Origin of the sequence: Micromonospora palythoicola, from assembly GCF_036689795.1 — a bacterium.
In the GTDB taxonomy this organism is placed as follows: domain Bacteria; phylum Actinomycetota; class Actinomycetes; order Mycobacteriales; family Micromonosporaceae; genus Micromonospora; species Micromonospora palythoicola.
In genome coordinates, this window is record NZ_JBAGKI010000037.1 from 1 (window position 1) to 52,951 (window position 52,951).

Annotated in this window: 52 protein-coding genes; 25 read left to right on the top strand and 27 right to left on the bottom strand. The window is 70.6% G+C overall.

All coding sequences use genetic code 11. The features are described from left to right. Positions 1–131 precede the first annotated feature (131 nt). The 7 genes from V5O40_RS17295 to V5O40_RS17325 form a co-directional block, all read right to left on the bottom strand. Positions 132–1,070, bottom strand: coding sequence for an oxidoreductase (locus V5O40_RS17295; RefSeq protein WP_332906409.1), 939 nt, complete (start codon positions 1,068–1,070; stop codon positions 132–134). 42 nt (positions 1,071–1,112) lie between these two features. After that, positions 1,113–2,126: a glycosyltransferase family 2 protein gene (locus V5O40_RS17300; protein ID WP_332906410.1), complete on the bottom strand. Its 1,014-nt coding sequence runs from the start codon at positions 2,124–2,126 to the stop codon at positions 1,113–1,115. A 32-nt stretch (positions 2,127–2,158) separates the two neighbouring features. Next, complete coding sequence (locus tag V5O40_RS17305; protein ID WP_332906411.1) at positions 2,159–3,292, bottom strand: glycosyltransferase family 4 protein; 1,134 nt, start codon at positions 3,290–3,292, stop codon at positions 2,159–2,161. 55 nt (positions 3,293–3,347) lie between these two features. Then, positions 3,348–4,463 carry a lysylphosphatidylglycerol synthase transmembrane domain-containing protein gene (locus tag V5O40_RS17310; RefSeq protein WP_332906412.1) on the bottom strand — a complete coding sequence of 372 codons (1,116 nt, stop codon included), beginning with the start codon at positions 4,461–4,463 and terminating at the stop codon, positions 3,348–3,350. A 41-nt stretch (positions 4,464–4,504) separates the two neighbouring features. After that, a complete protein-coding gene (locus V5O40_RS17315) occupies positions 4,505–6,379 on the bottom strand; it encodes an AfsR/SARP family transcriptional regulator (RefSeq protein WP_332906413.1) in 1,875 nt (624 codons plus the stop codon). 39 nt (positions 6,380–6,418) lie between these two features. Beyond that, positions 6,419–7,444: a glycosyltransferase family 2 protein gene (locus V5O40_RS17320; RefSeq protein WP_332906414.1), complete on the bottom strand. Its 1,026-nt coding sequence runs from the start codon at positions 7,442–7,444 to the stop codon at positions 6,419–6,421. A gap of 201 nt (positions 7,445–7,645) precedes the next feature. Continuing rightward, complete coding sequence (locus tag V5O40_RS17325; protein WP_332906415.1) at positions 7,646–8,815, bottom strand: endonuclease/exonuclease/phosphatase family protein; 1,170 nt, start codon at positions 8,813–8,815, stop codon at positions 7,646–7,648. A gap of 443 nt (positions 8,816–9,258) precedes the next feature. On the opposite strand from V5O40_RS17325, the gene V5O40_RS17330 reads away from it, so the two are divergent. The 4 genes from V5O40_RS17330 to V5O40_RS17345 are packed head-to-tail and all read left to right on the top strand — an operon-like array spanning position 9,259 to position 13,497. Beyond that, positions 9,259–10,290 (top strand): NAD-dependent epimerase/dehydratase family protein, encoded by a 1,032-nt coding sequence (locus V5O40_RS17330; RefSeq protein ID WP_332906416.1) that lies wholly within the window; start codon positions 9,259–9,261, stop codon positions 10,288–10,290. A gap of 28 nt (positions 10,291–10,318) precedes the next feature. Then, entirely contained in the window at positions 10,319–11,308 is a 990-nt protein-coding gene (locus tag V5O40_RS17335; RefSeq protein WP_332906417.1) for a UbiA prenyltransferase family protein, read from the top strand. A 26-nt stretch (positions 11,309–11,334) separates the two neighbouring features. Then, a complete protein-coding gene (locus V5O40_RS17340; protein WP_332906418.1) occupies positions 11,335–12,483 on the top strand; it encodes a glycosyltransferase family 4 protein in 1,149 nt (382 codons plus the stop codon). Positions 12,484–12,534: 51 nt separating this feature from the next. Next, a complete protein-coding gene (locus V5O40_RS17345; RefSeq protein WP_332906419.1) occupies positions 12,535–13,497 on the top strand; it encodes an aldo/keto reductase in 963 nt (320 codons plus the stop codon). A 121-nt stretch (positions 13,498–13,618) separates the two neighbouring features. On the opposite strand, the gene V5O40_RS17350 is transcribed toward V5O40_RS17345, so the two are convergent. After that, positions 13,619–14,857 carry a PQQ-dependent sugar dehydrogenase gene (locus V5O40_RS17350; RefSeq protein WP_332906420.1) on the bottom strand — a complete coding sequence of 413 codons (1,239 nt, stop codon included), beginning with the start codon at positions 14,855–14,857 and terminating at the stop codon, positions 13,619–13,621. 135 nt (positions 14,858–14,992) lie between these two features. On the opposite strand from V5O40_RS17350, the gene V5O40_RS17355 reads away from it, so the two are divergent. The 6 genes from V5O40_RS17355 to V5O40_RS17380 all read left to right on the top strand — a co-directional run bounded on the left by V5O40_RS17355 (position 14,993) and on the right by V5O40_RS17380 (position 23,589). Further along, positions 14,993–15,625, top strand: coding sequence for a DUF4760 domain-containing protein (locus tag V5O40_RS17355; protein ID WP_332906421.1), 633 nt, complete (start codon positions 14,993–14,995; stop codon positions 15,623–15,625). 408 nt (positions 15,626–16,033) lie between these two features. Continuing rightward, on the top strand, positions 16,034–17,398 hold the full coding sequence (locus V5O40_RS17360; protein ID WP_332906422.1) for an endo-1,4-beta-xylanase: 1,365 nt from the start codon (positions 16,034–16,036) through the stop codon (positions 17,396–17,398). Between the two features lie 43 nt (positions 17,399–17,441). Beyond that, positions 17,442–18,884, top strand: coding sequence for an RICIN domain-containing protein (locus V5O40_RS17365; protein WP_332906423.1), 1,443 nt, complete (start codon positions 17,442–17,444; stop codon positions 18,882–18,884). Between the two features lie 147 nt (positions 18,885–19,031). Continuing rightward, positions 19,032–21,722, top strand: a complete 2,691-nt coding sequence (locus V5O40_RS17370) for an RICIN domain-containing protein (RefSeq protein ID WP_332906424.1) — start codon at positions 19,032–19,034, stop codon at positions 21,720–21,722. Positions 21,723–21,845: 123 nt separating this feature from the next. Next, complete coding sequence (locus V5O40_RS17375; protein WP_332906425.1) at positions 21,846–22,730, top strand: hypothetical protein; 885 nt, start codon at positions 21,846–21,848, stop codon at positions 22,728–22,730. Between the two features lie 49 nt (positions 22,731–22,779). Beyond that, positions 22,780–23,589 (top strand): metallophosphoesterase family protein, encoded by an 810-nt coding sequence (locus V5O40_RS17380; protein WP_332906426.1) that lies wholly within the window; start codon positions 22,780–22,782, stop codon positions 23,587–23,589. 46 nt (positions 23,590–23,635) lie between these two features. Here V5O40_RS17380 and V5O40_RS17385 read toward each other — a convergent pair whose 3' ends face one another. Then, positions 23,636–24,229 (bottom strand): TetR/AcrR family transcriptional regulator, encoded by a 594-nt coding sequence (locus V5O40_RS17385; protein ID WP_332906427.1) that lies wholly within the window; start codon positions 24,227–24,229, stop codon positions 23,636–23,638. Positions 24,230–24,283: 54 nt separating this feature from the next. Here V5O40_RS17385 and V5O40_RS17390 point away from each other — a divergent pair, with 54 nt between their 5' ends. The 3 genes from V5O40_RS17390 (at position 24,284) to V5O40_RS17400 (ending at position 28,280) form a co-directional block, all read left to right on the top strand. Then, a complete protein-coding gene (locus V5O40_RS17390; protein ID WP_332906428.1) occupies positions 24,284–25,300 on the top strand; it encodes an alpha/beta fold hydrolase in 1,017 nt (338 codons plus the stop codon). Positions 25,301–25,735: 435 nt separating this feature from the next. Further along, positions 25,736–27,856, top strand: coding sequence for a M48 family metalloprotease (locus tag V5O40_RS17395; RefSeq protein WP_332906429.1), 2,121 nt, complete (start codon positions 25,736–25,738; stop codon positions 27,854–27,856). A 13-nt stretch (positions 27,857–27,869) separates the two neighbouring features. Next, positions 27,870–28,280, top strand: a complete 411-nt coding sequence (locus V5O40_RS17400) for an effector-associated constant component EACC1 (RefSeq protein ID WP_332906430.1) — start codon at positions 27,870–27,872, stop codon at positions 28,278–28,280. 27 nt (positions 28,281–28,307) lie between these two features. Here V5O40_RS17400 and V5O40_RS17405 read toward each other — a convergent pair whose 3' ends face one another. The 3 genes from V5O40_RS17405 to V5O40_RS17415 all read right to left on the bottom strand — a co-directional run bounded on the left by V5O40_RS17405 (position 28,308) and on the right by V5O40_RS17415 (position 31,346). Beyond that, a complete protein-coding gene (locus V5O40_RS17405) occupies positions 28,308–29,135 on the bottom strand; it encodes a DUF72 domain-containing protein (RefSeq protein WP_332906455.1) in 828 nt (275 codons plus the stop codon). A gap of 34 nt (positions 29,136–29,169) precedes the next feature. Beyond that, positions 29,170–29,910 (bottom strand): hypothetical protein, encoded by a 741-nt coding sequence (locus tag V5O40_RS17410; protein WP_332906431.1) that lies wholly within the window; start codon positions 29,908–29,910, stop codon positions 29,170–29,172. A 188-nt stretch (positions 29,911–30,098) separates the two neighbouring features. Continuing rightward, positions 30,099–31,346, bottom strand: coding sequence for a ricin-type beta-trefoil lectin domain protein (locus V5O40_RS17415; protein WP_332906432.1), 1,248 nt, complete (start codon positions 31,344–31,346; stop codon positions 30,099–30,101). Positions 31,347–31,524: 178 nt separating this feature from the next. Between V5O40_RS17415 and V5O40_RS17420 the strand changes: the two genes are divergently transcribed. Beyond that, positions 31,525–32,238, top strand: a complete 714-nt coding sequence (locus tag V5O40_RS17420) for a Clp protease N-terminal domain-containing protein (RefSeq protein WP_332906433.1) — start codon at positions 31,525–31,527, stop codon at positions 32,236–32,238. Between the two features lie 4 nt (positions 32,239–32,242). Here V5O40_RS17420 and V5O40_RS17425 read toward each other — a convergent pair whose 3' ends face one another. Continuing rightward, complete coding sequence (locus V5O40_RS17425; RefSeq protein ID WP_332906434.1) at positions 32,243–32,761, bottom strand: hypothetical protein; 519 nt, start codon at positions 32,759–32,761, stop codon at positions 32,243–32,245. 100 nt (positions 32,762–32,861) lie between these two features. Beyond that, positions 32,862–33,050: a DNA repair protein gene (locus tag V5O40_RS17430; protein WP_332906435.1), complete on the bottom strand. Its 189-nt coding sequence runs from the start codon at positions 33,048–33,050 to the stop codon at positions 32,862–32,864. Between the two features lie 156 nt (positions 33,051–33,206). On the opposite strand from V5O40_RS17430, the gene V5O40_RS17435 reads away from it, so the two are divergent. Further along, the gene (locus V5O40_RS17435; protein ID WP_332906456.1) at positions 33,207–33,866 is read left to right on the top strand and encodes a GNAT family N-acetyltransferase; all 660 of its coding nucleotides are present in this window, start codon (positions 33,207–33,209) and stop codon (positions 33,864–33,866) included. Positions 33,867–34,061: 195 nt separating this feature from the next. On the opposite strand, the gene V5O40_RS17440 is transcribed toward V5O40_RS17435, so the two are convergent. From V5O40_RS17440 to V5O40_RS17455, 4 genes are all read right to left on the bottom strand, one after another. Further along, positions 34,062–34,760, bottom strand: coding sequence for a TetR/AcrR family transcriptional regulator (locus V5O40_RS17440; RefSeq protein ID WP_332906436.1), 699 nt, complete (start codon positions 34,758–34,760; stop codon positions 34,062–34,064). Beyond that, positions 34,723–35,217 carry a thiol-disulfide oxidoreductase DCC family protein gene (locus V5O40_RS17445; RefSeq protein ID WP_332906437.1) on the bottom strand — a complete coding sequence of 165 codons (495 nt, stop codon included), beginning with the start codon at positions 35,215–35,217 and terminating at the stop codon, positions 34,723–34,725. Before V5O40_RS17445 ends, V5O40_RS17440 begins: the two co-directional genes overlap by 38 nt. Continuing rightward, positions 35,214–35,699 carry a hypothetical protein gene (locus tag V5O40_RS17450; RefSeq protein ID WP_332906438.1) on the bottom strand — a complete coding sequence of 162 codons (486 nt, stop codon included), beginning with the start codon at positions 35,697–35,699 and terminating at the stop codon, positions 35,214–35,216. The genes V5O40_RS17445 and V5O40_RS17450 overlap by 4 nt, the downstream gene beginning before the upstream one ends. An 84-nt stretch (positions 35,700–35,783) precedes the next feature. After that, positions 35,784–37,235: a glycoside hydrolase family 3 N-terminal domain-containing protein gene (locus V5O40_RS17455; RefSeq protein WP_332906439.1), complete on the bottom strand. Its 1,452-nt coding sequence runs from the start codon at positions 37,233–37,235 to the stop codon at positions 35,784–35,786. Positions 37,236–37,402: 167 nt separating this feature from the next. Here V5O40_RS17455 and V5O40_RS17460 point away from each other — a divergent pair, with 167 nt between their 5' ends. Beyond that, positions 37,403–38,578, top strand: coding sequence for an ROK family transcriptional regulator (locus V5O40_RS17460; protein WP_332906440.1), 1,176 nt, complete (start codon positions 37,403–37,405; stop codon positions 38,576–38,578). Between the two features lie 11 nt (positions 38,579–38,589). Here the strand turns inward: V5O40_RS17460 and V5O40_RS17465 are convergent, their stop codons facing one another. Together V5O40_RS17465 and V5O40_RS17470 are read right to left on the bottom strand one after the other, a co-directional pair. Beyond that, on the bottom strand, positions 38,590–39,603 hold the full coding sequence (locus V5O40_RS17465) for an ABC transporter permease (protein WP_332906441.1): 1,014 nt from the start codon (positions 39,601–39,603) through the stop codon (positions 38,590–38,592). Continuing rightward, entirely contained in the window at positions 39,600–40,613 is a 1,014-nt protein-coding gene (locus tag V5O40_RS17470; RefSeq protein WP_332906442.1) for an ABC transporter ATP-binding protein, read from the bottom strand. The genes V5O40_RS17465 and V5O40_RS17470 overlap by 4 nt, the downstream gene beginning before the upstream one ends. 102 nt (positions 40,614–40,715) lie before the next feature. On the opposite strand from V5O40_RS17470, the gene V5O40_RS17475 reads away from it, so the two are divergent. Continuing rightward, on the top strand, positions 40,716–41,558 hold the full coding sequence (locus V5O40_RS17475) for an ABC transporter ATP-binding protein (RefSeq protein ID WP_332906443.1): 843 nt from the start codon (positions 40,716–40,718) through the stop codon (positions 41,556–41,558). Positions 41,559–41,589: 31 nt separating this feature from the next. Further along, positions 41,590–42,489, top strand: coding sequence for a ribokinase (locus V5O40_RS17480; protein WP_332906444.1), 900 nt, complete (start codon positions 41,590–41,592; stop codon positions 42,487–42,489). A gap of 5 nt (positions 42,490–42,494) precedes the next feature. Here the strand turns inward: V5O40_RS17480 and V5O40_RS17485 are convergent, their stop codons facing one another. Continuing rightward, the gene (locus tag V5O40_RS17485) at positions 42,495–43,511 is read right to left on the bottom strand and encodes a helix-turn-helix domain-containing protein (RefSeq protein WP_332906445.1); all 1,017 of its coding nucleotides are present in this window, start codon (positions 43,509–43,511) and stop codon (positions 42,495–42,497) included. Positions 43,512–43,582: 71 nt separating this feature from the next. On the opposite strand from V5O40_RS17485, the gene V5O40_RS17490 reads away from it, so the two are divergent. After that, positions 43,583–44,041, top strand: coding sequence for a rhodanese-like domain-containing protein (locus tag V5O40_RS17490; protein ID WP_332906446.1), 459 nt, complete (start codon positions 43,583–43,585; stop codon positions 44,039–44,041). Positions 44,042–44,152: 111 nt separating this feature from the next. Here the strand turns inward: V5O40_RS17490 and V5O40_RS17495 are convergent, their stop codons facing one another. From V5O40_RS17495 to V5O40_RS17505, 3 genes are read right to left on the bottom strand one after another with little or no spacing between them, the layout of a single operon-like run. Next, complete coding sequence (locus V5O40_RS17495; RefSeq protein WP_269739494.1) at positions 44,153–44,824, bottom strand: hypothetical protein; 672 nt, start codon at positions 44,822–44,824, stop codon at positions 44,153–44,155. 46 nt (positions 44,825–44,870) lie between these two features. Continuing rightward, the gene (locus tag V5O40_RS17500) at positions 44,871–45,350 is read right to left on the bottom strand and encodes a DUF6232 family protein (protein ID WP_332906447.1); all 480 of its coding nucleotides are present in this window, start codon (positions 45,348–45,350) and stop codon (positions 44,871–44,873) included. A 48-nt stretch (positions 45,351–45,398) separates the two neighbouring features. After that, entirely contained in the window at positions 45,399–45,875 is a 477-nt protein-coding gene (locus tag V5O40_RS17505; protein ID WP_332906457.1) for a DUF6232 family protein, read from the bottom strand. 193 nt (positions 45,876–46,068) lie between these two features. Between V5O40_RS17505 and V5O40_RS17510 the strand changes: the two genes are divergently transcribed. Together V5O40_RS17510 and V5O40_RS17515 are read left to right on the top strand one after the other, a co-directional pair. Further along, a complete protein-coding gene (locus V5O40_RS17510; RefSeq protein ID WP_332906448.1) occupies positions 46,069–46,842 on the top strand; it encodes an enoyl-CoA hydratase-related protein in 774 nt (257 codons plus the stop codon). A gap of 77 nt (positions 46,843–46,919) precedes the next feature. Further along, a complete protein-coding gene (locus tag V5O40_RS17515; protein ID WP_332906449.1) occupies positions 46,920–48,542 on the top strand; it encodes an acetolactate synthase in 1,623 nt (540 codons plus the stop codon). 24 nt (positions 48,543–48,566) lie between these two features. Here the strand turns inward: V5O40_RS17515 and V5O40_RS17520 are convergent, their stop codons facing one another. From V5O40_RS17520 to V5O40_RS17530, 3 genes are read right to left on the bottom strand one after another with little or no spacing between them, the layout of a single operon-like run. After that, on the bottom strand, positions 48,567–48,980 hold the full coding sequence (locus V5O40_RS17520; protein WP_332906450.1) for a PLD nuclease N-terminal domain-containing protein: 414 nt from the start codon (positions 48,978–48,980) through the stop codon (positions 48,567–48,569). 30 nt (positions 48,981–49,010) lie between these two features. Further along, complete coding sequence (locus V5O40_RS17525; protein ID WP_332906451.1) at positions 49,011–49,313, bottom strand: DUF202 domain-containing protein; 303 nt, start codon at positions 49,311–49,313, stop codon at positions 49,011–49,013. After that, positions 49,310–49,699: a YidH family protein gene (locus V5O40_RS17530; RefSeq protein ID WP_164445801.1), complete on the bottom strand. Its 390-nt coding sequence runs from the start codon at positions 49,697–49,699 to the stop codon at positions 49,310–49,312. The genes V5O40_RS17525 and V5O40_RS17530 overlap by 4 nt, the downstream gene beginning before the upstream one ends. 41 nt (positions 49,700–49,740) lie before the next feature. On the opposite strand from V5O40_RS17530, the gene V5O40_RS17535 reads away from it, so the two are divergent. The 4 genes from V5O40_RS17535 (at position 49,741) to V5O40_RS17550 (ending at position 52,833) form a co-directional block, all read left to right on the top strand. Continuing rightward, positions 49,741–50,538 carry a GNAT family N-acetyltransferase gene (locus V5O40_RS17535; RefSeq protein ID WP_332906452.1) on the top strand — a complete coding sequence of 266 codons (798 nt, stop codon included), beginning with the start codon at positions 49,741–49,743 and terminating at the stop codon, positions 50,536–50,538. A gap of 2 nt (positions 50,539–50,540) precedes the next feature. Then, positions 50,541–50,957 carry a hypothetical protein gene (locus tag V5O40_RS17540; RefSeq protein ID WP_269739487.1) on the top strand — a complete coding sequence of 139 codons (417 nt, stop codon included), beginning with the start codon at positions 50,541–50,543 and terminating at the stop codon, positions 50,955–50,957. 124 nt (positions 50,958–51,081) lie between these two features. Continuing rightward, entirely contained in the window at positions 51,082–51,861 is a 780-nt protein-coding gene (locus V5O40_RS17545; protein ID WP_332906453.1) for an electron transfer flavoprotein subunit beta/FixA family protein, read from the top strand. A 12-nt stretch (positions 51,862–51,873) separates the two neighbouring features. Continuing rightward, positions 51,874–52,833, top strand: coding sequence for an electron transfer flavoprotein subunit alpha/FixB family protein (locus V5O40_RS17550; protein ID WP_332906454.1), 960 nt, complete (start codon positions 51,874–51,876; stop codon positions 52,831–52,833). Positions 52,834–52,951 lie beyond the last annotated feature (118 nt).

Sequence of the window (52,951 nt, forward strand, 5' to 3'; positions counted from 1 at the left end):
TCGTTATCCGTGTTTGGGGGTTGGTTTCCGTGGCACAGGGGTCCCGTTAAATGTCGGGCCTTTGGGGGGGGGCCCGGCCGGGCCCACCCCATGTCACGTCCGGCGGGCTGGCAACCGGCCCGCCGCTCCGACTACTCGGACTTGCCGAACGCGTCGACGCCGGTCAACTCGGCCGAGAGCGCCCAGAGCCGCTCGGCCGCCTCGCGGTCGGCGGGGCCGTCGAAGGTCTTGGCCACCGTACACGCCTGACAGTAGCCGCCGCCCGCCTCCGTCAGTCGCGGTGACGTCGCGGCCCAGACCTGGGTCGCGGCGCCCTGCTCGGGTGCCCGGAACTCGGGCAGCAGGGCGGTGCCGTTCTCGTCGATCCAGCCGGCGCCGACCATCTCCTCCTTGGAGAGGTGCCGCTGCAACGGGGTGAGGATGTAGCCGGGGTTCACCGAGAAGGCGCGTACCCCGGCTGCCCGGCCCAGCCGGTCGAGTTCGGCGGCGAAGAGGATGTTGGCCGACTTCGACTGGCTGTACGCGGCCCACTTGTCGTAGCCGTTCTCGAAGTGCACGTCGTCCCAGTTGATCCGCGGCGTCTCCCCGGCGCCCGAGGCGGTGACGACGACGCGCGCGCCGCCGTCCGCGGTGAGCGCCGGCCAGAGCCGGTTGACCAGGGCGAAGTGCCCGAGGTGGTTGGTCGCGAACTGGGCCTCCCAGCCCTCACCCACCCGGGTCAGCGGGGTGGCCATGATGCCCGCGTTGTTGATCAGGATGTCGATGGAACGACCCGATTCGAGGACGCGGTCGGCGAAGTTCCGGACGCTGTCGAGGTCGGCGAGGTCGAGTTCGTCGACCTCCACGCCGGCGATCCCCGCGACCGCCTCCCGCGCGACGTCCGTACGGCGGGCCGGAACGAGCACCCGGGCGCCGGCGGCCGCGAGGGCCCGGGTGGTCGCCAGGCCCAGGCCGGAGTATCCGCCGGTGACGATGGCGAACCTACCGGAGAGGTCGATGCCGGCGAGCACCTCCGTCGCCGTGCTGTCGATCCCGAAACCCTGGTCGTCAGGCTGATCAGAAAGAGTCATGTTCAACTTTCCGGTCGGGCACCGCTACTGCTGGCGCGCGGGTCAGGCGGGGTTCTCGACGCGGTAGAGCCGCCGCGTCATTCGTGGGAACAGCAGTCCCTGCAGAATGCCGATGCTGGCCGCCACCGCCGAGGTGAGCGTCACCAATAGGTGAAGCACCGTGAATTGTAGTCCAAAAAGGATTCCGTGGTGACGATAGGCGTAGCCGTAGGTGCGCTTGTCGAGCCCGATGCTGATCCCGGTCAGCACCGCGGCGGCGAGGAGCGCCCAGGGACCGAGGACCGCCGACGAGGCCAGCGCGATCACCGCCGCGAGCAGGAAGGCGCTGCCCAGAGCCCGGTATCCGGTGCCGGCGCCACCCGGAAGCTTGTTCAGCCGCAGCCAGTTCGGCGCGCCGAGCCGGGTACGGTTGAACACCTTGGTCAGCATCACCCGCAGCGTGCCGTCGTGGTCGTGCCGCCCCCGGATGGTGGGTACGGCTTTGACCTCGTACCGGGCGTTGAGCCGGAAGCCGTAGTCCTGCTCCTCGGTCCAGCGGAGCCGGTCGTTGAACTCGCCGATCTCCAGGAACGTCTCCTTCTTCATCGCGAAGAGCGCCGAGTGCAGACCCGGGATGGCGCCCTCGACCTCGCAGAACCAGACGTACTGCTGGATGGCGCGGTAGCGCTTGACCAGGCTGTCGGGGAACATCGGCTCGGCCCGGTACATGCCGCAGATCGCTCCGAGTTGCGGCTCTTCCCGCAGATGGTCGACGGCCCGCTCGACCGCGTCGGGGTCGAGCGCGACGTCGGAGTCCACAAAGAACAACACCTCACCCTTGGCGTGCCGGGCGCCCAGGTTCCGCGCGGTGGAGACGCCGCTGTTGACCGGCACCTGCAGCACCGTGACGTCGAGCGCCCTGGCGATCGCCACCGAGTCGTCCGTGCTCGCGTCGTCGGCCACGATCACCTCGACGGCCGGGTACGTCTGGTTCTTCGCCGCTCTGATGCACTCGCCGATGGTGCTGGCGTAGTTGTAGTTCGGGATGATCACGGAGACGAGTGGCTGCTCATTCATCGGGCTCCAACCTTTCTTTTGTCTCATCGGTGTTACCGTGCCGCGGTGCGTCCGCGAAGGGTGGTGAAGAGAACCTCGTACGCGTCCAGCGACGCCGCCACGGAGAAACGCGCCCGTGCCGCCCGGGCCTTCTGCTCCTTCCAATGCCGCGGCACTGTCGCCAGTTCGGAGATGGCCCGCTCCAGCGCCTGTGGATCCCGGGGCGGAACCACCCGACCGAAGCCGGTCGCGGCCACGGGGTACCGGTTGCCGGGGAGATCGGTTGTCACCGATGGGATGCCGCTCATCATCGCCTCGGCCAGTACGGTGCCGAACGAACTGGCGACCGCCGGCAGTGCGAACACGTCGACCGAGGCGTAGAAGTCGTTGACCTCCCGGCCGCGCAGCTCGCCGAGGATCCGTACCCGACTGTCCCGGTCGATCTCGGACTGCACCGCCATGAGATCGCCACCGGCCACCTCGTGGTAGTTGCCCGCGATCAACAGCCGGGCGGCGGGGTCGACGATCCGCTGGAACGCCCGGACCAGGTAGCCGACGCCCTTGTCCGCCACGATCCGGCCCAGGAAGCCGACGTGCAGGCCGCCGGTCTCCCGGTATCGGGGCTCACCGCCCCGCCGGTCCAGGCACGGCGGGGTGATGGGGGTGAAGTTGCGGTTGCGGATGACCGGCCAGAACCGCGAGGCGTGCGCCTGGTCGTGGCTGCTCGCCACCACTGCGGCGGAGCGGCGGATGGCCGCTCGGGAGGCGACGTCCGAGGCCCGCGCGAAGGCCCGGCCCGACCACCCTGCCGGCAGGTACGGGTCGCAGTGCAGCATGCTCACCACCGGTACGCGCCGGGCCAGCGGCATCAGCAGGGCCGCCTCCGGCATCGGCAGGTTGACGTGCAGCAGCGACGAGCTGCGCGCCAGCTGGCCGGCCAGGATCGGGTAGCGAGGGGCGACGATCGCCCGGTTCACCTTCATCAACACCGGCGAACGGTAGATGTCCACCCCGCCGACGGTGTCCCGCAGCGGCAGGTCGGGATCGTGCTGGGCGGTGACGACGGCAACCCGCCAACCCCGATTGGCCATTCCTTCGGCGATGCTGCGTGCGGTCTGCGTGAAGCCACTGACGTACGGCTCGTAGTGAGTGGCCGCTAGCGTCAGATCGTATTTCCTGTCCGGCATGGGTACCGCATTCTCTGAGGTATCGCTACGGCCGATTACCTAACCTCTGAACACGTTAGTGGTTTGCCTGTGGCCGTATTCTTGGCGATTTCTTGGGAACCGGTGGCCCGGCATTCGTGTGCTCCGGACCGGTCGCCACCGCCACCGTGGGCACGGTGGGCACCGCCGCCGCCGGGCGCCGCCGGATGACGGCCGCAGCCACCAGCAGGCCGACCCCCGCGGTGGCGAGTTCACTCAGCGTCACCACCACCCGGCTGACCAGCGCCACCACACCGGCCACCGGAATCGGCAGGATGACACTGAGCGCGGCCGTCACGACCACCTCCCGAACACCGATGCCGTCGGGGGCGAACACGGCGATCACCCCGGCCACCGCGCCGAGGCCGAACGCGCCGAGGCAGAGCGGCAGCGCGCGCAGCGGCGGTGCCCCCATCGCCACGGCGAGGATCCACAGGTGGGCGCCCCCGATCACCCACGCCAGCAGTTGGGCGACGACCGCCTGCCGAATGCCGGTGCCGCAGATCGCCGTCGACGGCTCGGGCCGGCGGCGCAGCCGGCCGAGCAGGGTCGCGGCTCCACCCACCAAACCGGGGCGGACCAGGACCGCGGCCACCGGCAGGACGGCCAGCAGCAGCCAGCCGGACGACGCGCCGAACACCTCCGGCCCGGCGGCAAGCCCCACGGTGGCACCGGTCAGCAGGCTGACCACCAGGGCCAGCAGCCAGGCCGCGCTCATCCGGGCCGCCGGCACGCCGATGGCCCTGCCCATCTCGACGCTGACCAGGAAACCCATCACCTTGCCGGGCACGTACTTGACCAGCTGTCCGAAGTAGAAGATCCGGGCCGCGTCCACGGCGGGAACCCGCTCGCCGACGCCGGCGAGCATGGCGCGCCAGGAGACCATCGTGGCGACCAGACCGGCGGCGTTGGCCAGGACGGCCAGCGCCGTCATCGTCAGGACGAAGCCGGGTCGCTGACCGCGGAGCGTGCCGGCCACCGTGGACCAGTCCTGACCGCGCAGCGCGAGCACGATGAAGACCACGGTCACCGTCAGCAACAAACTCATGAGTACCCGGCGGGCCATCGAGCGCCAACGCTTCCGGGGCACGGCGGTCACCGGGACGGTGATTTCCGGGAAGGCCTGCGGTGCGTCCAGTTCTTTTGTTGACACGCGCACCTTCTCCGATCGTGGAAAGGAATCGAGCTGGTGGCTCACGCTAACCGCGAACCGCTTGTTTCTTCCTTGTCCGCCGGTTCGCCGGTCATTTCCGTCTCGGGCCCGGCGAAGCGTTCCCGGGCGTACAGCCGCAGCAGTTCCCCCATTCGGTAACTGCCCGGGGTCGAGGTCTCCAACAGCTGCGCGTCGACCAGCCGCTCCAGGATCCGCTCGGTGTGCGCCTCCGAGCGGGCGAGCACCCGAGCGGCGGTCGACCGGCTGAGTTCGGTCATCGGCGACGTGCCCAGCAACTTGAACGCCTCGGCGATGGCCCGCTCGGAGCGGTCCGGGCTGCCGGAGAGACGATCGTAGGAGCCGGCCATGCTGGCCCGCAGGCCGACACCGTCGAACTCGAGGTTGTCCAGCCGGCGGCGCTCGTCGGCGAGCCGGTCGCGCAGCTCGGCGAGCGGCCAACCGGGACGGGCCACGAGGCGGGCACCGACGATGCGCAGCGCCAGCGGCAGGCACTCGCACCACTCGGCGATGGCGGTCGCGGCCTCCGGCTCCGCCGCGACCCGTTCCGCACCGACCCAGTGGCTCAGCAGCGCGATGGCGTCCGGGACGGTGAGCGGTCCGACGCGTAGCTGGCGCACGTCGCTGAGCCCCGCCAGCGGCTGGCGGCTGGTCACCAGCGTCGCGCATCCGGCGCCGCTGGGCAGCAGCGGGCGCACCTGGGCAGCGTCGACGGCGTTGTCGAGGACCAGTAACAGCCGCCGCCCGGCGACGACCGAGCGGAACAGGGCCGCCGCCTCGTCGACCTGCTCCTGGTCGCAGCTCATGCTGACCCCGAGGGTGCGCAGCAGCCGGGCGAGTGCGTCGACCGGCGTCAGCGGCTCGGCGTCCACGCTGGTGCCGCGTAGGGCGATGTACAACTGGCCATCCGGGTAGCGGCTGGTGAGCTTGTGCGCGGCGTGGATGGCCAGGGTGGACTTTCCCACCCCGGCGGTCCCGTAGATCGACACGACCGGGGCTGAGTCCGTTGTGCTGGCCGGCCTCAGCCAGTTCATGAGCGGCGCGAGATCGTCGTGCCGGCCGGAGAATCGGGCGATGTCGGCGGGTAGCTGCCGCGGCACGTGCCGGATCGGGGTGGTGACCGGGCCGACGTTGCCCGGGTACGGCTCGTCGAGTTCGCCGCGGAGTATGGCGACGTGCAGGTTGCGCAGTTCGGGGCCGGGCTCGGCGCCGAACTGCTCGACGACCTGCGCGCGGGTGTCGACGTAGTACTGCAACGCCTCCGGGGTACGCCCCATCGCGCAGAGCGCCCGCATCTGCAGCGACACGAGCGGCTCGGCGAGCGGGTACGAGCCGAGGATCCGGGCCAGCCGCTCGGCCACCGCCTCGGGGCTGCCGAGACGTAGCTCCTCGGCGCCCCAGGCGCCGGCCAGGCTGATCAACTGCGATGCCGCGCTGCGTCTCACCCGGTTGGCCCAGTCACTGGAGAGGGTGGCGAGTGGGTCCCCCCGCCACAGGTCCATCGCCTCACGCAGGGCGGCGATCCGCTTCTCGTCACTGATCCGCGTCGCCGCGCGGCCGGTGTCGATGAGACGGTTCAACCGGTGCAGGTCCACCTGCTGGCGCTCGACGTCGAGCACGTAGCCGTCCCCGTGGCGACCCAGGCCGATGGTGCTGCCGGAGCCGTCGTCGGCCTGTGCCAGGGCCCGACGCAGCCGGGCGACATGGGCGTAGAGGGCGCTGCGGGGCGCCTCCGGGGCCGCCGGCCCCCACACCCGTTCCGTCAGGGTGTCGATCGACACCGGCGTGCCGGCGTCCACGGCCAGGGCCGCCAGGACTGCGCGACGCTGACGCGGCCCCACATCCAGCGGGCCATCCGCCGATTCCACCTCGATGGGCCCCAGTAGTCGGATCCTCACATGCTCTCCCCGTCATCACGGCTGACGCCGGCCGGTGTGCTAGTGGACGCCGGCTGGCGTCCGGTACCTCTGTCGGAAGCGCGCGTCGAGCACGTAGCGCAGGCCACCACTCAACGCGCCCGCGGAAATCGCGAGACTGTACAGAAAACTGAGTAGCGCGCTCGGCGGGACCATCCGCCAGCCCGCGGTCCGTCGGACGTAGTTCAACAGGGGGAGGTCGACGCCGATGAACCACGTCAGGAAGGCGACCGGAACGGCCGCCAGGTAGGGGGAGACCAGCACCAGGGGGAGGCTGGTGGTGGCCAGGAAGGCGGCCGCGACCTCGGCGGGCCGGTGCGTGGCCTCTCGCTCGGGCTTCAGCTCGCGTTGCTTGAGGACCAGGGGGACCAGTGAGCCGGCCCGCCGGTAGAGCTTCCGCAGGATCGAGGACAACTGGTCGTCGTCGTCGTGGTAACCGACCACGGACAGGGTGCGGGTGACCGGGTAGTGCTCCGCGATCCGGAGGCTGAACTCGTGGTCCTCGTTGGCGTACTGGCCGAGCAGTCGCTCGTCGAACGCCCCGATGTCGTCGATGACCCGTCGGGGTACGGCGCCGCTGGCGAAGTGGCCGGTCCGGGCGGGGCCGAGCTTGCGGGTGGCGCGGTAGTGGCCGTAGAGCACCTGCACCCACTCCACCACGCCGTCGTCGACCAGGGGACGGTCGCCGTAGACGCCCCAGACGGCTCCGTAGGAGGGGTTCTCCTCGAAGATCTTGACAGCGTTGGCGACCGCGTCGGGGGCGAGGGCCACATCGGAGTCGAGGAAGAAGAGAATGTCTCCGCTGCTTGCGGCTATGCCGCGGTTGCGGGCAGGGCCGGCACCGACATTGTCGGTCAGTTCGATGAGCCGGCAACCGAGTTTTCTGACGATCTCCGGTGTGTCGTCGGTGCTGGCATCGTCGACGACGATGACCTCGATCGACGGGTGGGTCTGATGCATTGCCGAGAGCACGCTCAGGGCGATGGTCTTCCGGCTGTTGTGACAGGGGATTACCACTGACACCAGTGGCGTGTGGGCGGGCTTCATTGATGCTCCTCGGGCAGGAATTCGGCTGCGCTGGGAGGTGGACGACGCACCTACTCGTCGGTTTCTCGTCGTCGAGAAGACCCGTCGACCACCTTAGTGCCTGATCGACATCGGTAGACAACTGTCGATCGGTTTCATGCTGGTTAAATGCTCTGGATGCCCTGCCACCGCGTGTTTCGCGCCAATGTGACGCTCATCTCGTCACGGTGCGGAGATGACGAACTGCTGGGCCTTGTGGTCGGACAGGCCATTGGGGAGGGTCAGGTCGTAACTGTGTACCTTGATGTCCGGAGTGGTGAAGAGCCAATCGATACGCCACATTCGCGGCTTGTCGCCCACCGGCCAGGTGACCGGATAGAGCGAGGAGAGCGCCTTGCTCTGGTCGACCAGCCGGTCGGAGACCATGTCGAGGAGATTCATCGACGGTGACGTGTTCAGGTCACCGGCCATCACCGCCCGGTTCGGATTCTTTTCCAGGTCGGCGGCGATGGCCTGGTAGCTGGCCTGCCGGATCTCGAAGTTGAACCGGTCGATCTCGAACATGTTGCGGTCATCGTCGCTGCGCAGCAGCAGGATCCGGACCGGCGGCTGGAAGATGTGCGAGTTGTAGAACGACACGACCTGGCCGTTGACCCGGATGTCGGTACGCAGCGCCTGTGACGTGTAGAAGAGCGGTCGGTCGACGAGGGCCGGCGGCACCGGCTTCAGGTCGTCCGGCAGGTACGGCTGCGAGTCGAGCCACGCGTGCCCGACCACCGGCAGCCGGGTGAGCGTGACGTTGCGCCCCTCGCGGACGATCGTGTAGCCGGGGAACGCGGCCTTCAACTGCGCCGTCTGGTCGATCTCGTACGCCTGGGCGAAGATGTCGACCAGCGAGTCGTCGACGTTGGCGTACTCGTGCAGCATGTAGATGTCGGCGTCCATCTCCCGCAGGAAGTCGTAGAACTGCGCCGTGGTGGTGCGCTGCTCCCCGCCGTTGCGCCGGTCCTGGTCCCAGTACTCGGTGTTCCAGGTCACCACCTTGACGGCGTCGGCGGGCGCCGGTGGCGGGGTGTGGAACACCGTCGCGAAGTTGATCCCGCTGTAGCCGACGCCGAGCACGAGGGCGAGCAGCGCCGCCCCGACCAGCCGCCTGCGCATCGGTCGCGCCAGCCAGGCGACGGGTAGCAGCACCACCGGGACCGCCGCCCAGACGATCGGCGGGAGCAGGTCCACCGGCCCCCACACGTACGTCCGGGCGCTGAGCAGGTGGTGCAGCACGACGACGACCAGCCAGCCCACGCAGGCCACGGCCGCGAGGCGTACCCCCCAGCGGGCCCGCCGGGACCGGCCGGAGGGCTCCGGTGACAGCTCCGGATCCTTTTCGTCCATTATTGCGGTCGTTCTTGCCGCCGCTTCCGTCATCGCAACTCCTTTACGTGGCTCCGGTTCCCGCCGAGGTCGGTACCGGCCGGGAAAAAGGTATCGATCGGCACCTTGCTCGAAGCTTGTTCCGGACACCAAGGAGGGGGCAATCGTCACTCACTAGCGTCACGAGTGCTAATACCGGATTCACCACCGAGGACGGAGCCGCCGGATGGAGCACGCGCAGCCTATCGACGCTCGCACGGAGCCTGCGTCGGCGCGGCGCGGCTGGTCAGTCGGGTATGCGACTTGCCGGGCATTTGGCAGACCGGCCCGATTGGTCGGTAACGGTGACCGATGGATGGTCGGTCGGTAAATATCCAATGACGGTGAATGCCGGAAACGTCGCCGCCGTGCAGTCGTGACACTGCCGTCGAGAGCGCGGCATTTCTTCGAAACGGGAGGTGGAAGTGCACGTTGTGGTGACCGGAGCCGCCGGCATGTTGGGCACCGCGCTGTTGGCGCGCCCCTGGCCGGGAGTGACCTGGACCGGAGTGGACATCCGTCCACTCGCGCCCCGGGTACGAGAGCGGGCGAGCTTCGTCCGGGCCGACGTCCGGGACGTCGAGGCGATGACCCGCGCCTTCCGTCGCGCGGACGTGGTCATCCACTCCGCCGCCGCGTTGCCCAGCCACCGGGCGGCGGAGATCCGATCGGTGGACGTGGAGGGCACCGGGGCGGCGTTGGCTGCGGCGCGGCGGGCCGGTGTGGACCGGTTCGTGCACATCTCGTCCACCGCCGTCTACGGGCTGCCCCGGGACTGCCCCACCCCGGAGGACTACCCGTGCGAACCGGTGGACCCCTACTCGGCGGCGAAGCTCGGCGCCGAGACCGCCGTGCTCCGGCAGCGCGATCAGGGCCTCTGCGCCCCGATCGTGCGGCCCAAGACCTTCCTCGGCGAGGAGCGTCTTGGTCTCTTCGCCATGCTCTTCGAGTGGGCCGACGAGGGCCGGCACTTCCCGCTGATCGGCGGCGGCGACGTGGCCACCCAGATGCTCGACGTCGAGGACCTCTGCGCGGCGATCCAGCTGATCTGCGAGGCGCCCGACGACAAGGCCAACGACACGTTCAACATCGGCGCGCGCGAGTTCCGCACCCTACGGGAGGACTTCCAGGCCGTCCTGGACGCCGCCGGCCACGGCCGACGGGTCCTGGCCATGCCGGTGGGGCCCGCCGTCACCGCGCTGCGCGTGCTCGCCGCGACGCGCCTCTCCCCGGTCTACAAGCGACTCGTGCACAAGCTCACCCGGGACTCGTACGTCTCGATCGACCGAGCGACGCAGCGGCTCGGGTTCAACCCGCGGTTCAGCAACGAACAGGCGCTGTTGAAGACGTACCAGTGGTGGCGGGCGAACGCCGCCGGGGCGCGGCGCAGCGCCGGACGTACGCACCGCGACCCCTGGAAGCAGGGCGCCCTGAGCCTGGCGAAGGCGCTGTTCTGACACTCCACGGAGCAAGGAGAGGTCCGCCATGAATCACGCCCTGGAAGTCCCGACCCCCACCTCGTCGGACCTGCCCGTGGTCTCCGTCGACCCGGCCGTCGCCGTGCAGGCGTTGAAACCGCTGGCCCGCGTCACCGGACTGTTCGTCCTACTGCGACCCCGCCAGTGGGTCAAGGGCAGCCTGGTGCTGGCGGCGCCACTCGTCGCGGCCCCCGGCGCCACGGTGACCCATATCGTGCCGCTGCTCGGCACGCTGCTGAGCTTCCTGGCCGCCGCCTCGGCCGTGTACGTCTTCAACGACCTGAGGGACCGGGAGCGCGACCGCCTGCACCCGGTCAAACGAAACCGTCCACTGGCCAGCGGACGGGTGAGTACGACCGCCGCGGTCGTACTCCTCGTCGGCCTGCTCACCGGCACCGCCGCCCTGGCCACCCTGCTACCTGCCCTGACCGGCGTGGTCGTCGCCGGCTATCTCGCCCTCAACCTCTGGTACTGCCTGGCACTCAAGCACCAGCCCCTGGTCGACGTGTCGGTCGTCTCCATCGGATTCGTCCTGCGGGTGCTCGCCGGCACCATCGCCGTCGGCGCGGCCGTCCACCCGGCGCTGCTGATCGGGGTCTACTGCGCGTGCCTCGCGCTCTCCCTCGGCAAGCGACGCCACGAACTCGCCGCCCTGTCGGCCGCGGGTGGTGAGGCCGGCGAGCACCGGCCGGCGCTGCGCGCGTACTCGGTGCACTTCCTGGACCAGATGGTGGTGGTGAACATGGTGGCGGCGCTGATCGGCTACGTCGCCTTCGTCTGGACCCAGACGCCGCCGTACGGGCCGGTCACCGCCGGGCTGACCTTCCCGTTCGCCGCGTTCGCGGTACACCGCTACCTGCAGATGATCGCCATGGGCGGCTCCCGGGGCGATCCGGTCGAGGACCTCGTCCGGGACCGTGCGCTGCTGGTCAATCTCGGCCTCTGGGCCGCGGTGCTGGCGCAGGCGATGCTGGCCGGCACCTGGCACGTCTGGTAACCGATCGACACCCCTTGGAGAAGAGCGTGAGCAGCAAAGACCCCCACGAGTACGACCTCTGCGTCGCGGTCAACTACTACTCGCCCTACGTCAGCGGGCTGACCGAGGTGGCCCGGGTGCTCGCCGAGGGCCTTGCCGGGCGGGGCTGGCGGGTGGCGGTGGTCGCCGTCCGGCACGACCCGACGCTTCCGCTGCGGGAGAGCCGCAACGGCGTCGACGTCTACCGCAGCCCGGTGGTCGCCTCGATCGGCCGTGGCCCGGTCAGTCCCGGTTTCCCGGCCCTGGTGCGCCGGGTCGCCCGACGTTCGCGGGTGGTCAACCTGCATCTGCCGATGCTGGAGGGAGCGTTGATCACTGCCCTGCCGCTGCGGGTGCCGGTGGTGACCACCTACCACATCGACCTCTGGCTGCCGCCCACCCTGGTGACCCGGGCGGCGATGGCCGCGGTGCGGATGTCGTCGCGGGTCACGCTGCGCCGCTCGGACGCCGTCGTCGTCAACAGCGACGACCAGGCGCGGTACTCGGAGCTCTGGTCGATCCTGCGGTCCAGCCAGCGGTCCGCGATTCCGGCACCCTGCCTCGACCGGCGCGGTGGGGAGGCGGCATACCGGGAGACCGACGGCCCGCACATCGGCTTCCTCGGCCGGATCGTGCCGGACAAGGGTCTGGACTACCTGGTGGCCGCATTCGCCGAGATCCCGGATCCCGAGGCGCGGCTGCTGCTCGGCGGCGACTATCTGACCGTCGCGGGCGGAAGCGTGATCGACCGGATCCGGGCGGCCGCCGAACGGGATCCCCGGATCCGGATTCTCGGGCTGCTCCGTGGCCGGCAGATCAACGATTTCTACGCCTCCATCGACGCCTTCGCGCTGCCCTCCGTCGCCGAGTCCTTCGGCATCGCGCAGGCCGAGGCGATGATGTGCGGTATCCCGTCGGTCACCACCGATCTGCCCGGCGGCCGGTATCCGGTCCTGGCGACCGGGATGGGAAGGGTCGTCCAACCACGGGACCCCGCCGGACTACGGGTGGCGCTGCTGGACGTGCTCAGCTGGGACGCCGACACCCGGCGCGAGGGGGCCAAGCGGGCCCTTGAGGAGTTCGGTGTGGAGGGATGTCTGGACCGGTACGCGGCGCTGTTCCGGATCCACGGGGCGCGGTCCGGCGCATTGATGTGAGCGACGTTCCGATCAGTAGAATGGCAGCCACGTTCCGTCACGGAGGTGCAGATGCACAGCAGGGATTTCGGTCGTCTCGGCACGGTCAGCGCGCTCACCCTGGGCGGGGGTGGAATCGGCGGTGTGTGGGGGGCGACCGACCACGCCGAGGCGGTGGCGACCGTGCGGGCGGCCGTCGACGGTGGCGTCACGATGCTCGACCTGGCCCCGACCTACGGTGACGGCTACGCGGCCGAGAACGTCGCCGGTGCCGCGCTGCGCGGCATTCCAGCCGCGGACGTCCTGGTCACCAGCAAGATCGAACTTCCCGAGCAGGACGGCGGGGATCTCCCGGCGAAGATGATCCGCAGCCTGCACGCCACTCTGGAGCGTCTCGGCCGCGAGCAACTGGATCTCTTCCTGCTCCACTCCCAACTGCACCCGCAGGGCTGGACCGGTCCCACTCCCCGGACACTCGGCTGGGACCTGTACCGAGACCAGGTGGTGCCCACCTTCGAACGGCTGCGCGACGAGGGCAAGATCCGGGCCTGGGGGTTGACCGGTGTCGGCCACCCGCAGACCGTGATCGACGCCATGCACCAGCAGCCGCGCCCGGATGCGGTCCAGGCGGTGGTGAACGCCCTTGACCTGAGTGGCGACATGTGGCTGCTCGGCGCGTCGGCCGAGCCTCGGAACGACGAGATCCGTCGAGCCGCGGTCGCCGACGGCGTCTCGGTGATCGCCATCCGTGCCGTGGCGGCGGGAGCGCTCACCGGCGAGATCGACCGGTCCGTGGACGACGACGCCCCGGTCGCGGTCGACTTCGCCCGGGCGGAGCGGTTCCGCGCGCTCGCCGCCGAGTTCGGTGAGTCGCCCGCCTCGTTGGCCCACCGGTACGCCCTGAGCGTCCCTGGTGTGGCGACCGTGGTGCTCGGCGTCAAGAACCGCACCGAGTTGGCGGAGTGCCTCGCCGCCGAGGCCCGTGGCCCGCTGACCGAGGTCGAACGGAAGGCCCTGCTCGACCTGCGCAGCTGAGCGAACGGGTGAGCCGGGCAGCGTGCCGGACAGGCGCCCGCGCGGGTGCGATGACCAGTGCGGCGACGGGGCCGGCGGCACAGACGACGATCTGCGGGTGTCCGCCGGCCCTCGCCCAGGTTCAGCGGTTCGCCGGCTCGTTGCTCGGGGCCGGTTGGACGCGCTCGAACCGTATCCGGCTCAGCCAGCCCGGCAGGTCGCTGAGCGCGTACAGCTCGCCGTGCACGTCGGCGTCGATCGCGGTCGGCTGGATGGGGAAGTTGCCGATGATGGCGCTCTCGTAGCCACCCCACGGTCTGGGGCGTACGGCGAAGGCGAGGGTCGAGCAGTAGTCGCTGGCGATGTAGGTACCCCAGGCTTCCGGGGTGGCGGAACCTCGGTACACCACACCGCCGGTCACCGAGCAGCTCTCGGTCATGTAGTGCTCGTACTCGAAGACCGGGTCGGTGTACTTCACGCCCGGCCGGCACTGCTCCGGATCGAACACCGGGGTGCCCTCGCGGCAGGACCAGCCGAGGTTCGCGCCGGCCTGCCACGGGCGGATGTGGTTGATCTCCTCGACCAGGCCCTGGCCGACGTCACCGATCCACAGTGAGTTGTCGAGCTTGTCGACCGAGAACCGCCACGGGTTGCGCAGCCCGTACAGCCAGATCTCCGGCCGGGCGTCGCGGTTGCGGACGAACGGGTTGTCCCGGGGTACGCAGTAGGGCTTCGCGCCGCAGCTGCGGTTGACGTCGATCCGAACGATCTTGCCGAGCAGGGTGCCGAGGTCCTGACCGGCCTTGTACGGGTCGTTCGCGTGGCCGCCGTCGCCGAGGGACCAGTAGAGGTAGCCATCGCGGCCGAACGCGACCTGTCCGCCGTTGTGGTTGTTGTACTCGGCGTGTTCCTGGGTGAGCAGCACCTGTAGCCGGTCGGGAGCGTCGACGGGTAGTCGCGCCAGGGTCAGCGCACCGTCCGGGAGGCTGGTGTAGGCCACGTAGAGCATCCCGGTCCGCGCGAAGTCCGGCGCGGGGGTGATGCCGAGCAGGCCACGTTCGTTGCCCGACGTGTCGACCCGGGCGGTCAGGTCGAGCACCGGCTCGGCCGCCAGACCGGTGTCGGGGTGGTAGGCGCGGACGGTGCCGTTCTTCTCCGCGATCAGCATCCGGCCGTCCGGCAGCCCGGTGAGCGCGATCGGACGCCGCAGACCGAAGGCCACCTGTTCGGAGACCACGGTCAGCTCGGTGAGCGGCACCTTGCCGGGGCGGGGTGCGCCCGCCGTGGCGGTGCCGGCGACCGACGCCGACAGCAGCGCGGACAGGACCAGGACGAGCAGGCCGGCCAGTACGGGTACCGGACGCCAACGTGGTCGCGACATGTTCTCAGCTCCTTGAGCAGGTGGTGGGAGTACGCAGGCTGGGAGCGCGCCCAACACTACATCAACTCTCATCAATGCGTTGGCTGGCGGCGCGGAATCGACGGCCGGTGGAGCGGTCTTCGTACGATGACCGCCATGGATGTTGCGATCGTGACGAACGCGGTCGTGGCCGCCGTCTCGGTGATCACTGTCGGTGTCTCGGTGTTCTTCGCGCTCCGGCAACTGCGGCTGTCGCAGAGTGCGAACCACACCCTGGTCGCGATCGAGCTGCTCACCCGGGACCGGATGAGCGACGCCTTCCTGGACAGCCAGCAGTTCGTGCTCACCGAGCTGAGAGCGAGCTGTCCGCCCGGTCTGCGGGTCAGCGACCTGCCGCCCGAGGCTCGTAAGCACGTGAACCGGATCGCGTTGTACTACAACGGTTTGGGCCAGATGCTGGCCTTCGACGTCGTCGACCCGGCGTTGCTGATCGGCACGGGTGGGTTCCGCGCCCGGGAGGCGTGGAGCGTGCTGGAGCCGTACATCCTCGCCGAGCGGGCGGCGCGCGGCGAGTCGTACCTGGCCAACTTCGAGCATCTCGTGGTGCTCGCCACCGAGAGGCCGTGGGCGGTCGCGGTGCGCAAGCTGCGCCTACGCCGGTTCGGCAGCTACCCGGCCAGCCTGGGTCTGGTGACCGGGGCGGGAGACGCGGTTGGGCCGGTGTCGGCGGCCGATCCGGCCGGTGAGTGCGGCGTCGGTTCTACGGAGTCCGCGATGCCGGCGAGCTGAGGCCGCGGGTCGGGGCGTGCGGGGCGGATGTTCACGCGCACATTGCGCGGGACCGTGGTGGAGCAACCGACGTGGCTCACCGCCGTGGGTCTCTGAACCGCTACCCCCATCGATCGACAGCGTTGTGGTCGGGTTGTCCGGCTCGTGTGCTGGACTCGTCGTACCTGGTCTTTTTCTGGTCGTTAGGCGGAACTTCTTGAGCGCCCCGTAACTTTGTGGCAATCTCACTGCCATCGATGTGTAGCGTTCTCTCGTCTCCTGTGGTCTGCACCGATGGGCACCTGAGTCGCCGGGCGATGTTAGCGCTAACTCGTCGAAGTGACGCGACTCTGGAAGGTGCTGAGACACATGAGGAATCTCGTACATCCGAGCGGTTCTCCGCGACGACGGTGGTCGACCACGGCAACGATGCGCGCGCTGGCGGTGGGGCTGCTGGTGGCCGGCACGGTCCTGGTGCCCAGCGGTGCCGCCAACGCGGGCACCACCTTGGGCACCTCGGCGGCGGAGAAGGGGCGCTACTTCGGCGCCGCCGTCGGCACGTACAAGTTCAACGACAACACGTACATGACGGTGCTGAACCGCGAGTTCAACAGCCTGGTCGCCGAGAACGAGATGAAGTGGGACGCGACCGAGCCGCAGCGCGGCGTGTTCAACTACAGCGCCGGTGACCGCATCGTCAACCACGCCCGCTCCCGGGGGATGAAGGTGCGCGGGCACACCCTGCTGTGGCACGCCCAGCAGCCCGGCTGGGCACAGGGCCTCTCCGGCGGTGACCTGCGCAACGCCGCCATCAACCACGTCACCCAGGTGGCCACCCACTTCCGGGGACAGATCTACTCCTGGGACGTGGTGAACGAGGCGTTCGCCGACGGCGGCAGTGGCGGCCGGCGGGACTCGAACCTGCAGCGTACGGGGAACGACTGGATCGAGGCGGCGTTCCGCGCTGCCCGCGCGGCCGACCCGAACGCCAAACTCTGCTACAACGACTACAACACCGACGGGATCAACGCGAAGTCGACAGGCGTCTACAACATGGTCCGGGACTTCAAGTCCCGGGGCGTCCCGATCGACTGCGTCGGTTTCCAGTCCCACCTGGGCACCACGCTTCCCGGTGACTACCAGGCCAACCTCCAGCGTTTCGCCGACCTGGGCGTGGACGTGGAGATCACCGAACTGGACATCACCCAGGGCGGCAACCAGGCCAACATGTACGGCGCCGTCACCCGCGCCTGCCTGGCGATCTCGCGCTGCACCGGCATCACCGTGTGGGGCGTACGGGACTGTGACTCCTGGCGCGGCGGCGACAACGCGCTGCTGTTCGACTGCGCCGGCAACAAGAAGCCCGCGTACACGGCGGTCCTCGACGCCCTCAACGGCGGCAGCACCCCGACCCCGACCGGCAACCGGTTCCGCAACGAGGGGTCCGGCCGGTGCCTGGACGTCAACGGTGCGAGTTCGGCGAACGGCGCACAGATGATCATCTGGGACTGCCACAGCAACGCCAACCAACAGTTCACCCAGAACGGGCGGGCGTTGCAGGTGATGGGCAAGTGCCTGGACGTGCCGAACAACGCCGCCGCCGGCACCCGGGTGCAGATCTACGACTGCCACGGTGGGACGAACCAGCAGTGGGTGATCAACAGCAACGGCACGATCAGCAACGCACAGACGGGGCTGTGCCTGGACGTCAACGGTGCCGCCACCGCCAACGGCTCCGCGGTGATCGTGTGGAGCTGCCACGGCGCGGCCAACCAGCGCTGGGCTCGGGCCTGAGCTGATGGGCGCGACAGTCGGCACCACACGGAAGGGAACGACAATGGTCCTGTCCCGCTCACGTCGCTACCTGAGCCGGATACTCACCTGCGCCTTTGCCGCTCTCGTGGCGGTGCCGACTGTCGTGCTCGCGGCTGCCGCACCGGCAGCCGCCGACACCAGCCAGTTCCGTGGGGTCAACTGGGCCAGGCTGGGTGACAACTTCCACGGCGGCCCGCTGGTCCTGCACGGGCTGAACAGCTCCGACAGTTACGCGACCGTGGTGGCCAAGGCCAACGCGATCTACACCGGCTTCCAGACCAACCTGGGCGCCAACACGGTCCGGCTGCCGATCAACACCTACACCGTCGGTACGAGCTGGTGGAACGCGTACACCGGCGCGATCGACGCGGCCACCGCGAAGGGTCTCCGGGTCGTCCTCTCCTACTGGGACGACGGCGTGGCCGCCAGCGGCGGACGGATCGTCAACACCACCGCCTTCGACACCATGTGGAACACCGTGGTCGCCAGGTACGGCGGCAACGACCTGGTGTACTTCGAGCCGATGAACGAGCCGGGCGGGCACAGCGCCGCGGACTGGGCCAACGTGGTGAACAACTGGCTCACCGCCCGCCCGGCGATCCCCCGCCACCGGGTCTTCGTCAGCGGCGCCGGCCTGAACACCGACATCAGGTCGATGTGCGCCGACCGCCGGCTCGACGGGACCATCGTGTCGCTGCACCACTACACCTTCTTCAGCGGCGCGAAGACCTACGACCAGTGGGTGACGTTCCTGCGGGACGCGATGGGTTCCTGCGCCGCCCGTACCGTCATGGACGAGTTCGGTGCGCCGATGGACACCGGGCTCAACTACCACGACACCACCAGCACCGACAACTTCGTGCGCTACTTCCGCGCCACCACCGACGTGCTGCGGGAACTGCGGATCGGCTCGATCTACTGGCCGGGTCTGGGTGGCAAGGTCACCGCCGGTCAGGGCGACGACTGGTACGCCATGCAGAAACTGCACGGCACCGGCACCAACCTGACCCTGAGCACCCCCAACGCCAGCGGACTCGATCGCCTGCGGTACGCCTGGGGCCTGACCGGCGGCGGCGTGCCGGACCGGGTGAGCCGGCTGCGCAACGTCGGCACCGGGCAGTGCCTGGACATCCCCGGCGCGACCACCGCGAACATCCAGGTCCAGGTGTACGCCTGCAACGACACCGCCGCCCAGCGGTGGACCGTGACGGCCGGTGGGCAGTTCACCGCCCTCGCCGGCCAGCGGTGTCTCGACGCGTACAACCGGGGGACCACGAACGGCACGGTCGTCGGCACGTATTCGTGCAACGGCGGCGACAACCAGCGGTGGACGGTCGGCGGCGACGGCACGATCCGCGGCGCGCAGTCCGGCCTCTGCCTGGACGTGAACACCACCACGTCCAAGGTCCAGCTATGGGCCTGCTGGGGCGGCGACAACCAGAGGTGGCAGGTGCAGAACGCCTGACCTGGCATTCATCAGCAACGGTCCGTGCCGTCCGTACCGACTCGGCGGCGCGGTGGGTCAATGGCTTCCGGGACGGTCCGACTGCCACGCGGAGGGACGCATCGCCTCGGCGGGGCTCGGGCCGTCGAGGAAGTGGAGGGAGAAGAGATGAGATCCGTTGTCCATGCCGGGAAAGGTTGCCTACTCGCGCTGGGGGTGTTCGTCTCCGCCGCGTTGCCGGCCGTTATCGCAGATCAGGCGCCGGCCCTGGCCGCGGTCCAGGAGACGCTTCACGTCGCACCGAACGGGAACGACGCCAACCCCGGTACGCTCGCCGCGCCGTTCCGGACGCTCCAGCGCGCGCGGAACGTGGTCCGCACGAAGACCGCGAGCATGACCGGCGACATTCAGGTCTACCTGCGCGGTGGCAGCTATCCGGTGAGCAGCACGATCGAGTTCGGGGCCGGTGACTCCGGCACCAACGGCCATCGGGTGATCTACTCCGCGTACCCGGACGAGACGCCGGTGCTCGAAGCCGGGGTGCAGGTGACCGGCTGGACCCAGCACAGCGGCAACATCTGGAAGGCCCCGCTCGACCGGGCCAACAAGCTGCGGGCGCTCTACGTCAACGGCCAGCGGGCCCACATGGCGGCCAAGACGATCACCTCGGCTGGTTGCCACGGCACGTACACCATCACCGCGGGGCAGGCCGACTGGGCGTGGGAGTCAGGCTCGCAGTGCGCAGGCGCGAGATACAGTACGGCCGATTTCCCGGCGATCTCCCAGAACCAGGAGGACATCGAGATCGAGACGGCCACCACCTGGACCACGGCCATCGTGGGAGTCCGGCAGGTGACCACCGAGGGCGGGAGCCGCGTCGTGCTGTTCCAGCAGCCGGGTGCCGCCATCGCCCAGGGGGCGTTCAACGGCAACGCCCAGATCAACGGTTCACACAAGGTCATGAACGCCTACGAGTTCCTGGACACGCCCGGGGAGTTCTACTTCGACAAGACCAGCCGGACGCTGTACTACTACAAGGCCGGCGCCGACAACATGTCCACCGCGTCGGTTTTCGCGCCCAACAACGTGACCACCGTGCTGCGGGTCGCCGGCACCTCGACCAGCAACCAGGCGCGCAACATCACGTTCTCCGGGCTCACCGTGCGGCACTCCGACTGGAACCTGTTCAACGTCGCCGGCTCCGTGTACAAGCAGGCCCAGCAGGGCAACCTCGGCGCCCAGGCGTACGCGCGCGGCAACTTCCACGTGTACTACTACCGCAACGTCGACGTCACCCCCGGCATCATCCACCTGCAGAACGCCAGCGGAATCCGGTTGGAGCGCAACCGGATCGCGCACACCGGGGCCGACGGGATCAACCTGGTCAACGACGTGACGAACACGCAGTTGATCGGCAACTACACGAACGACATCGCCGGAACGGCGATCAGCGTCGGCCACCCGCAGCACGTCTTCATCGGTGACCACACGTCGAGCAACCGGGAGAAGTACCCGCCGCAGGTCGAGGGACTGCCGAAGAACATCGAGATCAGGAACAACTACATCCACGACAGCGCGGTGCTGTTCAACGGGCACGGCGCGGTCGCGGCGTACTTCGCCGACACCCTGACGGTGCAGCACAACCGCATCGAGAAGGCGCCGTGGGCGGGCATCACGATGGGCTGGGGGTGGTGGAACTTCGACGGCTCCTCCGGGTCGATCGCGCCGAACCGGCCCACCACCACGGCGAAGAACAACACCATCAGCCACAACCACATCATCGACACGGTGCAGCGACTCAGCGACACGGCACCCATCTACACGCTGGGCAGCCAGCCGGGGACCACGATCCACGACAACTATTTCCAGGGCGTTCCGGCCGGCCACAAGTACGGGCTGCACCCGGACGAGGGCTCGGCGTTCATCACCTTCCGGGACAACGTCCTGAGCGTGGACAAGAACATCACCTGGATGATCAACTCAGACGACTTCGGGCGTAAGCACGACCTGAGCATCACCCAGACGTACGGGCCGATCAACAAGGTCTCCAACAAGAACCTGCCCAACAGCACCATCCACGACATCCTCGTCTCGGCCGACTACGTCTGGCCGGCGGCGGCCTACGGGATCGCGGTCAACTCCGGGCTCCAGGACTCGTTCCGGGACATCACCCAGCCGCGCAACCTGCCGATGCAGGACTACGTCCTGCCGGCGAGCACCTTCGTCGGCAGCGGCACGTCCTCGATCCCGATCCGCAGCGGCGGTGACCCGACCAGGTCGCTGTGGCTGGCCCCGTCCGGTACCACCACCTTCGCCGCCGGTCCGACGATGACCAGGGCGGACGGCAACGCCAGCGCCATCGCGGTGCCGACGGCGTCGGGTGACTACCGGCTCTACGTGGTCGACGCGCAGGGGAGTCGGTCGGCCGAGTCGAAGTCGCTCGTCCGGCGGCAGGGCACCGGCGGTACGCCTGACACCCAGCTCGTCGGTGGCCAGTCCGGTCGTTGCCTCGAAGTCCCCGGCGCCAGCACCACGAACGGCACCCAGACGCAACTGTGGGACTGCGCCGGCGGCTCGCACCAGCGCTGGACCTACACCGCGAGCAAGCAGTTCACCGTGTACGGCAACAAGTGTCTGGACGCCAACGGTGCCGGCACCACCAACGGCACCACGGTCATCATCTGGGACTGCCACGGCGGTCTCAACCAGCAGTGGAACGTCAACGCCAACGGCACCATCACGAACGCCCAGTCCGGCCTGTGTCTCGACGCCAACGGCGCCGCCACCGCCAACGGAACGAAGATCATTCTTTGGTCCTGCAACGGCGGCGCGAACCAGCAGTGGAGTCGACGCAGCTGAGAGCCGCAACCGGAGGGGTCAGGCACCGGCGGTGCCTGACCCCTTCGACGTCGGAGAAGCGCAGCGCGCGGAGAGACCGAGGCCCTGGACGAGGCGCGGGTGAGCTGGCACCATGTGCCGATCATGAAGCGGGATCGGACGGAGAACCTGTTGAACAGCTCGGGGTCGGGCGGGCTGTCGGGGCGATCGGGTGTTCGCGCGGTGGGCCGGCTGACCGTGGCGGCAGGTGTGGCTGTCGTGCTCGCCCTGGCGGCCGGCTGCGCCGACGCGGGTTCGCAGGCGTCGGCTCCGAGCCCGTCGGCGAGCGCGGTGGAGAAGGACCTCCACACGTGGCTGCACGAGGGGGCGAAGAAGGTCGGTCAGGACACCTACTCGTCTCGTTTGACCATGAAACGCAGGGACGTCGAGGGAGCTTGGGTCGGTACGAGAGTCGAGATGACGGTGGATCCGGCCAGGCGCCGGAGCGACATGAGCATCCACTTCCCCATTCGGCAACCCGGTCACTTCCAGTGGGTCGAGATCAAGACCGTCGACGAGGAGAGTTGGGTGCGGTTCTTCGGCTTCGGGAAGCCTCCCGAGAGGTGGCTGGCGGTCGACCTGCCGCGGCTGCTGGGTGAGGAATCCTCGATCTTCGTGGGTACGCAGGCGACGGACGATCTCCAGGAACTGGTGAAGACGTCGGTCGAGCTGCGGCTCGTCACCGAGCGAGCCGTTCGTGGTGTCCTCGACCTACGCCGGCATCCGCGGCTGACCGCCGAGCTGCGTGAAGAATTGCCGGGATCGAAGACGATGGTGCCCTTCGACGCCACCCTCGACGCGCAGGGCCGGCTGACGAACCTGACGCTGCAATTCGATCAGGTCGAAGCGGGCGCCGGTGAGTGGCAGTTGCTCTACCACTCGTTCGGTCGGCGACTGTCGATCGAACCGCCACCCGCCGGGGACGTGCTCGAAGCGGACGACCTCGATCCGCGACTGCTTACCGAACTGCGCGACGTCGGCTGGTCGTAGGCGGGCCGCCGTACCCCACCGACGGAATCGCCGCGGCTACGATCGGCCGGTGGCCCGACCCCTCGACCGCATCGCCCTGATCTCCGACGTCCACGGCAACCTGACCGCGCTGGAGGCCGTGCTGGCCGACATCGACGCCCGCGGCATCGAGCGGATCTTCAACCTCGGTGACTACGTCGGCAAGGGTCCGCGCGGTCGCGAGGTGATCGAGGTCTGCCGGGAGCGGTGCGAGGTCAACATCCTCGGCAACTGGGACGACTTCCTCCCCGACCCGGATCGGACCTACGACAGCGAGGCGATGGCCTGGTGGCTGGCGCAGCTCGCGGACGGCCAGGGCGACTGGTTGCGCGGCCTGCCGTTCAGCCACGACCTCCTGCTCAGCGGGCGGCGGGTGCGACTCTTCCACGCCTCGGCGACGACCGTGCACCGTCGGGTGCGGTTCGACCACGACGAGGCCGAGTTCCTCGGCATGTTCGCCAACACCCCGGCGACCGGCGACGGGCCGGAGCCGTCGGTGGTGGGTTACGGCGACACGCACGATCCGTTCTACGAGGTGGACCGCGAGCGCCGCACCCTGTTCAACACCGGCAGCGTCGGCAACGCGATGGACGACCCGACCCCGGTCTACGTGATCCTCGAAGGTGTCGTCGACGCGGAGTTCGACGCGCCGTTCTCGATCCAGTTCGTTCGCGTGCCGTACGACGTCGAGGCGGAGCTGGCCGTGGCGGCCCGGCTGGGCATGCCGGAGCTGGCGGGGTACGTCTCCGAGCTGCGGCACGGCATCTATCGCGGCGAGATGCACGATCCGGACGGACCGAAGTACCACCGGCGGCCGAGGCCGCGGCAACCGGCCGCGTGACCGGTCCGGCACCAGGGGGCGTACGTACGGCGACAGCGAGCCCGGGTCACCGCGAGATCGTCGTGTCGAGCATGTCGACGAGGTGCTCGGCGGCCGTCGCCGTGTCGTAGTCGGGGTCGTGGAGCTGCTCGGCGACGATGGCGTCGATGCCGCCCCCGACGATGATCGCCGTCGTACGCGTGTCGATGTCACCGCTGGCGCCGCAGGCGAGCCGGGCCGCGTCGATGAGCTGGGCCAGGGGACGCCAACGGGCGGCCGGGTCGTGGTCATCGTTCTCGTGCACCATCGCTTCGATGATCATGCGGGTGTGTCGCGGATGTTCCCGTAGATGTCCCACCATCGACCTGACGTACGCGGCGGGCCGGTTCGCGGGGACGGCGGCCTCGACCGCGGCGGCGACGTCTGCGACAAGGGCGGCGAGGGCGTGCTCGTGCGCGGCGCGTACGACGGCGGCCTTGGTGGGGAAGTGGTAGAGCACGGCGGCCTTGGTGATGCCGGCGCGCTCGGCGATGGCGGCCAGTGAGGCACCGGCGTAACCCCGGTCGGCGACCAGCTCGATGGTGACCTCGATCAGTTGGGTGCGGCGGGCGCGCTCGATCAGGGTCAGTTCGCCCGTCGCGCCCTCTCGTCTCCTTGTCACCCGTCAGATTCTACCGTACGGTCGAAAAATCTACCGATCGGTTAGGAGCGTGTCGTGCGGAACAGGCTGATGAAGGTTCTCAACCGGCTGCGGCCCAGGTCACGATGGCTGCGCCTGGTCCTGGCCGGGCTCGCACTGATCGCGCTGGTGGTCACCTTCGCCATCCGCCAGCCCGCTCCGATCGGTCACTGGGACAGCGCCGACGGGCAGGACCGGTTCCTCCGGGCCTACACGGAGGCCTTCGCCGACCTGCCCGACCCGGCGGAGACCATCGACGTACGCACCGACTTCGGCATCGTCCGCGTCTACCGCTTCGCCGGCACGGCGGCCGGTGCGGACGGCGGCGGTACGAGCACCCCGTTGCTGCTGCTGCCCGGGCGTGCCTCGGCCACCCCGGTCTGGGCGGACAACCTGCCGCTGCTGCTGCCGATCGGCGACGTCTACACCGTCGACCTGCTCGGCGAGCCGGGCATGAGCGTGCAGAACCGACCGATCAACACCGACGCGGCACAGGCCGAGTGGCTGCACCAGACCCTCCAGGCACTCCCACCGGACAGGTTCCACCTGGTCGGTCTCTCGATCGGTGGCTGGACCGCGGTCAACCTCGCGCTGCACCGACCGGAGCACATCGCGTCGATGACCCTCATCGACCCGGTCCACGTCTTCGGCGACCTGCCGTTCGGCACCATCGTGCGCTCCATCCCGGCCGCGCTGCCCTGGCTGCCCAGGTCGTGGCGGGACAGCTTCAACTCCTACACCGCCGGCGGCGCGCCGGTCGAGGACGAGCCGGTCGCCGACATGATCGAAGCCGGCATGCAGCACTACAAGCTCCGGCTGCCGCAGCCCACCCGGATCAGCGAGGAACGACTCCGTCGACTCGACCTGCCGGTCCTGGCGATCATCGCTGGTGAATCGGTGATGCACGACCCGCAGTCGGCCGTCGAGACCGCACGCCGGAGCCTGCCGCGGGGCACGGTGCGGCTCTACCCGGACGCCTCCCATGCCGTCAACGGCGAGCAGCCCGAACGGATCGCCGAGGACGTCGCCGGCTTCGTCACCGCGCACCCGTGACTCGATGACCGAGCCTTTGACGGCGCATTTATCCGTGGAACTTTCACCTTTGTTGCTCGGCGCGGAAAGCGCCAACCTCGGCCATTCGTTCGGCGTCGATTGTCCACTCTGTACCATCCTGCCGGAGTGGTCCCGCCGGGTGCTCGGAAATTCTGTTCGGAACCGGGTGGCGAAGCGGGTAACGGTCGGAGTAAGGTCTGCGTCTGCCGCAGAGCGGTCGACGGCTGGAAGGTAGCTGCTGTCCGCCCTCGAGATTCGTTTTCGCGTGAACCGTTCCGTGATTCACCCCTTTCGGCTTGTGCAGGAGTTTCCGTGCAGCAGGACGCGGTGCAGCCTTCCAGTGATGAGCAGAATCAGATAGTCGACAATCCCTCGCCACCGCCGGTCCGATCGTCAGTACCAGAGGACGCGCGACCAGATTCGAACTCCGGACGATTGGCCAACCGTCCGCCCGGCTATCCGAACGCGGTGGTCTGGCTGCGGGTCGGGATTCTGCGCGACTGGCGCGGCGTGCTGGGTTCCTTCGTCGCCGCCTGGTTCTACGTGCCGGTGGCACTGTTCACGGCGGTGGTGCTCGCGGCGGTCGCGGGACTCGTCCTGGCGTTCACCGGCGGGTCGGTGTTCGTGGACCAGATTCCCGACGAGATTCGGGACGCCCCGGTCATCGGGCGACTGGTCAGTTCCTTCCTTGAGCAGTCCGGCGGGGCGATCGGCGCGTTCGTCGGCGCCGCGCTCGCTTTCCTGGCGGGCCTGCTGATGGTGCCCGTCCTCCGGTTCAGCGGCGCGGACAGCACCGTTTCCGTGCTTGTCCAATTGGTGGGCATAGCGGCGGCGGCCATCGTGGTGGGTGTGCTCTACACCCTCTATCGGGTGCTGCTGGAGGATCGACTGCTCCGGGTGTCAGGTGCGCGCGATCTCAGTCGCCGGGAAAAGGAACTGGTCATCCCGATCCTGCACGAGTGCGCGGAGCGGCTCGGTCTGCCCGCGGTACCGAAACTGCTGGTCGAGGACGACCTGGTCAGCACGAATGCGCGCACGTACGCCCGGCACATCGTCGTCACCACCGGTCTGCTCACCGATCCGCGCGAGGAGATCGCCGCGCTGTTGAGTCACGAGCTGGTGCACTGGCGTACCGGCGACGAGATCACGTCGGCCTTCGTCCGGGGTGTCGGCCTGCCCCTCGTGCTCGTACACGCCGTACCGACCTGGTTGATGCGCAGGTTCCCGCACCCGGCGACGAACCTGTTCGTGTTCCTGTTCTTCTGGCCGGTCCTGCTCACCATGAAGTACCTGGTCCAGCCGCTGCATCGGGCGGATGTCCGGGCAGCGGAGTACCGGGCGGACCTGGGCGCGGTGGTGACCGGGCACACCGAGGGCCTGCGGGCCGTCCTCGAGCGCCGCAGGTCGTTCGAGAGCGGGCGCAGTGGCTGGGACGAAGCCGTCTGCGCCGAACACCCGCCGAACGAGCTGCGCCTGGAACGGCTGGAGTCGGTCCGGGCCGGTGACGACACCGTCGCACCGGAGATCCCACCGCAGCGGGTCGTCAGCACCGAGGAACTGTTCGGCGGTGACAGCCCGGTCGACCTGCGGCGCCCGGCCGTCATCGGTGGTGTCGCACTGCTCTCCTGCTGCCTGCTCTCCAGCCTGCTCGGCGTCGTGCAGTGGGGATTCTTCCGGCCGGAGACCACCGTCGACGGGTACTTCGCCGCGCTGGCCGACCGCAACGTGAACGACCTCGCCGGCTGGTTGAACCCCGAGGCAGGCGCCGCGGTACGCGGCGACGACCTGCTCGCCGAGTCGATCAGGTCGGCCGATTACCAGCCGCCCACCGACATCGACATCCGCACCGTCGAACGGGACGGCGACGACGCGACCGCCACGGTCTCGTTCGTGGTGGGCGGGAGCCGGACGGAGGCGCAGGTGATGCTCCGCCGCGACGAGGAGTCCACGCTGGGCGTCTTCAAGGGATGGCACGTCGTCGGCGGTGTCTCGGCTCTCTCGGTCGTCGCCGGCCAGCAGGGGATCATGATCAACGGGGTGCGGGTGCCGGAGAGCCCGCAGGAACAGACGGTGCTCTCGGTGCCCGGCCGCCACGTCGTGACCACTGTCGCCAACCCGCTCAGCGAGGCGGCGCCGCAGCACATCACGGTGCTGCCCGGTGCCGTGTTCGACACGCCGATCCAGGCGCTTCCGGAGTTGCGGGCCACCGCCCGGGGCAGCATCGACGGGCAGGTCAAGACATATCTGGACGAGTGCGCGCGGCAGACCGTGGCCGCACCCCAGGGCTGCCCCTTCCGGCTGTCCGGTTACCAGGACGCCAAAGACCTCAAGTGGACCATCGACAGGTACCCCACCACGCAGATCGACGTGGTCGCTCCCGCGGTCGCTCAGGTCTCGACGCCGTACGACGGGCAGGGCGAGGTGCGGGTGACCGGTACCTACGAGTCCTCCTTCTACGGCACGCAGGACTTCGTGAAGAGCTACGTTCTCGGCGTCGCCGGCGTCGTCACCGTCACCGGCGACGAAATCTCCTTCCAACCCGACGTCGACGAGTGACCAGGAGCATCGGGTGACCGAGACGTACCCGGCGGCGAGGCAGCCCGTGCGGCTACAGATGATCACGGACCGGCGGAGGCCCGTCACGGTCTCGCTCATCGACTGGATCCACCGACGTCCGGAGTTCCGCACCGGCGTGCGGGACCTGGGCGGACGGACCGGCGGCCGGGCCGGCTTCAGCGAAGCCGTGATCATCGCGGTGGTCGCGCAGAGCCTGCTGCCCGGTCTCTTCGCCCTGCTGCAGACCTGGCTCAGCCAGCAACCGAGCGGTGCCACCGTCCGGATGCGCGTCGGCGAGTCGGAGGTGGAGATTCAGGTGACCGGGCGGACCGATCCCCGGCAACTGCTGGATCAGGTCACCCGGACCATCCAGGAGAACCGCGACCCAGGACCTCCCGACCCGGGTCGGGACGCCGCCGGGTAGCTTCCGGCCGGACGGGCGGTGGAGCTGTCAGAAGAGGGTGGTGGGCTCGACCGGGATCGGCTCCGGCAGCGGGTCCAGCTCCGGTACCTGGGCGCGTACCTCGTCGTGGAAGCGGCGGGCCAGCATCGGCGCGTCGGCGTTGTCCGGGGTGTGGATGAAGACGGTCGGCGACCGGCCCTCGCGCAGCCAGGTCGCGGTGGCGTCGACCCAGCGCCGCCAGCCCTGGACGGTGCGCGCCGGGTCGTCGCGGCCGAGGTAGCGGACGATCGGCCGGTCCGTGAGCGCGACCGTACGCAGCGGCATCCTGGGCTTCTTCGTCCAGGCGTCCCGCTCGGCGTCGCTGGTCGGCGGGTCGGTGAAGAACGCCGTGGTGTCGAACGGAATCCACTCGGCGTCCGTCTCGGCCAGCGTCGTCTCCAGCAGCCGGATCGCGCCGGGGTCGGTGAAGAAGACCGGGTCGCGTACCTCCACGGCCGGTCGGTGGGCGGCGGGCAGGCGGCGCAGGAACCGGGCGAGCGCGGGTACGTCGTCCGGGCCGAAGGAGCCGGGCAACTGCGCCCACAGGGCGTACGCCCGGGAGCCGAGGGGCTCGATCGCGTCGAGGAAGGCGCGCATCGGCCGGTCGACGTCGGTGAGGCGGCGTTCGTGGGTGACCACCTTCGGCAGCTTGACCACGAAGCGGAAGTCGGGTCCGGTCTGCTCCGCCCAGGAGGCGACCGTCTCGCGGGCCGGTGTGGCGTAGAAGGTGGTGTTGCCCTCGACCGCATCGCACCAGCCGGCGTAGTGCCGTAGCCGCTCCTGCGCCGGCAGGGGATGCGGCAGGAGCCTGCCCGGCCAGGAACGGTGGGTCCACATCGCGCACCCGACGTGCAGTCGCACGGCCACCTGATCAGCCGGCGTCGACGCGTTCGACGGTGATGGCGGAAACGCCGGCCGTCGCGTCGATGTCGTAGCGGTCCGTGGCGGAGTTCCACTCGGGCGGGGTGAAGGTCGTGCCGCCGGCCACCCCCGAGTGGGTGGTGCCGTCGATGGTGACCGAACCGGCGCCGCCACCGGCGCGTACCTGCACGGGCGCGTCGCCGGCCAGCCGGACGATGATCTGGCTCGCGCCGCCGAGCAGGGTGCGCTGCGTCCCCTCGGGTGCGGGCAGCGTCAGTTCGACCCGGTTCGCGCCGGCGGTGAACTCGACGTCACCGACCCGCGCGCCGCGCAGGTCCAGGTGCTGCTCCTTGGCGCCACCGTCGAGCCGGACGTGCCAGCGGACCGACTCGGCCAGCACCGCCTCCACGACCGCCGGGCCGTTCCGGTCGGTGCCGCGCAGGCTGGTCAGCAGGCTGCCGTCGGTGAGGGAGACCGCGGGACGGACGTTGGCGTCGCGGGGGGTCGACACCCGGTACGCGTCGTCGCCGAGATCGGCGGTGCGCACCTTGATCACGTCGGCACCGTCGAGCAGGACGAAGGTGGCCTCCCGCAGGTCGCCGACGGCGCCGCTGACGACGTGACCGTCACGGCCGTCGCCCCGGACCGACACCCACGTCCAGGTGGCGACCACCACCACCACGATGACCAGTACGGCCGCACCGATCCACCACCACATCCGTCGTCCGCCGGCTGCCTGAGCGTTCTCCACGTCGCCTCCCGTACATCGATGACCGCATGGGTTACTACCCGCCTGTCACCGACTCTTACGCGTGTCACGTCCGGTGGGCTCACCGGAGACCGGATGCTTGCCGACATGTCTGAGCGGCATGATCATGTCGCTCAGACATGTCGTCGCGGAAGCTTACTGGCTCGGGTTGGCCATTACGGACGGTGACGTCAGGCTCGGGACCACTTCTGGTTGGGGGTGCCGGCGCAGTCCCACAGTTGCAGCCGGCCGCCGTTGTTCGGGTTGTTGTCGCGTACGTCGACGCAGCGGTTCGCGCTGAGGTTCACCAGGTCGCCGGCGGCGTTGAGAGTGAAGCGTTGCGCCGGGTTGCCGTTGCAGGTGACGAGGTTGACCTCGGTGCCGTTGGCCGTGCCGGCCCAGGCCGGATCCATGCACTTGCCCATCGCGCGGATGGTGCCGTCGGCGGCGAAGGTCCATGCCTGCGCGGCGGTGGTGTTGCAGTCCCAGACCTGTAGCGGCGCCCCGTCGACCGGGTTGGCGCCGGGGATGTCGATGCACCGGCCGCTCTGCTGTCCCCGGATCCGGGTGGTGCCGGTGCTGCCGTCCGGGACGTAGCCGTGGACCCGGACGTAGTCGACGAGCATCTGCTGCGGGAACTGGGTGCTGCCGTCGGGGTAGCCGGGCCAGTTACCACCGACCGCCACGTTGAGGATCATGAAAAAGGGGTGGTCGAAGACCCAGCGGTTACCGCCGAGCCGGCTCGGGTCGACCCGGAAGAACTCCGACCCGTCGAGGTACCAGCGGATGGAGTTCGGCTCCCAGTCCACCCGGTAGGTGTGGAAGGTGTCGGCCAGCGGCTGTCCGATGGTGCGGCTGCCGGTGATCCCGCCGCCGCCGGAGTAGCCCGGTCCGTGGATGGTGCCGTGCACGGTGTTCGGCTCCCGCCCGACGTTCTCCATGATGTCGATCTCGCCGGAGGCCGGCCAGCCGACGTTGCCGAAGTCGTTGCCGAGCATCCAGAACGCCGGCCAGATTCCCTGACCTCGGGGAATCTTGATGCGTGCCTCGAACCGCCCGTACGCCTGGCTGAACGTGGCCGCGGTCAGCAGTCGGGCCGAGGTGTACTCGCACCGGCCGTAGTGGCACTGGTAGTTGGCCGGGTTCTCCCGGCGGGCGGTGATGACCAGGTTGCCCTGGCCGTCGTGCACCGCGTTGCTCGTGCTGTTCGTGTAGTACTGCCGTTCGTTGTTACCCCAGCCGTGGCCGCCGATGTCGAAGCGCCACTTGGACTGGTCGACCGGGGTGCCGGCCGGTGAGTTGAACTCGTCCTGCCAGGTGAGGCCGCCGATCGCGGCGGCGGCCGGTGCGGACTGCACGGGTAGCAGGAGCGCACTGGTGACGAGGGCCGCACCCAGGGCGGCGGCTGCCCGGCGGAGGCTGCGGGAGATGGCGTCCACGATGGATCTCCTCGGGGGTGGAGGGACGGATACGCTGGCGAGGCGGCTGGAGAGCGCTCTCCAAATCTGAGTCTGTCGATTTCGACAAAATTAGTCAAGGTTGTTAACAGCGATCATGATTGAGAAGTGTCGTCAACCGATGGTTGACGAAACCGGACCGTCAACCTAAGGTTGACGCATGACTGAACCCGTGCAGATGAAGAATCCGGTCCGCCTCGACGACCTGATCCAGGTGATCAAGCAGACCCGTACCGACGCCCTCGACCAGCTCAGTGACGCGGTCATGATGGCCGATCACATCGGTGACGTGGCCGACCACCTGATCGGCCACTTCGTCGACCAGGCTCGCCGCTCCGGGGCGTCCTGGACCGAGATCGGTCGCAGCATGGGGGTGAGCAAGCAGGCCGCCCAGAAGCGCTTCGTGGCCTCGTCGTTGGATCCGCAGGAAGGCTTCCAGCGGTTCACTCCCCGCGCCCGCAACGTGGTGCTGGCCTCGCAGAACGAGGCGAAGGCCGCAGGTAACGCCGAGATCACCCCGGCGCACCTGGTGCTCGGCCTGCTGGCCGAACCGGAGGCGCTGGCCGCCAGGGCGCTGGCCGCCGGGGGTGTGTCGGTCGAAGCCGTGCGCGAGGCCGCCACGGCGGCGCTGCCGCCATCCTCGGGCGAGGCCCCGGACCTGATCCCGTACGACACCGCAGGCAAGAAGGCCCTGGAGTTGACCTTCCGCGAGGCGCTGCGACTCGGGCACAACTACATCGGCACCGAGCACATCCTGCTGGCCCTGCTGGAGCAGGAGAACGGCGAGGGCGTGCTCACCGGCCTCGGTGTGGACAAGGCCGCCGTCGAGGCCAACATCGCGGCGGCCCTGGCCAAACTGCGGACGTTCGAGTAGCCGTTCAGGGCTCGACGGGGAAGCCGTACCGGGCGGCGTGCTCCGGGTCGACCGGATCGATCTGGCGCAGCCCGGCGTCGGCGAGGCGCTTGTTCACCTCGTCGAGCCGCTCCCGCACCAACCGGGCCTCCTCCTCGGTGACCCGTCCCCGGTGCGGCCGGCCGGCGTGCTCGATGGTGCCGTAGTCGACCTTCTCGGCGCTGCGGCGCGCCTTCGGGGGGCGTACCCGCTCGGCGGTCCTCAGCAGCTGCGCCATCGGCACGTCGGTGGCCATCGCGTCGAACTCGCTCGCGGTCAGCACCACCCGACGCGGCTCGCCCTGGCCGTGCCGGTCGTGGATCTCGACCACCGCCACGTCCAACGCCGCGTCGTCGATGCTTTCCACCTCCACCGGGGTGGCGTCCAACTGCACGGGCCCGGCCACCAGGTCAGGATGCTCGAGAACGACGACGCGGACGGCCTCGTCGTCGGCACCCAGCAGCGTGCCGCTGAAGTCGGAGACGTGGATCGTCTTCTTGCCCATGGATGTGCCAACTCCTGTCGTGACCCGCGAAGGACCAGCAGACGTTACCCGACAGGTGTGCGAAAGCGCGCGGTGGCTCGCCGCCCGCCAGATTGGTGCGTCAGTGCGGGTTGAGGTGGTGTCGTACGGGGCCGGCCGGCAGGCTGTTCAGGTCATGCCAGGAGAGGGTGGCGGGGCGGGTGCGGTGTCCCCGGTAGGGGGTCTGGGTCGGAGGCTGGCCGGTCGCCCCGTGGTGTCGCCAGGCGCGCTCGGGGTCCTGCTGATCACGGTCGTGCGGGTGTTTCGGCATGCCTACACCGTTCCAAAGAAAGTTGTCCATGTATGGAAATGGGTATGACGGTCGATCGATCGTTCAGGTTCCCCGGATCGCGCCCACCTACGCTCCGAACTCGCCGGGTCCGTCGTACCGTGAGCGGCGTCGACGGTGACGGACCGGGAGGTGTTGATGCTCGACCGGCGGCTCCACCTGCACCTGACGACCTGGCTGGGACAGTGGCCAGCGGGCCCGGGCCTGCACGTGGTCGGGTCCGGGCGACGGATCCGACCCGCCTGGGACGGCCGCCCGCGCCCCGCCATCGCCGTCCACGCCGGGACCAGCGGCGTGCTCTCCGTGGCGCCCGACCGGGTCGCGGCCGTACGTGAGCTGGCGCGGCGCCCGGGCGGGCTGCTGAACGCACTGCCGACCGCGGTCGGGTACCCACGCTGGGCCGTGCACGACGACGTCTTCCGGTGGAGCGTCGCGCCGGCGGACCTGTCGGATGTCGGTGAGTGGGTTCCACCGACCACCCCCGGCCTGCCCTCCTGGCTGCGGCTGTTCGACCGGTCGGTGCTCATCGTGCGCGACCACCGGGGCCGCTACCTGGCCGGCGTCGGGATCAAGCGGCATGACCGGCACGGACACGAACTGGCGGTGGGTACCGTCCCGGCGGCGCGTGGCCGCGGCCTGGCCCGCAGGCTGGTGGCCCAGGCGGCTCGCCGGGTGCTCGACGACGGTGCCGTGCCGACCTATCTGCACGACCGGCGCAACGGCGCCTCGGCGCGGGTGGCGGAGGCCGCCGGGTTCCCCGACCTCGGCTGGCGGTCCTACGGCGTCTACCCGAGCTGAACACCGCCCGGCAGGGCGCGGACCGTGGATCCCGGGCCGGATCCACGGTCCGCAGCCTCCCCCCAGGTCCGGTGCGGCTCCAGTGCCGATCACGCTACGTATCCAGAACCCGCTGGGCAAGCCTCAGCCACCGTCTTAATGCTGTCCAATTATGGACTTGACCTGCGAAGAAGCGTTACCTCTCGCCCGACGCGGTCAGTGACGCAGGGTGTGAATCAGACTGACGAACTGCTGGGTCACCGGCCGCAGTACGCGCAGTCGCGACAGCTTCACCAGCCGGTCGACGAGCGGCACCGCGCCGTCGATCAGCTGCCGGGTCCGGGTCTGTCCCGGCGAGTGGTCGTAGACCCAGAAGAGCACCACGCCCATGTAGGCGAGCCAGAGCAGCTCGGGCAGTTGGCGGCGCAGCTCCGCGTCGACCTTGGCGGTGGAGCCGGTCAGCACCTCGGCGTAGAGGCCGATGGACGCCTCGCGGGGCCCGGAGGACTCCGCGGAGAAGGGGCTCAGTGGGGAGGTGGGTTCCGCGGCGGTCTTGAAGAAGCTCGCCGCGAACTCGTGCGACGGGGTCAGCACGTCGATGCCCGCGTGCAGCACCCCGGCCAGCCGGGCGGCGAAGTCGGATTCGCGCTGCAGCACCGGCTCGGCCGCCGCCCGGTGCTCCGTCTGTGTCCGGGCGTAGAACTCCTGGATCAGGTGTTCCTTGGACTGGAAGTAGTAGTAGGCGTTGCCGACCGCGACACCGGCCTCCGTCGCGATGGCGCGCATGGTGGTGCGGGCGTAGCCGCGTTCGCGGAACAACCGCATCGCGGTCTCCAGGATCAGCTGCCGGGTCTGCTCGCCCCGGGCGGTCGCCGCCTCACCCGCAGCGGTCGTCGGCACAGTCTGGTCGGTCATCGCGGTCACCGTATCCCGCCGCGTCGCCGGTCGGCTCCGGCGACGGTTCGCGGACCCGCTCGCGTACCGCCGACGCGGCGGCCACCACCCGCCGGGCCAGCGGCAGCAGGTGGGGCCGGGCGAGACGCTGCGCCGTGTCCCGGTGGTCGGCCAGCGCCCACAGGCAGGCGAACCAGGCCCCGTCGCCCGCGTACACCTCGCCGGTGTCGGCGATCACTGTGAGGTCACGCAGCGTGGCGTCGTGGTCCAGGCCCGGGAAGCGCCGCCGGGCGGCCGCCGAACCGGCCGGCACGAACTCCAGCGGTACGAGTTGCGGACGCGACGAGAGCCAGCCGCGCGCGGCCCGGCACAGTGGGCAGTGTGCGTCGTAGAGGACGGTGAGGGCGCGGATGCCACCGCCCCCGTGTGCGGTGGCATCCGGCAGTCCCTCCGTCGCGCCCTGGCCCGGCCTGGTCATCGGGCGGGCGGGTTGGCCTGGCCCGGTGCGGGCGGTGCGGCACCCGGGCCAGGCATGCCCGGACCGGCCGGCACGGGCGGGTGGGCGGGCTGGACCGGCAGTCGGCCGACGGGGGCCAGCGGGGGGTGGGTGGCGAGCTGACGCAGCCGGTTACGCCGGTACCGGCCCAGGGCGAAGACGTTGAAGAAGTGCAGCGCGCCGAGCACCAGCAGCACCAGCCCGATCTTCCACGAGAGTTCCTCCATCGCGACGCTTGTGGAGCCGACCTGCTCGGAGTGCCGCATCGCCACCGTGACGTAGCCGAGGTTGAGCAGGTAGAAGCCGACCACGAGCAGGTTGTTCACCGCCCGGGCCAGGCGTTCGTCGGCGAACACCTCCTCGAGGAAGACCAGCCCGTTGCGGCTGAGTGCCCGCGCCACCCAGACGGTCAGCCCGATGCTGACCGTCAGATAGACCAGGTACATCCAGACCTTGATGTTCATGTGCCGACCCCATCTTGAACGCGTTCAACTTGATGGACGTCAGCGTACGGCAGTAGTTGAACGCGTTCAAGATGAGGCTCGGGCTCAGTGGGTCAGGCCGAGCGCCTCGGCGGCGGCTCGGCCGTTGGCGTGGCTCGCGCCGTACGTGGTGACGAAGGCCCGTACGCGGTCGGGCCGCCAGGTCGCCGGCCAGCCCATCTCCACCACGGCCACCGGATGCGTGGCGGACAGCGCGTCGACCAGCTCCGGGCCGCCGGGCAGCCGGTGCAGGTGGCGGGCGACCAGGACGATCGGCCGGCCGGCGGCACGTCGGCGCAGGTCGGCCGGGTCCGTGTCGGCGGCCACCACCCGGATCTGCTCGGTGCCGCCCAGGTGTGGCCCAAGTCCCCACGGCACCCGCCCCTCGGCGATCGTGGAGTTCGCGTGCAGCTGGACCACGAGCGACCGGTCCAGTCCGCTCGGCGCGCCCTCCACCCGTACCGCGCGGCGGGCCGCCGCGTACCCGAGGTCGCCGGGCGTGGTGGTGGTGCGGTCGGCGGTCCGGGTCCAGGCGGCGAGGTCCGCGACGCGGCCGGCCGCCTGCTCGACGCGGGACCGGTCCAGCCGGCCGTCGCCGAGCGCGGCCACGATCCCGGCGGCGACCCGCTCGACCAGGTCGGCATCGACCTTGGCGCCGATGCAGAGCAGATCGGCACCGGCGGCCAGGGCGCGCACCGCGCCGGGGGCGATGCCGCCGGCGGCCAGGGCGGCACCCTTCATCTCCAGCGCGTCGGTGACGACGACGCCGTCGAAGCCGTACTCGTGGCGCAGCAGGTCCACCAGCACGGTCCGGCTGAACGTGGCGGGCCCGTCCCCGGTCAGCGCGGGTACCCGGATGTGTGCGGTCATCACCGCCTTCGTCCCGGCGGCGACCACCGCGGCGAACGGCGGCAGGTCCCGCCGGCGCAGCAGCTCGGGCGCGGCGTCCACGGTGGGCAGTTCGTGGTGGGAGTCCGCCACCGTGGCCCCGTGGCCGGGGAAGTGCTTGGCGCAGGCCGCCACTCCGGCGGCCTGGAGCCCGGCGATCGCGGCGGCGGCGTGCGCGGCGACCTTCTCCGGGTCGGCGCCGAAGGACCGGGTGCCGATGATCGGGTTGTCGTCGGCGGTGTTGACGTCGACCGTGGGTGCCAGGTCGAGGGTGATGCCCACGCCGGCCAGCTCGGTGCCGATGGCCTGGTAGACCTGGCGGGTGAGCGCCACGTCGTCGACCGCGCCGAGCGCGGCGTTGCCCGGGTACGGACTGCCGGTGGCGTGGGCCAGTCGGGTGACGTCGCCGCCCTCCTCGTCGATGGCGACCAGCACGTCGGACCGGCCGCCGCGCAGTATCGCCGTGCTGGCCGACACCTGCGTCGGTTCGATGACGTTGCCGCCGAACAGGGTGTGTCCGGCGAGCCCGTCGGCGACCAGGTCGACGGCCCACTCGGGCGGGACCGACCCCGGGTACGCGGCCAGTAGGGTGCCCAGCGCCAGCCGGCGCAGTCCTGGATCCAGCCCCACGTGCTCTCTCCTCTCGATGCCGGCCGGCGCGGATCTCGTACCGGGTCGGCGGAGGGTCGCGCTCCCACGTGGCCGATACGCTACGGCTTACCCGTTCGCCTGTCGGTTCTACGGCTTCAAAGGTTCATACAGTTAGCAAAGTTTACTAATACTTGAGGACACATGGCATGAGCGCGACCCGGCTGCCCGGCACCCCACGTCTGTTGCGGGCCCTCAACGACCGCGCGGCGCTGGAACTGCTGCTGGAGCAGGGGCCACTGACCCGGGCCCGGATCGGCGAGCTGACCGGCCTGTCCAAGGTCACCGCCTCGCAACTGGTGGAGCGGCTGGAGGAGCGCGGACTGGTCACCCGCGTCGGCGAGCAGGCCGGGGGCCGCGGACCGAACGCCCAGCTCTACGCCGTACGGCCCGGCAGCGCACACGTGGTGGGCGTCGACGTGGGCCCGGAGCGGGTGGTGGCCGCCTGCGCCGACATCACCGGTGCGGTCATCGGGCGCGTCGAGCAGTCCACCCAGGACACCGACGACCCGGTCGGTGTGGTGCACAACGCGGTTGTGCGGGTGGCCGGCAGCGCCGGAGCGCAGCTGTCGAGCGTACGCCGGATCGTGCTCGGCACCCCGGGCCTGGTCGACCCGGGCACCGGCGACATCACCTTCGCGTACAACCTGCCTCGCTGGCATCGAGGTCTGCTCGCCGCGCTTCGCGACGACCTGGACACCCCGGTGGTCTTCGAGAACGACGTCAACCTGGCCGCGGTGGCCGAGGCGCAGTCCGGCGCGGCCCAGGGCCTGGCGGACTTCGTCCTGGTCTGGGTCGGTGCCGGTGTCGGTCTGGCGATCATGTTGGGTGGGCGGCTGCACCACGGCAGCAGCGGTGCCGCCGGTGAGATCGGCTACCTGCCGGTGCCCGGTGCTCCCATCCCGCGCGACGTGTCCCGCCGGGCGAAGCCGGCCTTCCAGCAGTTGGCCGGCGCCGACGCGATCCGCGGCCTGGCCCGGAAACACGGCTACCCGGACACTGCCGCCGCCGACGCGGTCCGGGCCGCGATCGCCGACGGCACCTCGGGTGGGCCGATGCTCGACGAGGTGGCCCGTCGGCTCGCCCTCGGCGTGGCCAGCACCTGTGTGGTGCTGGACCCGCCGCTCGTGGTGCTCGCCGGAGAGGTGGGGCAGGCCGGCGGGGCGGCCCTGGCCGAACGGGTGCAGCACGAGGTCGCCGCGATCACCCTGGTACGGCCCCGGGTGGTGCCGACCGGGCTGATCGAGGAGCCGATCGTGCACGGTGCCCTGCGCACGGCCCTGGACGCCGTCCGCGACGAGGTCTTCGGCTCCACCATCGCCTGACCGGGCGGGGGTCAGATCAGGTCGCGGCGGCGGAAGATGGCGAAGGCCGAGGCGCTGAGGCCGGCGGTGAGCAGCAGCAGCACCGCCAGCGCCGGCTGCCAGGTCAGGGTGTAGCTGCCGTCGCAGAAGCTGTCAACGACGGTCCGGCAGGCGTTGCTGTCCCAGAATCTGACCTCGCCGGCCAGCCACGCGCCGACGTAGCTGGCGAGCATGAGCTGGTCGGGTCGGGCCACCTCGAGGATCTGCAGCACGATCCGCCCACCCAGCTCCCACACCACCAGGTAGGCGGCCACCGCGCCGAGCGCCGCCGCCGTGTGCCGTCCCATCGTCGCGATGGCGAAGCCGGTCGCCGCCGCGAGCAGCACAAGCGTCAACCCGCGCCCCCAGATCGCCCCCAGATCGGCCCAGAACGTTGCGTTGGTCGGCCCGGGATAGCCGGCCACCTGCGCGATGACCCAGAAGGTGACGAGATAGGCGAGTGAGGCGAGCACCGACACCGTCAGCACCGCCCCGAGCAGCGTGCCGAGCTTGGCGCCGAGCACGGTGAGCCGGCGCGGTCGCCACAGCAGCAGGTTGACCACTCCGCCGGAGTTCAGGTCGGCGCCGATGTACGAGGCACCGACCAGGAACCCGAAGAGCACCAGGTACGCCACCAGGAAGTAGAGCAGCGGCTCGGCCTGCCGGGTGAAGGTGAACACCCCGGCCAGGTAGTCGGCGGCCACCGGCAACCGGTCCCGCAGCGCCGGGTCCAGTTCGGAGCAGTCCTCCGGCAGGTAGAAACCCTCGTCGCCGCGGAACGGCTCGCCCCGATCCCGGGCCAGGCACCGCTCGTGCTCCAGCTCCAGGCCGCGCAGGTTGGCGGCGGCCTGCCGCTGCGCCTCGGCCAGCTCGACAGCGGAGGGCTGGTGCGACCCGGCCAGCGTGGTCGCCGCGGTCACCCCGAACGCCAGCATCAGCAGCACGATCATCAGCTGTACGAAGCGGCGGGCGCCGAGCCGCTCCACCTCGGCACGGATCAGGTTCACGCGTCCACTCCCCGCATCCCGAGGTCGATCTCCTGGTCGGCGGCCGGACCGCCCGTCGGTGTCGAACCGTCCACCTGCCGGGGCACACCCGGATGTGCCGGTGCGCCGGTCAGCTCCAGGAAGACGCTCTCCAGATCCGGCCGCAGCGGCGTCAGCTCGCGTACCCAGACCCCCTGCTCGCCCAGCGTCCGGCTCACCTCGGTCGGGTCCGGCACCCCGCTGACCACCAGGTGGTCGGCGTGGCCGGTGACGGTCAGCCCGGCGGCGAGCAGCAGCTCCTCGGCCCGGGCCAGGTCGTCGACGCGGACCAGGTGCTCGTTGTGGTCGAAGCCGGCGAGCACCTCGGTGACCGGGCCGGCCGTCACCCGCCGACCCCCCGAGATGATCGTCACGTGGTCGCAGATCAGCTGGATCTCGGCCAGGATGTGGCTGGACACCAGCACCGTGACGCCGTTGGCCGCCAGGGCCCGGACGAGGTCGCGCATCTCCCGGATGCCCGCCGGGTCGAGCCCGTTCGCGGGCTCGTCGAGTATCAGCAGCTCGGGTCGCTTGAGCAGCGCCGACGCCACCGCCAGCCGCTGCTTCATGCCCAGCGAGTAGCCCTTCACCCGCTCGTCACCCCGGTCGGCCAGGCCGACCTGCTCCAGCACCTCGTCCACCCGGCTGACCGGTACGCCGCCGGCGAGGGCGAGCAGCCGCAGCGTCCGGTACCCGGTGAAGTTGCCGTAGAACTGCGGGCTCTCCACGATCGCACCGACCCGGCCGGCGACCTGGGGCAACTGCTCGGGCGCGGTGGCACCGAGCACCCGCATCCGCCCGTCGTCGGCGCGTACCAGCCCGAGCAGCGCGCGCAGGGTGGTCGTCTTTCCCGATCCGTTGGGCCCGAGGAAGCCGTGCACCTGGCCGGCCTCGACCAGCAGGTCGAACCCGTCGACCGCGACCCGTCGCCCCCGACGCAGGCTGTGGAAGGTCTTGCGGAGACCTTCGATCTCGATGACCCCACTGGTCATTGGCGGCCCTCCGGGTGGGGTGAGCAACGACACGGCGCCTCACCCTATGGCGACGACGCCGGCCCGTGGGGGCACCACGGGCGTGCGTGGTTGGATGGGCTGGTGACTGGTGACCTGATCCCTGGCGCCGCCGGCGCCGCACCCGCCCCCTCGCCCGTGGACGCGGATCTGGTGGTCAGCCTCGACGGCGTCGCCGTACGCCGGTCCGGCACCGCCCTGCTGCACGACGTCGACTGGCGGGTGGAGCTGGACGAACGCTGGGTGGTGCTCGGGCCGAACGGCGCCGGCAAGACCACCCTGCTCAACATCGCCGCCGGACGACTGCATCCGACCACCGGTACCGCGCACGTGCTGGGCGAGCGGATCGGTCGCACCGACCTCACGGAGCTGCGTACCCGGATCGGGCTGTCCACCGCCGCGCTGGCCGAGCGGGTGCCGGCCGACGAGCGGGTCGTCGACGTGGTGCTGACCGCCGCCTGGTCGGTGGTCGGCCGGTGGCGGGAGGACTACGACCCGGCCGACGAGGCCCGGGCCCGGGCGTTGCTTGACCAACTGGGCGTCAGCGCGCTGGCCGACCGGGCGTACGGCACCCTGTCGGAGGGGGAGCGCAAGCGGACGCAGATCGCCCGGGCGCTGATGACCGACCCGGAGCTGCTGCTGCTCGACGAACCGGCGGCCGGGCTGGACCTGGGTGGCCGGGAGGATCTGGTCGCTCGCCTCGCCGACCTGGCGCAGGATCCGGACGCTCCGGCACTGGTGCTGGTCACCCACCACGTCGAGGAGATTCCCCCCGGCTTCACCCACGCGCTGCTGCTGCGCGACGGGGCCGTGATGGCGCAGGGCATGCTGGCCGACACCCTCACCGCCGACAACCTCACCAAGACCTTCGGGCTGCCGCTGCTCGTCGAGCGCCACGGCGACCGTTACACCGCCCGCGCCGCCTGAGGCGACGCCCCGCGACATCCGGGAGGTGTCCGTGCCGCAGACCCGTGTCGTGGTGGTGGGCAGCGCCAACATGGACCTGGTCGCCACCGCCGAGGCGTTGCCCCGCCCGGGGGAGACCAGGCTCGGCACCGACTTCGTCACCGTGCCCGGCGGCAAAGGGGCCAACCAGGCCATCGCCGCCGCGAGAGCCGGTGCGGCCAGCGTCTTTCTCGGCGCGATCGGCTCGGACGCCTTCGGCGTGACCCTGCGGGCGCGGATCACCGCCGCCGGGGTCGACACCGGCCAGCTGCGCACCACCTACGGCGCGTCCGGGGTGGCCCTGGTCATGGTCAATGCCCAGGGTGAGAACGCGATCCTGGTGACCCCGGGGGCGAACTCGTCGCTCATCGAGCTGACCGAGACCGAACTCGCCGCCGTACGCGACGCCGACGTCCTGGTCGCGCAGCTGGAGATCCCGGTGGAGACGGTGACCGAGGCGGCGGTGGCGGCCCGCGCCGCCGGAACCCGGGTGGTGCTCAACGCGGCGCCGGCCGTGCCACTGCCGCCGGAGCTGCTCGCCGCCGTGGACCTGCTGGTCGTCAACGAGAACGAGGCGCAGGCGTACACCGGGCGGGGACGGGAGGAACCGCGGGCGCTGCTCGACCTGGTGCCCCGGGCGGTGCTGACCCTCGGCGCCCAGGGTGCCTGGTACGGCGACCGGGACGGCGCTGCGGTACACGTGCCGGCGGTGCCGGTGGACACGATCGACTCGACGGCCGCCGGTGACGCCTTCACCGGTGCGCTCGCCGTGGCCTGGGGCGAGGGACGCGACCTGGTGGACGCGGTGCGCTGGGCCTCGGCCGCCGGTGCCGCCTGCGTACGGCGGCTCGGCGCCAGCGTCTCACTGCCGCACCGGGTCGAGATCGACCAGCTGTACGTGCCCACGCCCTGACCGGGTCAGCGCCGCTCGGTCAGGCTCGGCCGCCCGGGCCGGCGCGACTGCGCCGGGTCGACGCTGGTACGGAACGCGCGACGGTACGCCGACGGTGAGGTCCGCATCGCCCGGGTGAAGTGGTGACGGTAGGTCACCGGGGCGTCGAAGCCGACGGCCGTCGCGATGTGCCCGACCGGCGCGTCGGTGGTTTCCAGCAGCGCCAGGCTGGCCCGGATCCGTTGCTCGACCAGCCACCGGATGGGGCTGGTGCCGGTGGCTCTCGCGAAATGCCGCAGGTAGGTGCGGGTCGACATGTGGGCCTGCCGGGCCAGCCGGGCCACCGTGAGCGGCTCCGCCAGGTGGGCCAGGGCCCAGTCGATGCTGCCGGCGATCCGGTCGTCGTCCGGTTCCACGGCGACCGGTGCCTCGACGAACTGCGCCTGTCCGCCGTCGCGGTGCGGCGGGATCACCAGCCGTCGGGCCACCGCGTTGGCCACGACCGAGCCGTGGTCGCGTCGTACCACGTGCACGCACAGGTCGAGGCCGGCGGCGCTGCCGGCACTGGTGAGGATGTCCCCGTCGTCGAGGTAGAGCACGTCGGGGTCGACCGTGACCCTCGGGTACCGGCGGGCCAGCAGGTCCGCGTACCGCCAGTGGGTGGCGGCCCGTCGACCGTCGAGCAGGCCGGCACCGGCCAGCGCGAAGGCGCCCGAACAGATGGACAGCAGCCGCGCGCCGGCCCGGTGCGCCCGGCGCAGGGCCGCGACGAGCTCCGGCGACGGTGTCCCGTGCACGTCGGGTACGCCGGCGACGACGACGGTCGCGGCGGCGGCCAGCACGTCGAGGCCGTACGGGCTGTGCAGGTTGGCACCGCCGAGCAGCGGTACGGGACCCGGTCGCTCGGCACACAGTCGCAGGTCGTACCAGGGCACGTCGAGTTCCGGCCGGGGCAGCCCGAAGACCTCCGTGACGATCCCGGTCTCGAAACCCGACATCCCGGGGTACGCGAGCACAGCAACACTGCGGTCGACCGGCGTCATGGCCGGATGTTAGCGGAGGACGGCGTGACCGCCACTCGCCCGGCGGTCGGCACCGGTCGACGATCGATCACATGACCCGAACCTTCGCCGTACCGGCCGCCGATCCGTCCACCGCCGCCGCCCACTTCCTCGCCCGGCTGCGCTTCGAGACCGACGTGGCCGACGTGCACCACGACCTGACCGCGGAGCTGCCCGGCCTGGTCGTGGTCGACTCGCGCGGCGACGCGGCCTGGGCGCAGGGCCACCTGCCCGGCGCCGTGCACCTGCCCACCGACCTGATCGCCGAGCGGGCCGCCGAGGCGGTGCCGCCCGACGCGTACGTGGTCACCTACTGCTGGGGCCCCGGCTGCGACGGCGCCACCCGGGCGGCGCTGGAGTTCGCCCGGCTCGGCTACCGGGTCAAGGAGATGCGCGGTGGCTACGAGTACTGGGTGCGGGAGGGCCTGCCCGTGGCGACCGCCACCGGGCTCACCCACCGGCCGGTGGACGACCTGACCGCCCCGCGGACCACGGCCGCCTGCGACTGCTGACCGCCGGCCGGTCGGACGGACTCCCGACCCGCCGAGGGGAGCGCGGGCCGGGGGGGCAGACCGTCTCCGCTCGCGACTGCGGGGCTCGCAAACCCGGCTCACTCCTCGCGCTCAGCCGGCGTCGTCGTTGAGCTTCTCGCCCCGCCGGCGCAGCATCGACAGGCCGGGGATGCCCGCCACCGCGAGCTTGAGGTCCCGGGTGACGTCGAGCAGGTCGTGCAGGTCCGGGCCGACCCGGTCCAGGGTGGCCAGGATCGGCAGGACGTCGGCGGTCAGGTGCTGCCGCAGCTTCGGCAACTCGTCGACCAGCCGGACCGCCGCGGTCACCTCCTCGTGGCTGAGCTGCTCGACGAAGTGGGTGGCCATCGGGGCCGCGCGGCGCAGCGCCGGCTCGTACGCCTTCAGCAGTTCGGCGGCGGTGGCGGCGGCCTCCGCCGCCGTACCCACGGTCTCGGCGGCCCGCCCGGCCACCGAACCTGCCGACTCCACCACCACGGCCGCCGCCGCGGCGACCTCGGTGGCGTTGTCCACGGCGGCGGTGGCGGCGGCGCTGATCACCGCGACCTCACGGACCGCCACCTCGGCGTCGGTGACCATCTGGTCGGTCCGGTCCAGGGTCCGCTCGACCCGGTCCACCACGCCGTTGATCCGGGCCAGCAGCGCCTCCACCTCGTCGAGTACCGCGAACGCGCGGGCCGGGATGGCGGCGAAGGACGCGGCCTGGTCGAGGGCGGAACGGGTGAGACCGAGAACCGCGGTCGGCCGGGGAAGGGGGAGTGCCATGCGTTCAAGTGTGCGTCGGACGGGCCAGGACCGCCCGACGACGGGGTCAACCTCCGCTCTGCTGCTCGACGGCGCGTTGCACCGCCCGGTAGATCTGGCCGAACCGCAGCGCGTCCGGCGTGCGCAGCACCATGACCTCCTGCCGCCGGTACTGCACCCACAGTTCCAGCACCCGGTTACCGCGCTCGTACGAGCGGTCCAACCAACCGAGCGGTATCTCCAGGAACGGGACGAACGCGAGCGGCACGATGACGCACGCGGCGAGCACGATCAGCGCCGGCAGCCACTCGCCGCGGTCCTGGGCGGACCAGGCCAGTGACAGCACACAGATCAGCCCCACCAGCGGCGGCAGGGACAGCAGCAGAACCAGCACGCTCCGGCCGAGAACCCGACCGCGCACGGCGAGGGTGGTGCGCCCCTTCGCGTGCCAGACGTAGGTGACCTCGGCGATCGGGATGACATGTCCACCGGCCCGGATCGTCTCGGAGGTCACCTGCACCGCGTCGTCCCGGTAATAGAGGGCCATCACTAAGCCTAAGCACCACCGGGCAACCTTTCGTAGTCGGGTGGGTGCTCAGCGTCGATGAGGTGGTATCGGTCGACCGACCTCCATGGCCCGTTGCACGGCCCGGTAGATCTGCCCGAAGCGCAGCGCGTCCGGGGTGCGCAGCAGTTGCACCGGGCGGCCTCGCCAGCGGATCCAGACCTCCCGCTGCCGGCTGCCCCGGGCGTAGGAACGGTCGAGGTGTTCGAAGAGGAAGTCGGCGACCGGCCCGACCGCCAGCCCGACCAGCACGGACGCCCCGACGATGGCGATCGTGACGGTTGCCGACCGGTCCAGCCGGATGGCCAGCGCGACTCCGGCGGCGGCGGCCACCAGCGGGGCGACGAGTGCGGCGCCGATGGCGCCCCGACCGGCCAGCACCCGCCAGGAGCGGGTGCCGTGGTGGTGCCAGATCTCGCTGATCTCGGCCAGTGGGTAGACCCGGCCCTCGACGGTGACCGCGGTTGAGGTGACCCGGACCGCCCGGTCGTCGTAGTAGGTGACCACGGCGCGCCGCTCACCCGGCCCGTGCGCCCGGCCGGGGTGTGGCGACGGCGTCGCGGCACGACCAGTGCGGGGCTCAGGGTGACGAGGGTTCATCGTGCGACTCCCGACCGACGGGGCTGGCACCAGACTACTTACCCCAACGAGCCGGGTCGTAAGGTTGGCACGCGACTTCGACGAGGAAGTGAGGCTCAGCGTGGGCGAGTTCGTGCGGCTGGAGACCCGGGACGGCATCGGCACCATCCGGCTGGAGCGGCCGCCGATGAACGCCCTCAACACCCAGGTGCAGGAGGAGTTGCGCGCCGCCGCGACCGCGGCCACCGCCGACCACGACGTCCGCGCGGTCATCGTGTACGGCGGCGAGAAGGTCTTCGCCGCCGGTGCGGACATCAAGGAGATGGCGGACATGTCCTACGTGGACATGGCCGCGCGGGCCGCCGACCTGTCGAGCGCGCTCGGCGCGATCGCCCGGATCCCCAAGCCCGTCGTCGCCGCGATCACCGGCTACGCCCTCGGCGGCGGCTGCGAACTGGCGCTGGCCTGCGACTGGCGGGTGGTCGCCGAGGACGCCAAGCTCGGCCAGCCCGAGATCAAACTGGGCATCATCCCCGGCGCGGGGGGCACCCAGCGGCTGGCTCGGCTGGTCGGGCCGGCCCGGGCCAAGGATCTGATCATGTCGGGGCGGATGGTGGACGCGCCGGAGGCGCTGCGGATCGGCCTGGCCGACCGGATCGCCCCGGCGGCCGAGGTGTACGACACCGCGGTGGCGATGGTGCGGCCGTACCTCACCGGTCCGGTGCAGGCGCTGCGGGCGGCCAAGCTGGCCGTCGACGGTGGTCTGGACATGGATCTGCACTCGGGCCTGGCCTGGGAGAGCCAGCTCTTCGCGGCGCTGTTCGCCACCGACGACCGACGCGAGGGGATGGCGGCCTTCGTGGCGAAGCGGAAGCCGGACTTCACCGGACGCTGAGCGTGCCGAGAATGGTTCACATTCTCCCTACCGGCCAGTAGCGTGTGACTCCGGTCAGGCGACGAGAAGGAGTGGGAATGACGGAGCGGATCGAAGGCCACGGCGGGGAGCTCGCTCTCGCGGCGCTGCGCGCGTACGGGGTGCGGGAGATGTTCACCCTCTCCGGCGGACACGTGTTCCCGCTCTACGATGCCGCGCACAAGACCGACTTCCCGATCTACGACGTGCGGCACGAGCAGTCCGCCGTCTTCGCCGCCGAGGCGGTGGCGAAGCTCCAGCGCCGGCCCGGGCTGGCCGTACTCACCGCCGGCCCTGGCGTGACCAACGGCATCTCCGGCCTGACCAGCGCCTTCTTCAACGCCTCGCCGGTGCTCGTGCTGGGCGGCCGGGCGCCGCAGTTCCGCTGGGGCTCCGGCAGCCTGCAGGAGATGGATCACCTCCCGCTGGTCGCCCCGGTCACCAAGCACGCCGAGACGGTGTTCAGCGCCGACGACATCCCGCGGGCGGTGGCCGCCGCGCTGACCACCGCACTCACCCCGCACCGGGGGCCGGTGTTCCTCGACTTCCCGCTGGAGGCGGTCTTCTCGGTCGGCGACGCCGAGCTGCCGGCCGGCCCTCAGCTCAGCCCGCTCGAAGCCGACCCCGACGAGGTGGCCCGCGCCGCCGCGCTGATCGCCGGCGCGGCCCGTCCGGTGATCATCGCCGGCTCGGACGTCTGGACCGGTGAGGCGGTCGACGAGTTGCGGGCGGCGGCCGAGGCGCTCACCGTGCCGGTGTTCACCAACGGCATGGGCCGCGGCGCCCTGCCACCGGAGCACCCGCTGGCCTTCGCCAAGGCCCGGCGGGTGGCCCTGTCCAACGCCGACGTGGTCGTGGTGATCGGCACCCCGTTGGACTTCCGGCTCTCCTTCGGCGACTTCGGCGAGGCCCAGGTGGTGCACATCGTCGACGCGCCCAGCCAGCGCGCCGGTCACGTCCAACCCGCCGCCGCCCCCGCCGGTGACCTGCGCGGCATCCTCGCCGCCCTGGCCGAGCACGCCGGCGACCGGGTCGACCACGACGACTGGGTCGCGCAGCTGCGGACCGCCGAGGACGCGGCGAAGGCCCGCGACGCCGAGGAGATGGCGGCCGAGACCGACCCGATCCGCCCGGCCCGGATCTACGGCGAGCTGCGCAAGGTGCTCGCCCGCGACGCGGTCACCATCGGCGACGGCGGCGACTTCGTCTCGTACGCGGGGCGGTACCTGGAGCCGGCCCAGCCCGGCACCTGGCTCGACCCCGGCCCGTACGGCTGCCTCGGCACCGGCATGGGGTACGCGATGGGTGCCCGGGTCACCCACCCGGACCGGCAGGTCTGCGTGCTGATGGGCGACGGCGCCGCCGGTTTCTCGCTGATGGACGTGGAGTCCCTGGCCCGGCAAAAGTTGCCGGTGGTAATCGTGGTCGGCAACAACGGCATCTGGGGTCTGGAGAAGCACCCGATGCGGGCCATGTACGGCTACGACGTGGCCGCCGACCTGCAACCGGAGCTGCGCTACGACCAGGTGGTCGGCGCGCTCGGCGGGGCGGGCGAAACGGTCGCCAAGGCCGCCGAACTCGGTCCGGCCCTGCAACGGGCCTTCGACGCCGGGGTGCCGTACCTGGTCAACGTGCTCACCGATCCGGCCGACGCGTACCCCCGCTCCTCGAACCTGGCCTGAAACCGCGGGATCCCGCCCCGGCGGCTACACCTCGGGGCGGGGTTCCTCGCGCGGTGGCTCACCCTCCCGCCGGCGCAGGTCGTCCTCGCGTTTGCGCAGGTCCTCCTCCCAACGGCGGAAGAGTTCCTGATCCTCCCGGCGGGAGCGCTCCTCGATGGAGCGGAGGAACTCCGGGTCGTCGTCCGGTGCGACCGGCCGACGACGCTCGGCCGGGCGTGCCCCCGACGCCCAGGACGTCGACCCGCCGGCGGGCCTGCGCTCCCGGCCGGCGACGAACCAGGCGATCGAGCCGACCAGCGGGAAGAACAGGATGATCAGCAGCCAGGCGATCCGGGGGAGGTGGCGGATGCCGTCCTCCTCGGCGGAGAGGCAGCTGATCAGGGCGCAGACGGCGAGGACGATCTGCACCAGGAAGAGGAGGATGTACAGCCGGGCCATGTAACCATCATTACCTACCGCGCACAGCGGTCACAGCCCGCGCAGCACCAGCAACGCTCCGAGGAGTGCGAATCCGGCGGCGACCAGTCCTACCAGGGCGAGAAGCCGACCGCCGGTACGGGGCACGCCGCTGCCGGTGGCCCGGTGCCGACACAGCGTGACGGTCGCTCCCCAGCCGAGGATCGCCAGCGCCGCCAGCGCGGCCCCGCCCGGGCCGCCGGTGAGCGCGAGCCGGACGGTCAGCAGCGTCACCACGGTCAGCGCCAGCAGGGTGCGCCGCCAGGCGAGCCGGGTGCGTTCGGGTTGCAGGCCCGGGTCGCGGACGGCGCTCATCCGCGTATCGCGCCGGCCAGCACCGCCACCACCAGGGACAGCGCACCGAGGCCGACGGTCAGCGCGAGGACGGCCGGGAAGCGGGACGCGGGCAGCTCCTCGCCGAGCCGGATGGCCCGCTCGGTGCGGGCCCAGTGGTCGACGGCCCGGATCGCGACCACCCCGCCGAGCAGCAGCAGCGCCACGGCGATCGCCTCGCGCAGGTGGACCAGGGACAGGGTCGGCAGGAACTGCGCGGCGGCCAGCCCGCCGGCGATCAGCGCCAGCCCGGTACGCAGCCAGGCCAGGAAGGTGCGCTCGTTGGCCAGCGAGAAGCGGTAGTCGGGGGTGGTTCCCACCGAACGCAACTCCTGCGGATCGAACCAGTTCCTGATCATCTGCCACACGAGGGTGATTATCCGATTCCCGGCGGGAATAGGTTGGGAGCATGACGGATCTTGACGCGAGCACGCTGCGGGCGGCGTACGACACGCAGTTGCGGCCGGGCCTGCCCGACCCGGTGCCCGACGGCGTGACGGTGGAGTCGGACGGTCCGGTGTTCCGGGTGCGCGGCCTGGACCAGCGGGGCCTGGTGACCTATCGCGACCTCGGTGGGTTGGCCGGCGCCGATCTCGACGAGCTGATCGCCCGGCAGGTGGCGGTGTTCCGCGAGCGGGGTGAGCCGGTCGAGTGGAAGCTGCACGGCCACGACGAGCCGGCCGACCTGCCGCGGCGGCTGCGCGCCGCCGGGTTCGTGCCGGAAGATCAGGAGACCGTCGTGGTCGGCCCGGTCGCCCCGCTGGCCTCCGCGCTGCCGGTGGTGCCCGAGGGCGTACGCCTGCGGGAGGTGACCGGGCGCGCGGAGCTGGACCGGATCGCGGAGCTGAAGTCGCAGGTGTGGGGGCGTGACCTGTCCGACCTGGCCGACGGGCTGGAACGGGAGATCGCCGCCGATCCGCAGTCGGTCACGGTCGTGGTGGCCGAGGCGGACGAGACGATGGTGAGCGCCGGGTGGGTGCGGTATCCGGTCGAGAGCACGTTCGCGACGCTCTGGGGCGGCTCGACGCTGCCGCGCTGGCGGCGTCAGGGCATCTACCGCGCGCTGGTCACCTACCGGGCCCGACTGGCCGGCGCGCGGGGCCGCACGTTGGTGCAGGTCGACGCGTCGGACGAGAGTCGTCCGGTGCTGGAGCGACTCGGGCTCGTCGCGGTCACCACCACCACGCCCTACGTCTACACTCCGTGATCATGAGCCAGCGGCTGACGGACGACGAGAAGATGACCCTGAAGACGGGTGCCTTCGGCGCGGTGCTCATGGTCTCGAACGCCGACCCGGGGGTGCTCGCGCTGTTCCGGGAGAGCTTCGCCGCCTCCGGGGCGATGGCCGGCGCCAGCGGGGTGGTGAAGGAGGCGTTGACCAGCGGGCCGCTGCCGAAACTGCCGCGTGACTCGGCGCTCGAGGTGGAGTCGGTGGTGCTGCCGGCGCTGCGTCGCGGGATCGAGATCCTGACCGAGAAGGTGCCGCAGGACGTGCCGGTCTACCGCGCGGTGGTGCTGGCGGCGGCCGATCGTACGGCCCGCGCCCATGATGGGATCAGCCCAGCCGAGGCCGAGGTCATCGAACGGATCAGGGGCGTGCTGGGCGCTGATGCTACTGACAGGTAACATGGCGCCGTGGGCAACCGCACAACAGCCCATGGTTGACCGGACGGCACCGCACGCGCGAGGCTGCGCCCAGATCTGGGGCGAAAAGATCACATAACCACAGCAGGAGGGTCGTCGAAGCGCGATGAACATCGTCGTACTCGTCAAGCAGGTGCCCGATTCGGGCGCGGACCGCAACCTGCGTACTGACGACAACACTGTCGACCGCGGTTCGGCGAACAACGTCATAAACGAGATGGACGAGTACGCCATCGAGGAGGCGTTGAAGATCAAGGAGACGCACGGCGGCGAGGTGACCATCCTGACCATGGGTCCGGACCGGGCGACCGAGTCGATCCGCAAGGCGCTGTCGATGGGCCCGGACAAGGCGGTGCACGTGGTGGACGACGCCCTGCACGGCTCCTGCGCCGTCGCCACCTCGAAGGTGCTCGCCGCCGCGCTGGGGCAGCTCAACGCCGACCTGGTGCTCTGCGGCTCGGAGTCGACCGACGGGCGGGTGCAGGTGATGCCGCACATGCTCGCCGAGCGGTTGGGGATCGCGGCGCTGACCGGTGCGCGCAAGCTCACCGTCGACGGGGCCACGCTCACCGTGGAGCGGCAGACCGAGGAGGGCTACGAGGTGGTCACCGCCTCGACCCCGGCCATCGTCTCCGTGTGGGACACCATCAACGAGCCCCGGTACCCGTCGTTCAAGGGCATCATGGCCGCCAAGAAGAAGCCGGTGCAGACGCTCGCCCTGGCCGACCTGGGCGTGGCCGCGAACGAGGTCGGCTTCGACGGGGCGACAAGCGCCGTGGTGGAGCACAGCAAGCGCCCGCCGCGTTCGGGTGGCGTCAAGGTCACCGACGAGGGCTCCGGCGGCACGCAGCTCGTCGAGTTCCTCGCCACCGAGAAGTTCGTGTGAGGGGTGTGGGACATGTCTGAGGTTCTCGTCGTCGTCGAAGCCACCGCGGAGTTCGGCGTCAAGAAGGTCACCCTGGAGATGCTCACCCTCGCCCGTGAGCTGGGCACCCCGTCGGCGGTGGTGCTCGGCGGCACCGGTGCCGCCGAGGCTCTCGCCGGCAAACTGGGCGAGTACGGCGCGGAGAAGATCTACGCGGCCGAGGGTGACGAGATCGACGGCTACCTGGTGGCGCCGAAGGCCACCGTGGTCGCCGAGCTGGTCAAGCGGGTGCAGCCGGCCGCCGTGCTGCTCGCCTCCTCGCAGGAGGGCAAGGAGATCGCCGCCCGGCTGGCGGTCAAGCTGGACAACGGCATCCTGACCGACGTGGTGGGCCTGGCCGCCGACGGCACCGCCACCCAGGTGGCCTTCGCCGGGTCGACCATCGTGAAGTCCAAGGTCACCCGAGGGCTGCCGCTGGTCACCGTCCGGCCGAACTCGGTGAACCCGACGCCGGCCGCGGCCGGCGCCGCGGTCGAGCAGCTCACCGTCGCGGTCACCGACAGCGACAAGCTGGCCAAGGTCGTCGACCGGGTGGCCGAGCAGAAGGGTTCCCGCCCCGAGCTGACCGAGGCCGGCGTGGTCGTCTCCGGTGGTCGCGGTGTCGGCAACGCGGACAACTTCAAGCTGGTCGAGGAGCTGGCCGACCTGCTCGGCGGTGCCGTCGGCGCCTCCCGGGCCGCGGTCGACTCCGGCTTCTACCCGCACCAGTTCCAGGTGGGCCAGACCGGCAAGACGGTCTCCCCGCAGCTCTACGTCGCGCTGGGCATCTCCGGTGCGATCCAGCACCGGGCCGGCATGCAGACCTCGAAGACGATCGTCGCGGTCAACAAGGACGGCGAGGCGCCGATCTTCGAACTGGCCGACTTCGGCGTGGTCGGTGACCTGTTCAAGATCGTGCCGCAGGCCGCTGAGGAGATCCGCAAGCGCAAGTGAGTCCTACTCCACACAGCCGCCGCCCCCCCGCCCGGGCGGGGGCGGGGGGGGCGGGGGCCCCAGGGGGGGGATAGGGGGGGCGGGGCGGGGTGACCGCCCGCCCCCCCCCCCCGCAGGG

Bases quoted from the DNA above. Each gene is read 5' to 3' on its own strand.
- V5O40_RS17450 (WP_332906438.1), bottom strand. From the start codon at position 35,699: ATGAACATCAAGGTCTGGATGTACCTGGTCTATCTGACGGTCAGCATC.
- V5O40_RS17435 (WP_332906456.1), top strand. From the start codon at position 33,207: ATGCTCGACCGGCGGCTCCACCTGCACCTGACGACCTGGCTGGGACAG.
- V5O40_RS17355 (WP_332906421.1), top strand. From the start codon at position 14,993: ATGGATGTTGCGATCGTGACGAACGCGGTCGTGGCCGCCGTCTCGGTG.
- V5O40_RS17535 (WP_332906452.1), top strand. From the start codon at position 49,741: ATGACGGATCTTGACGCGAGCACGCTGCGGGCGGCGTACGACACGCAG.
- V5O40_RS17485 (WP_332906445.1), bottom strand. From the start codon at position 43,511: ATGACGCCGGTCGACCGCAGTGTTGCTGTGCTCGCGTACCCCGGGATG.
- V5O40_RS17305 (WP_332906411.1), bottom strand. From the start codon at position 3,292: ATGCCGGACAGGAAATACGATCTGACGCTAGCGGCCACTCACTACGAG.
- V5O40_RS17515 (WP_332906449.1), top strand. From the start codon at position 46,920: ATGACGGAGCGGATCGAAGGCCACGGCGGGGAGCTCGCTCTCGCGGCG.
- V5O40_RS17405 (WP_332906455.1), bottom strand. From the start codon at position 29,135: ATGTGGACCCACCGTTCCTGGCCGGGCAGGCTCCTGCCGCATCCCCTG.
- V5O40_RS17350 (WP_332906420.1), bottom strand. From the start codon at position 14,857: ATGTCGCGACCACGTTGGCGTCCGGTACCCGTACTGGCCGGCCTGCTC.
- V5O40_RS17440 (WP_332906436.1), bottom strand. From the start codon at position 34,760: ATGACCGACCAGACTGTGCCGACGACCGCTGCGGGTGAGGCGGCGACC.
- V5O40_RS17320 (WP_332906414.1), bottom strand. From the start codon at position 7,444: ATGAAGCCCGCCCACACGCCACTGGTGTCAGTGGTAATCCCCTGTCAC.
- V5O40_RS17550 (WP_332906454.1), top strand. From the start codon at position 51,874: ATGTCTGAGGTTCTCGTCGTCGTCGAAGCCACCGCGGAGTTCGGCGTC.
- V5O40_RS17360 (WP_332906422.1), top strand. From the start codon at position 16,034: ATGCGCGCGCTGGCGGTGGGGCTGCTGGTGGCCGGCACGGTCCTGGTG.
- V5O40_RS17325 (WP_332906415.1), bottom strand. From the start codon at position 8,815: ATGGACGAAAAGGATCCGGAGCTGTCACCGGAGCCCTCCGGCCGGTCC.
- V5O40_RS17490 (WP_332906446.1), top strand. From the start codon at position 43,583: ATGACCCGAACCTTCGCCGTACCGGCCGCCGATCCGTCCACCGCCGCC.
- V5O40_RS17300 (WP_332906410.1), bottom strand. From the start codon at position 2,126: ATGAATGAGCAGCCACTCGTCTCCGTGATCATCCCGAACTACAACTAC.
- V5O40_RS17540 (WP_269739487.1), top strand. From the start codon at position 50,541: ATGAGCCAGCGGCTGACGGACGACGAGAAGATGACCCTGAAGACGGGT.
- V5O40_RS17500 (WP_332906447.1), bottom strand. From the start codon at position 45,350: ATGGCCCTCTATTACCGGGACGACGCGGTGCAGGTGACCTCCGAGACG.
- V5O40_RS17495 (WP_269739494.1), bottom strand. From the start codon at position 44,824: ATGGCACTCCCCCTTCCCCGGCCGACCGCGGTTCTCGGTCTCACCCGT.
- V5O40_RS17370 (WP_332906424.1), top strand. From the start codon at position 19,032: ATGAGATCCGTTGTCCATGCCGGGAAAGGTTGCCTACTCGCGCTGGGG.
- V5O40_RS17445 (WP_332906437.1), bottom strand. From the start codon at position 35,217: ATGACCAGGCCGGGCCAGGGCGCGACGGAGGGACTGCCGGATGCCACC.
- V5O40_RS17345 (WP_332906419.1), top strand. From the start codon at position 12,535: ATGCACAGCAGGGATTTCGGTCGTCTCGGCACGGTCAGCGCGCTCACC.
- V5O40_RS17295 (WP_332906409.1), bottom strand. From the start codon at position 1,070: ATGACTCTTTCTGATCAGCCTGACGACCAGGGTTTCGGGATCGACAGC.
- V5O40_RS17375 (WP_332906425.1), top strand. From the start codon at position 21,846: ATGAAGCGGGATCGGACGGAGAACCTGTTGAACAGCTCGGGGTCGGGC.
- V5O40_RS17365 (WP_332906423.1), top strand. From the start codon at position 17,442: ATGGTCCTGTCCCGCTCACGTCGCTACCTGAGCCGGATACTCACCTGC.
- V5O40_RS17470 (WP_332906442.1), bottom strand. From the start codon at position 40,613: ATGACCAGTGGGGTCATCGAGATCGAAGGTCTCCGCAAGACCTTCCAC.
- V5O40_RS17430 (WP_332906435.1), bottom strand. From the start codon at position 33,050: ATGCCGAAACACCCGCACGACCGTGATCAGCAGGACCCCGAGCGCGCC.
- V5O40_RS17545 (WP_332906453.1), top strand. From the start codon at position 51,082: ATGAACATCGTCGTACTCGTCAAGCAGGTGCCCGATTCGGGCGCGGAC.
- V5O40_RS17425 (WP_332906434.1), bottom strand. From the start codon at position 32,761: ATGGGCAAGAAGACGATCCACGTCTCCGACTTCAGCGGCACGCTGCTG.
- V5O40_RS17460 (WP_332906440.1), top strand. From the start codon at position 37,403: ATGAGCGCGACCCGGCTGCCCGGCACCCCACGTCTGTTGCGGGCCCTC.
- V5O40_RS17335 (WP_332906417.1), top strand. From the start codon at position 10,319: ATGAATCACGCCCTGGAAGTCCCGACCCCCACCTCGTCGGACCTGCCC.
- V5O40_RS17525 (WP_332906451.1), bottom strand. From the start codon at position 49,313: ATGAGCGCCGTCCGCGACCCGGGCCTGCAACCCGAACGCACCCGGCTC.
- V5O40_RS17420 (WP_332906433.1), top strand. From the start codon at position 31,525: ATGACTGAACCCGTGCAGATGAAGAATCCGGTCCGCCTCGACGACCTG.
- V5O40_RS17520 (WP_332906450.1), bottom strand. From the start codon at position 48,980: ATGGCCCGGCTGTACATCCTCCTCTTCCTGGTGCAGATCGTCCTCGCC.